Raw genomic sequence first — 54858 nt, forward strand, 5'->3', positions numbered from 1 at the left:
TGGCGACGACCTCGGCGACCCCGCGATCGAGAAGCTGATCACCAGCGGGATCACCAGGGTCAAGGTCCGCAGCGTGCTGACCTGCGAGTCCACCGTCGGGGTGTGCGCCACCTGCTACGGCCGCTCGATGGCGACCGGTCAGCTGGTGGACGTCGGCGAGGCCGTCGGCATCGTCGCCGCCCAGTCGATCGGCGAGCCTGGTACCCAGCTGACGATGCGTACCTTCCACCAGGGTGGTGTCGCCGGTGACGACATCACCACGGGTCTGCCCCGTGTCACCGAGCTGTTCGAGGCCCGGGTGCCGAAGGGCAAGGCGCCGATCGCCGACGTCGATGGCCGCGTGCGCATCGAGGAGAGCGAGCGGTTCTGGAAGATCACGCTGATCCCGGACGACGGCAGCGAGGAGATCGTCTTCGACAAGCTGTCGAAGCGTCAGCGCCTCGCCAACACCCCGACCGGGCCGCTGGCGGACGGCGACCACGTGTCGGTCGGCCAGCCGCTGCTCGAGGGCACGCCGGACCCGCACGAGGTGCTGCGTGTGATGGGCCCGCGCGAGGCGCAGATGCACCTGGTGGACGAGGTCCAGAAGGTGTACCGGGCGCAGGGTGTGTCGATCCACGACAAGCACATCGAGGTGATCGTCCGGCAGATGCTGCGCCGGGTCACGATCATCGACTCCGGTTCGACCGACTTCCTGCCTGGTGAGCTCCCCGAGCGCACCAAGTTCGAGGCGACGAACCGGGCCGCGGTCGCCGAGGGCGGCGAGCCCGCCTCGGGTCGCCCGGTGCTGATGGGTATCACGAAGGCCTCGCTGACCACGGACTCGTGGCTGTCCGCGGCGTCGTTCCAGGAGACCACGCGTGTCCTGACCGACGCGGCGATCAACGGCCGCAGCGACAAGCTCGTGGGCCTCAAGGAGAACGTGATCATCGGCAAGCTGATCCCGGCCGGCACGGGCATCAACCGGTACCGCAACATCCAGGTGCAGCCGACCGAGGAGGCCAGGGTGGCCGCGTACGCCATCCCGTCCTACGACGACGGCTACTACACCCCGGACGTGTTCGGCACCGGCACCGGTGCGGCGGTCCCGCTGGACGACTACGACTTCGGGCGTGACTTCCGCTGACGTAGTCCCGAATAACCACGAAAAGGGGCTTCGGTGCGAATCATTCGCACTGGGGCCCCTTTCGTGCTTTTGCCCGCGGGCTTGGGTTAGCGTGTCGAAGACCGTTCACACCGATTGCGAGGCGAGGAGGGCGTTGTGAACGTGGAACACGGTGCTGACCAGGAGGAAGCTCCGACAGGCCGCCACGCGGCCCCGGAAGGCGCGCCGCGTCATCCGGCCATCGATCTGACTCGGGATCCGAATCCGGGCAAACCGGATCACGCGAAACCCGACGACGACGATTGATCGAAAAGGGCCCCGGACTTTCCCGTCCGGGGCCCTCCGATTTTGTCCTCGTCACGCGGTCAGTTCGTCGAGTGCGCGCAGCAGCCGCTTGCGCTTGAGGCCGCCGCGCCAGCTGACGGACCGGAAGCCGTGCCCCTCCTGCCGCACGTCGGTGCGGGTCTCCGGCTTGCGGTTGCGGGCCCACTCGGTGAAGTCGGGGTAGAGCGCGATGGGGTCGCCGTTGACCGCGGTGGCCCGGTTCCGGTCGTGGAACCCGGCGAACGGCCGGTCGCCCGTCGCCACCGTGACGACGGAATAGCTCGTGGAGTTCGCCGACCAGGTCCCGGTCGTCGTGTCGTAGCCGTCTCCTCGGGTGACGCTGACCTGGACGCCGTGCACCGGTCGTCCCCGATAGCGGCCGAGGAACTCGCACACCGTGTCGGGCAGCGGCACCTCCCAGCTCTGCCCGCCATCGCCCGGCAGGTCGCGTGGAGCCCGCGAGCGGCCCTTGCGAACGCGCCAGCCGTGCTGCCTGGCCAGCTGGGGGAGCAGCAGGCGCCGGAAGACCACCGGGGACAGCAGGAGGTAGCCGACCCACAGGACCAACGGCACGACGACGATCGCACCGACCACACCGCTGACGTCGAAGCTCATCAGAAGTCCAGGTCCTCGCTCGTCTCCTCGGGCGACTGGTCCTCGCCGGTGTCGCCGTAGCCGGCGGCCTTCTCACCGCCGGAGGCGTACTTCCCGCCCTTGCCCGCGACGTCGACACCCAGCTGCGTCCGCCCCTTGGCCGTGCTGGGGACCTCGAACTTCCCCTCCTTGTTGATCAGCCCGCCGAGCCCGACCGAGCCCATCCCCGACTTCTTCGCGGTCGTGCCGAGCGTTTCGCCCGCGCCGGTGTACACCCGCTTGCCGACCATGCCGCTCTCGGCGTCCTGCAGGCGGGTGCCCCAGTCGGTCTTCGTCCCGGCGGCCTTGGCGCTCTGTGACTCGAGCTTCGCGAGCCCGCTCCGCATCGCCTTGGTGTCCATGACCTGCTTGAAGTTCCCCTTCCACTGCACGAAGAAGTCCTTCATCTTCACCAGGAACTGCCGGATCTTGTCGAGGATCTCCTTGAGCTTCTGGATGTAGCGGCTGACCTTCGAGCCGGTCTGCGTGGCCCGGACGGTGGTGGCGGTGCCCGCGGCGGCGGTGGAGCCACCGCAGGTCGGCACGGCCGCGGCCAGCGCCGGGATCCAGATCATGATCAGCCAGGTGATCAGCTCGGTGAGCACGGCCTTGATGAACTCCTCGATCACCTGCATGACCATGCTGGAGATCTGCAGCAGCTGGGCGATGTCGCCGGCCTGGCCCGCGACGCCGTTGATGCCCTGGGAGAACTGCGCGAGCTTCTTCGCCGCCGCGTCGGCGGCCTCGCCGTCCCAGTTCGCCAGCGAGGCCTGTGCGTCCTGGACGAACTTCTGGCTGTAGTCCGCCAGCCCCTGGCCGATGGCGCCGAAGTTGCCCGCCGCCGCGGCCAGCGCCGGACCGTCGCCGCTGACGAAGTGGATCGCGTCCTGCAGCGGCTGGACGATGCTCATCAGGAAGTTCAGGCCCTGTCCGACCAGCCAGCCGATGGGGTCGGTGGCGATGCTCGACACGCTCATGCACGAGCTCACGAACCCCGCACCGCTCGCGGCGATGCCCGCGACCTCGCCGCCGCTCACCTTGCCGTCGGACAGCGCGCCCTTGACCGTGGTGAAGGTGCTGTAGCCGCTGCCCAGCGGGCCGGGCAGGGAGGACAGCAGCTTGTCCGGATCGGTGTTGACGAAGCCGGGGTCGCCGGGCTCGGTGATGGTGATGTGGCTCCGCTGCCCGGTCACCTTCTCGTCGGCCACGGCTCAGCGCTCCTTCGGGGCAGGGCCCACGCTCGGGGTGCGTGAGGGCGCCGGGTCCGACAGTTCCTTGAGGACCTCGCCCAGCAGTTGCTTGCTGTCGTCCTCGTGCCGGTCGTAGGAGTTCGCGGCGGCGGCGAACTTCTCGCCGGCCGCCTGCAGTCCGTTCGCCATCTCGGTCAGCAGGTCCCGCAGGTCGCCGAGCATCCGCGTGTAGTCGTCCTTGACGACGAGGCCCACCAGGCCCCACGACTTGTCCCCGACGTCGGAGGAGCCGACGAGACCGGAGATCTCCTGTGGCACGGCGATGTCCTCCGCGAGCCGGCCCGAGTACTGGCGCAGGGCCGCGACCACGACCGCGTGTCCGCCCGCCATCAGCGGTCCTCCTCGTCGTAGAGGTTGAGGAAGCGGTTCCCGGACGGGTCGTTCCCGCGGGCAGGCGGGGCAGCCCTTGACTGCGGTTCCTCCCGGCGCAGGACGCTGCCCTGCCCGTAGTCGTCGTGGTCGTCGTGCGGCTCGTCGGCCGCGGGCCGGGCGGGCTGCTCCGCCATCGAGGCCCGCAGCTCCTCCGGGGTGGTGCCGAACAGCTCGGCCTGCGTCTCGAGCACCTGGTCCATCAGGTGCATGTCGTCGCCGACGTGCGCCTCGACGATGCCGGCCTGCCGGCGTGCCGCCTCGGCGACCGCCTGCCGCAGCGTGGCGAGCACGGCCGCGGAGAGAGCAGGCGCGGACTGGCGGAGCGCCGCGTCGGTGAACCGGATGTCCTTGACCGCGCCGCCGGGCCCGGCGACGACCGTGACCGACCGGTCCGGTGAGGTCGCCGTCGCCTCGAGGGCGGTCAGCTCGGCCTGCATCGCGGCCACGTCGGCGAACTGCTCGTCGACGTGCCGGAGCCTTGCCTGGAACTGCTCGAACTGGGTCACGAGCTGGTCGAACTCGGCCGACACGACCGCCTCCTGATCTCCTCTTCCGGCTGCTGACTGACGTGCACCTCATGATGTCCGAAAGCGGGCGATGCGGGGGCGGAACGGACGAAATAGCCGATCTCGGTCACTCGTCCGAGGGCCGGGAATGACCAGGGGCTACCGTGCGTTGCACAGGTCGGCGGGAGCCGTCCCCGCCCGGAAATCGCTCCGGTCGCCGCTCGGGATTCCGCTAAGCTCAACGGTCAAGCGACCCGTCCCCGCGTTGTGTGCCCCTAAAGCCACCCCGATGTGGTAGGCCCCAAAACGGGCGGGTATCTTTGACGACTGTGCCCGGCACATGCTGGGCCGCTCTGCGCGCCATCCGGCTCGCGCGGGGGAGCCTCCGGCACCCCCGTCGGCTGTTCCGGTGCAGCGGGGCTCCGCGGAAATCCGAGGGAACGTTACCGGCCGCAAGGCTTAGACGCGGGCCGACACGCCCGACCTCGGGGGCCGGGGACTGAAGACGAACAAGCAAGACGCGACAGAAAGCTGGTCCATTGCCCACGATCCAGCAGCTGGTCCGCAAGGGCCGCCAGGACAAGGCTGCCAAGCAGAAGACCGCGGCGCTCAAGGGGAGCCCGCAGCGGCGTGGCGTGTGCACCCGCGTGTACACCACCACCCCCAAGAAGCCGAACTCGGCGCTGCGCAAGGTCGCGCGTGTGAAGCTGACCAGCGGCATCGAGGTCACCGCCTACATCCCGGGCGAGGGCCACAACCTGCAGGAGCACTCGATGGTGCTCGTGCGTGGTGGTCGTGTGAAGGACCTCCCCGGCGTCCGCTACAAGATCATTCGCGGTTCCCTGGACACCCAGGGTGTGAAGAACCGCAAGCAGGCGCGCAGCCGGTACGGCGCGAAGAAGGAGAAGAGCTAATGCCCCGCAAGGGTCCGGCCCCGAAGCGGCCACTGATCTCCGACCCGGTCTACGCCTCGCCGCTGGTCACCCAGCTGGTGAACAAGGTGCTCAAGGACGGGAAGCGCTCGCTGGCCGAGCGCATCGTCTACGGCGCGCTCGAGGGCGCCCGGGAGAAGACCGGCACCGACCCGGTCGTCACGCTCAAGCGTGCGCTCGACAACGTGAAGCCCGCCATCGAGGTGAAGAGCCGCCGTGTCGGTGGCGCCACCTACCAGGTGCCGATCGAGGTCAAGCCCGGCCGCTCGACCACCCTTGCGCTGCGCTGGCTCGTGTCCTTCTCGCAGGCCCGCCGCGAGAAGACCATGATCGAGCGCCTGCAGAACGAGCTGCTCGATGCGAGCAACGGCCTCGGGGCCAGCGTGAAGCGCCGCGAGGACACCCACAAGATGGCCGAATCGAACAAGGCTTTCGCCCACTACCGTTGGTGATCGCCGCCCGGCTGCCGAGATAAGCCAGGCCGGGCCCCACGCTTCCAGACAGGGGAACATTGCAGTGGCACGCGACGTGCTGACAGACCTGAACAAGGTCCGCAACATCGGCATCATGGCCCACATCGACGCCGGTAAGACCACGACGACCGAGCGGATCCTGTTCTACACCGGGATCAACTACAAGATCGGCGAGGTGCACGACGGCGCCGCGACGATGGACTGGATGGAGGAGGAGCAGAAGCGGGGTATCACCATCACCTCGGCTGCCACCACCACCTTCTGGGCCGACCACCAGATCAACATCATCGACACCCCGGGTCACGTCGACTTCACCGTCGAGGTGGAGCGCAACCTGCGGGTGCTCGACGGTGCTGTCGCGGTGTTCGACGGCAAGGAGGGCGTCGAGCCCCAGTCCGAGCAGGTCTGGCGCCAGGCCGACAAGTACGACGTCCCCCGCATCTGCTTCGTCAACAAGATGGACAAGCTGGGCGCGGACTTCTACTTCACGGTGAAGACCGTCGAGGATCGTCTCGGCGTGCGCCCGCTGGTCATCCAGCTCCCGATCGGCTCGGAGAGCGAGTTCGAGGGCGTCGTCGACCTGGTCCGCATGAAGGCGCTGACCTGGCGCGGCGACGTCAAGAAGGGCGAGGACTACTCGATCGAGGACATCCCGGCCGCGCTCGCCGACAAGGCCGCGGAGTACCGGGAGAAGCTGGTCGAGGCGGTCGCGGAGACCGACGACACGCTGATGGAGAAGTTCCTCGAGGGCGAGGAGCTGACCGAGGCCGAGATCAAGTCCGGCATCCGCAAGCTCACCGTCACCCGCCAGGCGTTCCCGATGCTGGCCGGTTCGGCGTTCAAGAACAAGGGCGTGCAGCCCATGCTCGACGCCGTGATCGACTACCTGCCCTCGCCGCTGGACGTCCCCGCCGTCGAGGGCCTGCTGCCCGACGGCGAGACCAAGGCCATCCGGAAGCCCTCGACCGAGGAGCCGTTCGCCGCGCTCGCCTTCAAGATCGCCGCGCACCCCTTCTTCGGCAAGCTGACCTACATCCGGGTGTACTCGGGCAAGGTCTCCGCCGGCGCCCAGGTCATCAACTCGACCAAGGAGCGCAAGGAGCGCATCGGCAAGATCTTCCAGATGCACTCCAACAAGGAGAACCCGGTCGACGACGCCCAGGCCGGCCACATCTACGCGGTCATCGGCCTGAAGGACACCACGACCGGTGACACCCTGTGCGACCCGCAGCACCCGATCGTGCTGGAGTCGATGACCTTCCCGGAGCCGGTCATCCGGGTTGCCATCGAGCCGAAGACCAAGGCCGACCAGGAGAAGCTGTCCGTCGCGATCCAGCGGCTGGCCGAGGAGGACCCCACCTTCCAGGTCAACCAGGACGAGGAGACCGGGCAGACGATCATCGCCGGCATGGGTGAGCTGCACCTCGAGGTGCTGGTGAACCGGATGAAGTCCGACTACAAGGTCGAGGCGAACATCGGCAAGCCGCAGGTCGCCTACCGCGAGACGATCCGCAAGACGGTCGACAAGCTCGACTACGTGCACAAGAAGCAGACCGGTGGCTCCGGTCAGTTCGCCAAGGTGATCATCAAGCTCGAGCCCTTGGCGACGACGGACGGTGCGCTCTACGAGTTCGACAACAAGGTCACCGGTGGCCGCATCCCCCGGGAGTACATCCCCTCGGTGGACGCGGGCGCGCAGGACGCCATGCAGTACGGCGTGCTGGCCGGCTACCCGCTCGTCGGGTTGAAGCTGACCCTGTTGGACGGTGCCTACCACGAGGTCGACTCTTCGGAGATGGCGTTCAAGATCGCCGGTTCCATGGCGCTCAAGGAAGCCGCGAAGAAGGCGAGCCCGGCACTGCTGGAGCCGATGATGGCGGTCGAGGTGACCACGCCCGAGGATTACATGGGTGACGTCATCGGCGACCTCAACTCCCGCCGTGGCCAGATCCAGGCCATGGAGGAGCGGGCGGGTACCCGCGTCGTGAAGGCGCTGGTTCCGCTCTCGGAGATGTTCGGGTACGTGGGCGACCTGCGGTCTCGCACCCAGGGTCGTGCGAACTACTCCATGCAGTTCGACTCCTACGCCGAGGTTCCGGCGAACGTCGCGAAGGAGATCATCGCGAAGGCGACGGGGGAGTAATCCCGTAGCACCCAACGCGGGCGCGAAAGGGGCCTCCCCTAAGGTCCGCACAACTGACCAGAACGAGTCGCTGTCCGACTAAGCCACGTCGGCCGGTGAGCAAGCAACAGTCCAGGAGGACATTCCAGTGGCGAAGGCGAAGTTCGAGCGGAGCAAGCCGCACGTCAACATCGGAACCATCGGTCACGTCGACCACGGGAAGACCACTCTGACCGCGGCGATCACCAAGGTTCTGCACGACAAGTACCCGGAGCTCAACGAGTCCCGTGCGTTCGACCAGATCGACAACGCGCCGGAGGAGAAGCAGCGCGGTATCACGATCAACATCTCGCACGTCGAGTACCAGACCGAGAAGCGTCACTACGCGCACGTGGACGCCCCCGGTCACGCGGACTACATCAAGAACATGATCACCGGTGCCGCCCAGATGGACGGCGCGATCCTGGTGGTCGCCGCGACCGACGGCCCGATGCCGCAGACCCGTGAGCACGTGCTGCTCGCCCGTCAGGTGGGTGTGCCCTACATCGTGGTGGCGCTGAACAAGGCCGACATGGTCGACGACGAGGAGATCCTCGAGCTCGTCGAGCTGGAGGTTCGTGAGCTGCTGTCCTCGCAGGAGTTCCCCGGCGACGACGCCCCCGTGGTCAAGGTCTCGGGCCTCAAGGCGCTCGAGGGCGACGAGAAGTGGGCCGAGTCGGTGCTCGAGCTCATGCAGGCTGTGGACGACAACGTGCCGGACCCGGTGCGTGACCTCGACCGCCCCTTCCTGATGCCGATCGAGGACGTCTTCACCATCACCGGCCGCGGCACCGTCGTGACCGGTCGTGTGGAGCGCGGCCAGGTCAACGTCAACGAAGAGGTCGAGATCGTCGGCATCAAGGAGAAGTCGCAGAAGACGACTGTCACCGGTGTCGAGATGTTCCGCAAGCTGCTCGACTCGGGCCAGGCCGGTGACAACGTCGGTCTGCTGCTGCGTGGCATCAAGCGTGAGGACGTCGAGCGCGGCCAGGTCGTCGTGAAGCCCGGCACCACCACTCCGCACACGGAGTTCGAGGGCTCGGTCTACATCCTGTCCAAGGACGAGGGTGGCCGGCACACGCCGTTCTTCAACAACTACCGCCCGCAGTTCTACTTCCGCACCACGGACGTGACCGGCGTGGTGACCCTCCCCGAGGGCACCGAGATGGTCATGCCGGGCGACAACACCGAGATCTCGGTGTCGCTGATCCAGCCGGTCGCCATGGACGAGGGTCTGCGGTTCGCCATCCGTGAGGGTGGCCGGACCGTCGGCGCGGGCCAGGTTACCAAGATCATCAAGTGATTTCCTCCCAGTCCCGGGGGCCTATACACCCCCGGGGCTGGGTTGCGAAAGCACGTGTGCGACACTATTTGGGTTGCTCGTCGCAGGGCGGCCGATTCTCATCGCAGATTCGGCCGCCCTGGCGCGAGTGGCCTGGGGCCGGGCTTCTCCGGCAGGAATCCAGACCAACCGGCACGACAACGATCCCTACGGGATCAGTCTGCACATCGGGCGCGACACGCCCGACCGCGTGGACCGGGCAGAAGCCAGTTGACGTGCGGAAATAGCGGCACAAGACGGTAAGGACGAGCTGCAACCATGGCGGGACAGAAGATCCGCATCAGGCTCAAGGCCTATGACCACGAGGCGATCGACGCCAGCGCGCGCAAGATCGTGGAGACGGTGACGCGCACCGGAGCCTCGGTCGTCGGACCTGTGCCGCTGCCCACCGAGAAGAACGTTTACTGCGTCATCCGCTCGCCGCACAAGTACAAGGACTCGCGCGAGCACTTCGAGATGCGCACGCACAAGCGTCTGATCGACATCCTCGACCCGACGCCGAAGACGGTCGACGCGCTGATGCGCATCGACCTGCCGGCGAGCGTCGACGTCAACATCCAGTAAGCGTTGGGCGAGCGGCGGAGATAAGAGACTCATGTCTGACAGGCAAATGAAGGGCATTCTGGGCAAGAAGCTCGGCATGACGCAGGTCTTCGGCGAGGGCAACCGGATCGTCCCGGTGACCGTCGTGCAGGCCGGGCCGAATGTCGTCACCCAGGTGCGTACGAAGGACAACGACGGCTACGAGGCCGTGCAGCTGGCGTTCGGCGCCGTGGACCCCCGCAGGGTCAACAAGCCCGAAACCGGCCACTACGACAAGGCGGGCGTGACGCCGCGGCGATACCTCGCCGAGCTGCGTACCACCGACGCGGCCAGCTACGAGATCGGCCAGGAGATCACCGCCGAGGTGTTCCCCGCCGGTTCGCGCGTGGACGTCACCGGGACCAGCAAGGGCAAGGGCTACGCCGGTGTCATGAAGCGGCACGGCTTCAAGGGCCAGGGCGCCAGCCACGGTGCGCAGGCCGTGCACCGCAAGCCGGGTTCGATCGGTGGCTGTGCCACCCCCGGCCGCGTCTTCAAGGGCGTGCGGATGGCCGGCCGGATGGGCCACGTCAAGACCACGACCCAGGGCCTCACCGTGCACGACGTGCGCGCCGAGGACGGCCTGCTGCTGATCAAGGGCGCCGTGCCCGGCGCCAACGGCAGCCTCGTGTTCGTCAAGACCGCCGCGAAGGGTGGTGCCACCGCATGACCAGCGTCGAGCTGAAGAACCCGGCCGGCAGCGGCAGTGATTCCGCAGGCAGCCTGGAGCTCCCGCCCGAGATCTTCGACGTGCAGGCCAACGTGCCGCTGATGCACCAGGTCGTGGTCGGCCAGCTGGCCGCCGCCCGTCAGGGCACCCACGACACCAAGACCCGCGGTGAGGTCTCCGGTGGCGGCAAGAAGCCGTACCGGCAGAAGGGCACCGGCCGCGCCCGCCAGGGTTCGACCCGGGCGCCGCAGTTCGCCGGTGGTGGCACCGTGCACGGCCCCACGCCGCGCGACTACACCCAGCGCACCCCGAAGAAGATGAAGGCCGCCGCTCTGCGTGGCGCCCTCTCCGACCGGGCGCGCGCGGGCCAGCTGCACGTGGTGACCGAGCTGGTGACGGGCGAGAAGCCCTCCACCAAGGCCGTCAAGACGGCGCTCGCCGCGGTGACCCCCGCCAAGCGGGTCCTCGTGGTGCTGCACCGCGACGACGAGCTGACCTGGTTGTCGGCACGGAACCTGCCGAACATCCACCTCATCTGGGCGGACCAGCTCAACACCTACGACGTGCTGGTCAACGACGACGTGGTGTTCACCAAGGCGGCGTACGACGTCTTCATCGCCGGCCCGGTCAAGGGCAAGAGCGTGAAGGCCTCCGCGACGTCCACTGAGGTCGAAGGGAGTGACCAGTGAGCAGCGTGGCGATCCCCGACCCGCGTGACATCCTGCTCGCGCCGGTGATCTCCGAGAAGTCCTACGGACTGCTCGAGGACCACAAGTACACGTTCGTCGTCCGGCCGGACGCCAACAAGACCCAGATCAAGATCGCGGTCGAGCAGGTGTTCGGCGTCAAGGTCGTCAGCGTCAACACGCTGAACCGGACGGGCAAGCGCAAGCGCACCCGCTACGGCTTCGGCAAGCGCAAGGACACCAAGCGCGCCATCGTGACGCTGTCCGCCGAGAGCAAGCCGATCGAGATCTTCGGCGGACCCGCCGCGTAAGGGACTGAGCTGACAATGGGTATTCGCAAGTACAAGCCGACGACGCCGGGCCGTCGTGGCTCGAGTGTGTCGGACTTCGCCGAGATCACCCGGTCGACGCCGGAGAAGTCGCTGCTGCGCCCGCTGAGCAAGAGCGGTGGCCGCAACGCGTCCGGCAAGATCACCACCCGGCACAAGGGTGGCGGCCACAAGCGGGCCTACCGGATCATCGACTTCCGGCGCAACGACAAGGACGGCATCCCGGCCAAGGTCGCGCACATCGAGTACGACCCCAACCGGTCCGCCCGGATCGCACTGCTGCACTACGTCGACGGCGAGAAGCGCTACATCATCGCGCCGGAGAAGCTCAAGCAGGGCGACAAGGTGGAGAGCGGCCCCCGCGCCGACATCAAGCCGGGCAACAACCTGCCGCTGCGCAACATCCCGGTCGGCACCGTGGTGCACGCGATCGAGCTCCGCCCCGGTGGCGGCGCGAAGATCGCCCGCTCCGCCGGCGCCCGGGTGCAGCTGGTGGCCAAGGACGGGCCGTACGCCCAGCTGCGGATGCCCTCGGGCGAGATCCGCAACGTGGACGTGCGCAACCGCGCCACGATCGGCGAGGTCGGCAACTCCGACCACGCCAACATCAACTGGGGCAAGGCGGGCCGCAACCGCTGGCGCGGCAAGCGCCCGACCGTCCGTGGTGTCGTGATGAACCCGGTCGACCACCCGCACGGTGGTGGTGAGGGCAAGACCTCCGGTGGCCGCCACCCGGTGAACCCGAACGGCAAGCCCGAGGGTCGTACCCGTCGTCGCAAGCCGTCCGACCAACTGATCGTCCGCCGCCGGCGTACCGGCAAGAAGCGCTGAGCAGGGAGGTAGAAGAATATGCCGCGCAGCCTGAAAAAAGGCCCGTTCGTGGACGACCACCTGCTCAAGAAGGTGGACGCCCTCAACGAGTCGGGCAAGAAGACGGTGATCAAGACGTGGTCCCGCCGGTCCACGATCATCCCCGACATGCTGGGGCACACGATCGCCGTGCACGACGGCCGCAAGCACGTCCCGGTGTTCGTCACCGAGGCGATGGTGGGTCACAAGCTGGGCGAGTTCGCCCCGACGCGGACCTTCAAGGGCCACATCAAGGACGACCGCAAGTCGCGCCGTCGCTGAGCGCGCACCGAGAAGAGGAACTAACGAATGAGTGCCCAGAAAGACGCTACGGCCGAGGCTCTGCCTGTGGCCCACGCGCGGGCTCGCTTCGTCCGGGACTCGCCGATGAAGGTGCGCCGGGTGATCGAGCTGATCAAGGGTCGTAACGCCCAGGAGGCGCTGGCGATCCTGCGGTTCGCGCCGCAGGCCGCCAGCGAGCCGGTGGCGAAGGTGCTCGCGAGCGCCATGGCCAACGCGGAGAACAACCTGGACCTGGACCCCGAGACGCTGTGGGTGAAGAACGCCTACGCCGACGAGGGTCCGACGCTCAAGCGCATCCGCCCGCGTGCCCAGGGGCGTGCGTACCGGATCCGCAAGCGGACGAGCCACATCACGGTCGAGGTCGAGTCCCGCCCTGAGGCCAAGAAGAGCGGTAAGAAGAAGGGTGGCCGGTAGTGGGCCAGAAGATCAACCCGCACGGCTTCCGGCTCGGGATCACCACGGACTGGAAGTCCCGTTGGTACGCCGACAAGCAGTACGCGGAGTACGTGGCCGAGGACGTCAAGATCCGCAAGCTGCTCTCCACGGGCATGGAGCGCGCCGGCATCTCCAAGGTCGAGATCGAGCGCACCCGTGACCGCGTCCGCGTCGACATCCACACCGCCCGGCCGGGCATCGTCATCGGCCGCCGCGGCGCGGAGGCCGACCGCATCCGTGGCGCGCTGGAGAAGCTGACCAAGAAGCAGGTGCAGCTGAACATCCTCGAGGTGAAGAACCCCGAGGCCGACGCCCAGCTCGTCGCGCAGGGTGTCGCGGAGCAGCTGTCCAACCGCGTGGCGTTCCGCCGCGCGATGCGCAAGGCGATCCAGACCTCCATGCGTTCGCCGCAGGTCAAGGGCATCCGCGTGCAGTGCGGCGGTCGTCTCGGCGGCGCCGAGATGTCCCGTTCCGAGCACTACCGCGACGGCCGGGTCCCGCTGCACACGCTGCGTGCGGACATCGACTACGGCTTCTTCGAGGCCCGCACCACCTTCGGCCGGATCGGCGTGAAGGTGTGGATCTACAAGGGCGACATCGTCGGTGGCCTGAAGGCCAAGGCGGAGCGCGACAACGCCGCGGCCGCCGAGCGCGCGCCGCGCCGCGACCGTCCGTCCCGCCCGCGTCGCTCCGGCTCCTCGGGCACCACGCCGACCTCCACCGAGGCCGGCCGGGCCGCGGCCGCCGCCAAGACTGACATGGACGTCGCGACCAGCGAAGCCCCTGCGCAGGGCAAGCCGGACGCGGCCGAGAAGACGGAGGGCTGAGGCGTGCTCGTCCCACGCAAGGTCAAGCACCGCAAGCAGCACCACCCGAAGCGCACCGGTGCCGCCACGGGCGGCACGAAGGTGACCTTCGGCGAGTACGGCATTCAGGCGCTTGAACACGCTTACGTGACCAACCGGCAGATCGAGTCCGCTCGTATCGCCATGACCCGGCACATCAAGCGTGGCGGCAAGATCTGGATCAACATCTTCCCGGACCGCCCGCTGACCAAGAAGCCGGCCGAAACCCGCATGGGTTCCGGTAAGGGTTCGCCGGAGTGGTGGATCGCCAACGTCAAGCCGGGCCGCGTGATGTTCGAGATGAGCTTCCCGAACGAGCAGACCGCCCGCGAGGCGTTGCGTCGCGCGATCCACAAGCTGCCCATGAAGTGCCGCATCGTGACCCGTGAAGGTGGTGAGTTCTGATGGCGAAAGCCGGAGTCGCTCCCTCGGAGCTGCGCGAGCTCACCAACGAGGAGCTCGTGCTGCGCCTGAAGGAGGCCAAGGAGGAGCTGTTCAACCTCCGCTTCCAGATGGCCACCGGGCAGTTGGACAACAACCGTCGGCTGCGCACCGTGCGCACCGACATCGCGCGGATCTACACGATCATGCGTGAGCGGGAGCTCGGCCTGTCCGTCTCCCCCGACGGCGAAGATGAAGAGGGTGCTGCCTGATGGGTGAGCAGACCGAAGAGCTCGCGAAGCAGCCGGTGCAGAGCGCGGAGAGCGGTCGTAACTACCGCAAGGTCCGCGAGGGCTACGTGGTCTCGGACAAGATGGACAAGACCATCGTGGTCGAGCTCGAGGACCGCAAGAAGCACCGCCGGTACGCCAAGGTCGTCCGCTCCACCAGCAAGGTGAAGGCGCACGACGAGGAGAACACCGCCGGCGAAGGCGACCGCGTGATTCTCATGGAGACCCGCCCGCTGTCGGCCACCAAGCGGTGGCGGCTCGTGCGAGTCGTGGAGAAGGCCAAGTAAGCAGGGGCTCGTTCCCTATCCGTTCCGCCAGGCTCGCCAGAGCGAGAACCGGCGAGACATACAGGAGTTGACGTGATCCAGCAGGAGTCGCGACTGCGAGTCGCCGACAACACGGGTGCCAAGGAGATCCTCTGCATCCGCGTGCTCGGCGGTTCGGGGCGGCGCTACGCGGGTATCGGCGACATCATCGTCGCCACCGTTAAGGACGCCATCCCGGCTGCCGGGGTGAAGAAGGGTGACGTGGTCAAGGCCGTCGTCGTCCGCACGGTGAAGGAGCGGCGTCGCCCGGACGGCTCCTACATCCGGTTCGACGAGAACGCCGCGGTGCTCATCAAGAACGACAACGAGCCGCGTGGGACCCGTATCTTCGGTCCGGTCGGCCGTGAACTGCGCGACCGGAAGTTCATGAAGATCATCTCGCTGGCTCCGGAGGTGCTCTGAACATGAAGGTCAAGAAGGGCGACACGGTCGTCGTCATCTCGGGCAAGGACAAGGGCGCCAAGGGCAAGGTCATCCAGGCCTACCCGGAGCGGCAGCGCGTGCTGGTCGAGGGCGTGAACCGGATCAAGAAGCACACCCGGATCACCCAGACCCAGCGGGGCGCGCAGTCGGGCGGCATCGTCACCCAGGAGGCGGCGATCCACGTGTCGAACGTGATGGTCGTCGACTCGGACGGCAAGCCGACCCGCGTGGGCTACCGCGTCGGCGAGGACGGCAAGAAGGTTCGCGTCGCGCGCAGGACCGGTAAGGACATCTGATGACGACCGCAGAGAAAATCGTGCCGCGGTTGAAGACCCGCTACCGCGAGCAGATCAAGAGCGACCTCCAGAAGGAGTTCAGCTACGCCAACGTGCACCAGATCCCTGGCGTGGTGAAGGTCGTCGTCAACATGGGCGTCGGCGACGCCGCGCGGGACAGCAAGCTGATCGAGGGCGCCATCCGCGACCTGGCCACCATCACCGGGCAGAAGCCCGAGGTGCGCAAGGCGCGCAAGTCCATCGCGCAGTTCAAGCTGCGCGAGGGCCAGCCCATCGGCGCCCGCGTCACGCTGCGCGGGGACCGCATGTGGGAGTTCCTGGACCGGCTGCTGAGCATCGCGCTGCCGCGTATCCGTGACTTCCGCGGGCTTTCGCCGAAGCAGTTCGACGGCAACGGCAACTACACCTTCGGTCTCAACGAGCAGTCGATGTTCCACGAGATCGACCCCGACGCCATCGACCGCCCCCGCGGCATGGACGTCACCGTTGTGACCACCGCTACCACCGATGACGAGGGCCGCGCGTTGCTTCGCAAGCTCGGCTTTCCGTTCAGGGAGGCCTAAGCCATGGCCAAGAAGGCACTGATCGCCAAGGCCGCGCGCAAGCCGAAGTTCAAGGTGCGCGCCTACACCCGTTGCAACCGCTGTGGCCGGCCGCACTCGGTCTTCCGCAAGTTCGGACTGTGCCGGGTGTGCCTGCGCGAGATGGCGCACGCGGGCGAACTGCCCGGCGTGTCCAAGTCCAGCTGGTAATCCAAGAACTTTCAGGCTCCCACTTCGCCACAGGCCCACGGTCCGTCCGCGGGAACCAGGCGAGAAAGGTTGACAGGTCACCATGACGATGACCGACCCGATCGCAGACTTCTTGACTCGTCTGCGCAACGCCAACTCGGCGTACCACGACGAGGTCGTGCTGCCCCACTCGAAGCTCAAGGCGAACATCGCGGAGATCCTCAAGCGCGAGGGTTACATCGCGAGCTACCGCTCCGAGCCGGGCGAGAAGCACAAGAACCTCGTCGTCGAACTGAAGTACGGCCGCAACCGCGAGCGCAGCATCGCGGGTCTGCGCCGGGTGTCCAAGCCGGGGCTTCGGGTGTACGCCAAGTCCACCGAGCTGCCCAGCGTGCTCGGCGGCCTCGGCATCGCGATCATCTCGACGTCCGGCGGTCTGCAGACCGACCGGCAGGCCAAGCGCAACGGCGTGGGCGGGGAAGTCCTCGCCTACGTCTGGTGAGGAAGGGAGAGTAGGCATGTCACGTATCGGAAAGCTGCCGATTCCCGTCCCTTCCGGGGTCGAGGTGACCATCGACGGCCAGCACATCGCGGTCAAGGGGCCCAAGGGCACCCTGTCGCACACCATCGCCGAGCCGATCATCGTCGAGCGCGACGAGGACGGCACGTTGCAGGTGAAGCGGCCTGACGACGAGCGCGAGAGCAAGGCACTGCACGGCCTCACCCGCACCCTGGTGAACAACCTGGTGGTGGGCGTGACCGACGGGTACGAGAAGAAGCTCGAGATCCACGGTGTCGGTTACCGCGTGCAGGCCAAGGGCAAGGACCTCGAGTTCGCCCTCGGCTACAGCCACCCGGTGCTGATCGAGGCCCCGGAGGGCATCACCTTCAAGGTGGAGACCCCGACCCGGTTCTCGGTGTCCGGCATCGACAAGCAGCAGGTCGGCCAGACGGCCGCGGTGATCCGTCGCCTGCGCCGCCCCGACCCGTACAAGGGCAAGGGGCTGCGCTACGAGGGTGAGCGCATCCGTCGCAAGGTCGGAAAGACGGGTAAGTAGGCCATGACTGAAACGGCAGCAACTACGCGGAAGCCGATCGGCAAGGACGTTTCGACCCGGCGCCGCGTCGCGAAGACGCGTCGGCACTTCCGGCTCCGCAAGAAGATCAGCGGCACCGCGCAGCGGCCGCGGCTCTCGGTCAAGCGGTCCTCGCGGCACATCTACGTCCAGGTGATCGACGACCTGACCGGCCACACGCTGGCCGCGGCGTCGACCATGGAGGCCGATGTGCGCGCCGTGGAAGGCGACAAGAAGGCCAAGGCCGCCAAGGCCGGCGAGCTGGTCGCCGCCCGTGCGAAGAACGCGGGCATCTCGGGTGTCGTGTTCGACCACGGTGGCAACGGCTACCACGGTCGCATCGCGGCGCTGGCCGACGCCGCCCGTGAGGGCGGGTTGGAGTTCTAGTCCGATGCACGAGCACGTGAATGGAAGGAAAGCCTGATGCCGGGACGTACACGGCAATTCGGCGGCGGGCAGGGCGGACCGGGCGGTCAGGGCGGCAACGACCGCGGTGACCGCCGGGACCGCAGGGACCGTCGCGACAGTGGCCGTGGCGGGGCCGGCCAGGAGAAGACCCCGCACCTCGAGCGCGTGGTCGCGATCAACCGCGTCGCCAAGGTGGTCAAGGGTGGCCGTCGCTTCAGCTTCACCGCACTGGTGGTCGTCGGCGACGGCGACGGTCAGGTCGGCGTCGGCTACGGCAAGGCCAAGGAGGTGCCCGCGGCGATCGCCAAGGGCGTCGAGGAGGCGAAGAAGAACTTCTTCCGCGTTCCTCGGATCGCCGGCACCATCCCGCACCCGATCCAGGGTGAGGACGCCGCCGGTGTGGTCCTGCTCCGTCCGGCCAGCGCCGGTACCGGTGTGATCGCCGGTGGCCCGGTGCGCGCGGTGCTGGAGTGCGCGGGCGTGCACGACGTGCTGTCCAAGTCGCTCGGCAGTGACAACGCGATCAACATCGTGCACGCGACCGTGGCGGCCCTGAAGGGCCTGCAGCGTCCCGAGGAGGTGGCGGCCCGCCGTGGCCTGCCGCTCGAGGACGTCGCGCCGGCCCGGATGCTGCGCCAGCGTGCGGGACAGGGGGTCTGACATGGCTCAGGTCAAGGTCACCCAGGTCAAGAGCAAGATCGGCACGAAGCAGAACCACCGGGAATCGCTGCGGACCCTCGGCCTGCACAAGATCCGGCAGTCCGTGGTCCGGGAGGACACCCCCCAGGTCCGTGGCCTGATCCACACGGTGCGTCACCTCGTGACAGTTGAGGAGGTGCAGGCATGACCGCCATCAAGATCCACCACCTGCGCCCGGCGCCCGGCGCCAAGCGCGACAAGATCCGGGTCGGCCGTGGTGAGGGCTCGAAGGGCAAGACCGCGGGCCGCGGTACCAAGGGCACCAAGGCTCGCAAGAACGTGCCCGCCGGGTTCGAGGGTGGGCAGATGCCCATCCACATGCGGCTGCCGAAGCTGCGTGGCTTCAAGAACCGGTTCCGCACGGAGTACCAGCCGGTGAACGTGGGCGACATCGCCCGGGTGTTCACCGACGGTGGCGCCGTGTCGAAGGAGGACCTGGCCACTCGCGGCCTCGTCCGCAAGGGCAAGCTGGTGAAGGTGCTGGGCAACGGGGACGTCAGCGTCAAGCTGAACGTCACCGCCGACGCCTTCTCCGCCTCGGCCAAGGAGAAGCTCGAAGCCGCCGGTGGCACCGCCACCACGGCCTGACGCTTTACCGATAGGAACGGCCCGCCGGGTGCACCCCGGCGGGCCGTTTCGCTTTTCCGGCGCCGGATGATCGTGACGGCGCCGTGCTGGGGCCGGGGCATCCGCGGTGTCAGGATCGGGTGATGACGGAGGGGGCGGTGCCGGCCGAGGACGTTCCTGCTCGCAGACAGTCCTCGTGGCTGGTCGCGCGGTTGCTGGGCGTGCTCGCGGCGGTGGTGGCCGCGGTGCTGGCGATCGTCGGCTCGTTCCTGTCGCTGGTGTCCGGGGAGCTGACCTACCTCGGCCGTCCGGTGATGACACTGGCGGTCACCGGCTGGGACCTCGACGCCCACGCGCCCGCCGGGGAGCCCACGCCGGTGGCGACCCCGGGCGGGACGGCGCAGAACGGCATCCCGCTGACCATCGCGGGCTGCCTGCTGGTCGTGGCTGCCATCGTGGGCATCCTCGCCGCCCCGCGGTTCGCGCCCGCCTGGGCGCGGTCGGCCGCCGTCCTGGCCGGCTCCGTCGCGGCGGCCTTCCTGACCGGTACGGTCGTCACCGTCGCGGCGCAGGTGGTCAACCTGTCGGAAACGATCCGGCCGACGGGCACGGCGGCCGGCAATGCCGGCTACGGCGCCGCCGCGGGCCCCGCGGCGGGATTCTGGCTCGAGCTCGTCGCGGCTCTGCTGGCCATCGCCGCGGCGGTGTTGTTCGCGCTGCCGCCGCGCCGGCCGGCACCCGAGATGACCACCCCGCACAACGACTTCCCGCCGTCCCCGCCGCAACCCTGACGCCCGTCCGCCCCGGACCGCGCCGCCCCGCTGGTACTGCCGGGCAGGTCGGCGGCCGCCAAAGGCAACCTGCGGTGAAGTGGGTGGGCGCCCGGCTGTTAGAGTCGGCAACACGCTGCGGGACAAGTCTGTCCTGAAGCGTTCCTGGCTTGCCCGCCAGGCAGTTGTGTTCCTGCCGGCCACCGTGCCGGCCAAGCCGATCGCCGGCGACACCCGTCGGCGACGCCGAGGAGGTCCCCCGCGTGCTCAGCGCCTTCCGCTCGGCTCTCGCTACGCCGGACCTGCGCAAGAAGATCCTGTTCACGTTGCTGATCGTGGCCGTCTACCGGATCGGTGCGGTCACGCCGGCACCCGGGATCTCCTACCCCAACGTGCAGACGTGTGGCGCGCAGGCCGACTCATCGGGCATCTACTCGCTGCTGAACCTCTTCAGCGGCGGCGCGCTCCTGCAGCTGTCGATCTTCTCCACCGGCATCATGCCGTACATCACGGCGAGCATCATCGTCCAGCTGCTCACGGTCGTGATCCCGCGCTTCGAGGAGCTGAAGAAGGAAGGCCAGTCCGGTCAGAACAAGCTGACGCAGTACACCCGGTACCTGACGATCGCGCTGGCGATCCTGCAGGCCACCGGCGTCGTCGCGCTCGCCGACCGCGGCCAGCTGTTCCCGAACTGCACCGCGTCGATCATCCCGGACAACAGCATCTGGTCGCTGGCCATCATCGTCATCACGATGACCGCGGGCACGGCCGTGATGATGTGGCTGGGCGAGCTCATCACCGAGCGCGGCGTCGGCAACGGCATGTCGGTGCTGATCTTCCTGAACATCGCGGCCCGCATCCCGGCCGAGGGCATCAACATCCTCAACAGCCAGGGCGGCCTCGTCTTCGCCTTCGTCTGCGTGTTCGGCCTGCTGATCATCGCGAGCGTCATCTTCGTGGAGCAGGGCCAGCGCCGGATCCCGGTGCAGTACGCCAAGCGCATGATCGGCCGCCGGATGTACGGCGGGACCTCGACCTACCTGCCGATCAAGGTCAATCAGGCCGGTGTCATCCCGGTCATCTTCGCTTCCTCGCTGCTGTACCTGCCGGACCTGATCAGCCGGCTGGTGGGCAACCCGACCAGCTCCTCCGGCTGGCAGGTCTTCCTCCAGAACTACGTGGTCAACCAGGGCAGCTGGGTGCACATCCTGCTGTACTTCGCCCTGATCATCTTCTTCACGTACTTCTACATCACGATCACGTTCAACGTGGACGAGCGTGCGGAGGAGATGAAGAAGTTCGGCGGCTTCATCCCGGGCATCCGCCCGGGCAGGCCGACCGCCGAGTACCTGAGCTTCGTACTGGGCCGGATCACCCTTCCCGGGTCGATCTACCTCGGCGTCATCGCGATCCTGCCGAACTTCTTCCTGTCGATGACCCAGCAGGGGAACAACCAGAGCTTCCCGTTCGGCGGGACAGCTGTGCTGATCATGGTCGGTGTCGGGCTCGACACCGTGAAGCAGATCGAAAGCCAGCTGATGCAGCGCAACTACGAAGGGTTTCTGCGATGACGCGCCTGGTTCTTGTCGGCCCGCCCGGAGCGGGGAAGGGTACCCAGGCGGTCGCCCTCTCGGAGAAGCTCGGGGTGCCGCACATCTCCACCGGCGACCTGTTCCGCGCGCACGTCTCCGAGCGCACCCCGCTGGGTGAGGAAGCCAGGCGGTACCTGGACTCGGGCGAGCTCGTGCCCGACACGGTGACCAACGAGATGGTGCGCGAGCGGCTCGCCGAGCCCGATGCCGAGCACGGTTTCCTGCTCGACGGGTTCCCGCGCACCACCAAGCAGGCCGAGGTGCTGGGCCATCTGCTCGGGGAGTCGAACCAGAAGCTCGACGCCGTCATCCAGCTCGAGGTGCCCGAGGACGTCGTGGTGAACAGGCTGCTCTCGCGCGGCCGTTCGGACGACACCGAGGACGTCATCCGGCGCCGCCAGCAGGTGTACGTCTCGGAGACCGCCCCGCTGCTGGACTACTACAAGGACATCCTGATCAAGGTCGACGGCGTCGGCTCGGTCGACGAGGTCTCCGGCCGGGTGCTCGACGCCCTGCGCGAGCGCCGGTGAGCTGGAAAGCGTTTCAGGTGTTGAGACTGCTGCGAAGGCGAAACTCGATCGAGGTCAAGACCCCGGCCCAGCTGGAGGCGATGCGGGCCGCGGGTCTGGTGGTGTGGCGCACCCTCGCCCTGCTGGCCGAGACGGCCAAGCCCGGGATGAGCACCGCCGAGCTCGACGAGCTCGCCGAGCAGACCATCCGGGACGCCGGCGCGGTGCCCTCTTTCAAGGGTTACCACGGCTTCCCCGCCTCGATCTGCGCGTCGGTGAACGACCAGATCGTGCACGGCATCCCGGCGAAGAGCACGGTCCTGGGCGACGGTGACCTGATCTCGATCGACTGCGGTGCGATCCTCGACGGCTGGCACGGCGACTCCGCCGTCACGCTCGCGATCGGCTCGGTCAGCGAGGCGGACCTGGCGCTGTCCGCGGCCACCGAGGCGGCCATGTGGGCCGGGATCAAGGCCGCCGTCCCCGGCGCCAAGCTCACCGACATCTCGCACGCCGTGCAGACCGCCGCGGACGCCGCATCGGCCGCCGACGGGGTCGAGTACGGCCAGATCGTCGAGTACGGCGGGCACGGCATCGGCCGCGAGATGCACATGGACCCGTTCCTGCCGAACATCGGCAAGCCGGGCAAGGGCCCGCGGCTCGAAGTGGGCATGGCGCTGGCCATCGAGCCCATGCTGACCGGCGGCACCAGCGAGACCGTCGAGCTCGAGGACGGCTGGACCGTCGTCACCGCCGACGGGTCCCGTGCCGCGCACTGGGAGCACACCGTCGCCATCACCGCCGACGGCCCCCGCGTGCTCACCGGGCCCGAAACGGCCTGAGATGACCGCCTGGTGGCGGTCCGCTTAACACACCTCCCCCCGCCTCGCACGGCGCGACACGGAGTGCGTAGACTGTCTAGTCGGCGTACTCATCACGCCGGTTCCAGCGCGCTCGTGAAAATGTTTGCGGCTTTGGAGTCGGGGTGGCGTGTGTGCCGGCACCACCAAGGCAGGCATTCGGTGCTCAACCAATATCACGAAACGCGGAGGACATGGCTAAGAAAGACGGGGCCATCGAGGTCGAGGGTCGCGTGGTCGAGCCACTCCCCAACGCGATGTTTCGAGTCGAGTTGGAGAACGGCCACAAGGTCCTGGCGCACATCAGCGGCAAGATGCGGCAGCACTACATCCGCATCCTGCCGGAGGACCGGGTCGTCGTGGAGCTCTCGCCCTACGACTTGTCCCGTGGTCGCATCGTCTACCGCTACAAGTGATGACGGTGAGCAACGCATAAGGAAGCAGGAGACGTGAAGGTTCAGCCGAGCGTCAAGAAGATCTGCGACAAGTGCAAGGTGATCCGCCGCCACGGCCGGATCATGGTGATCTGCGAGAACCTGCGGCACAAGCAGCGTCAGGGCTGATCGCGAGCACTCCGCGCAGAGCGGACTGACAGCGAGAAAACCCTCCCCGCACCTGCCGGGCCGCGCGAGCGGCACGGCACACCCCCGGACTCCAGGCCGGGGCCGGGACACCAACCGCGCAAGCGGGTGGCACGACAGCGAGTCGGTCCCGGAACCGGGCGGGGAGCACACCTGGAGCGAGAAGAAACCACGAAGGAGCATCAGCGCCCATGGCACGACTCGCCGGCGTAGACCTCCCCCGCGAAAAGCGGTTGGAGATCGCGCTGACCTACATCTACGGCATCGGCCGTACCCGCTCGAAGCAGCTCGTCTCGGCGGCGGCCCTGAACCCGGACACCCGGGTGCGGGACCTCTCCGACGACGACCTCGTCAAGCTGCGGGACTACATCGAAGAGAACTTCAAGGTCGAGGGTGACCTTCGCCGCGAGGTGAACGCCGACATCCGGCGGAAGATCGAGATCGGCACCTACCAGGGCCTTCGCTGGCGCCGCGGGCTGCCCGTGCGCGGCCAGCGGACGAAGACCAACGCCCGTACCCGCAAGGGGCCGAAGAAGACGGTCGCCGGCAAGAAGAAGGCTGGCAAGAAGTGAGCGTTCATGGCAAGAAGGTCGTGCAGATGGGCGGTCAGCGCCTCTCGCGGACCTCATGTGTATCGCCGAAGGCTCTCTACGCCCGCCCGATGGCCCTGCGCGACCTGTACACCGACGCCGGTTCCGTGATCCGGCGCGGTCAGCAGGAAGCGCGCATCGCCGCCGCCGCCGAGCGAACCGACAACTCGCGCTAACGAGGAGAAGCACCCACACATGCCACCGAAGTCTCGTACCGCCGGGACCAAGAAGGTCCGGCGGAAGGAAAAGAAGAACATCGCGCACGGTCACGCGCACATCAAGAGCACCTTCAACAACACGATCGTGTCGATCACCGACCCGACCGGTGCGGTGATCGCCTGGGCCTCTTCCGGCCACGTCGGGTTCAAGGGCTCCCGCAAGTCCACCCCGTTCGCCGCCCAGATGGCCGCCGAGAACGCCGCCCGCAAGGCGGCCGAGCACGGCATGAAGAAGGTCGACGTCTTCGTCAAGGGCCCGGGCTCGGGCCGCGAGACGGCGATCCGCTCGCTGCAGGCCGCCGGTCTCGAGGTCGGCACCATCCAGGACGTGACCCCGCAGCCGCACAACGGCTGCCGCCCGCCCAAGCGGCGCCGGGTCTGAGGAACGGGGAGGAGTAAGAACACATGGCTCGCTACACCGGCCCCGCGACTCGTATCTCGCGGCGTCTCAAGGTCGACCTCATCGGCGGCGACCAGGCTTTCGAGCGTCGCCCCTACCCGCCCGGCCAGCACGGCCGCGGCCGGGTCAAGGAGAGCGAATACCTGCTCCAGCTGCAGGAGAAGCAGAAGGCCCGGCACACCTACGGCATCCTCGAGCGGCAGTTCAGTCGCTACTACAAGGAAGCCGCTCGCCGTCAGGGCAAGACCGGTGAGAACCTGCTGCAGATCCTCGAGTCCCGCCTGGACAACGTGATCTACCGCGCGGGCATCGCCCGCACCCGCCGTCAGGCCCGGCAGCTGGTCTCCCACGGCCACTTCCTGGTCAACGGCGTCAAGGTGAACATCCCCAGCTACCAGGTCGAGAAGTTCGACATCATCGACGTGCGGCCCAAGTCGCTGCAGATGCTGCCGTTCGTGGCCGCCAAGGAGTCCTTCGGCGACCGCCCGATCCCGGCCTGGCTGCAGGTCGTGCAGTCGAACCTCCGCGTCCTGGTGCACCAGCTCCCCGAGCGTGCCCAGATCGAGGTTCCGGTGCAGGAACAGCTGATCGTCGAGTTCTACTCGAAGTGATCGACCGCGGCGGCGCGCATCCCGCGCGCCGCCGCTTCGCCACCCCTTTCGGCGTCATATGGCGGGCGCCGGCAGGAAAGGAAACAGGAAAGTGCTGATTTCACAGCGACCGGCCCTCGGCGAGGAGCCGATCAACGAGACCCGGTCCCGGTTCACCATCGAACCGCTGGAGCCGGGCTTCGGCTACACCCTCGGCAACTCGCTGCGGCGCACGCTGCTGTCGTCCATCCCGGGCGCGGCGGTCACGAGCATCCGCATCGACGGGGTGTTGCACGAGTTCACCACCGTCCCGGGGGTGAAGGAGGATGTCACCGACATCATCCTGAACCTCAAGGAGCTGGTCGTGTCCTCCGAGGAGGACGAGCCGGTCACCATGTACCTGCGCAAGCAGGGCCCTGGTGAGGTCACCGCGGCGGACATCGTGCCGCCGGCGGGCGTCACCGTGCACAACCAGGATCTGCACATCGCGGCGCTGAACGGCAAGGGCAAGCTGGAGATCGAGCTGGTCGTCGAGCGCGGCCGCGGCTACGTGCCCGCCCTGCAGAACAAGCAGGCCGGCGCCGAGATCGGCCGGATCCCGGTCGACTCGATCTACTCGCCGGTGCTCAAGGTCACCTACAAGGTCGAGGCGACTCGTGTCGAGCAGCGCACCGACTTCGACAAGCTGATCCTGGACGTGGAGACCAAGCCGTCGATCACGCCCCGGGACGCGGTCGCGTCGGCCGGTAAGACGCTGGTGGAGCTGTTCGGTCTCGCTCGCGAGCTGAACGTCGACGCCGAGGGCATCGAGATCGGCCCGTCGCCGCAGGAGGCGGACACCATCGCCGCCTACGCGATGCCGATCGAGGACCTGGACCTCACGGTCCGGTCGTACAACTGCCTCAAGCGCGAGGGCATCCACACGGTGGGCGAGCTGGTCTCGCGCAGCGAGGCGGACCTGCTCGACATCCGCAACTTCGGCGCCAAGTCGATCGACGAGGTCAAGCTGAAGCTGGTGGGTCTGGGCCTGTCGCTCAAGGACAGCCCGCCCGGGTTCGACCCGACGGCCGCCGCCGCCAGCTACGACGGCGAAGGCTGGTCCGACAGCGTCGACGGTATTTCCGATGCTGGCCACGACGACGGCCAGGACTACGCAGAGACGGAGCAGCTGTAACCCGTTCGTCCACTGTGGATCTTCCATAGTGGACGGGCGCGGCCAGCCGCGAAGCTGAACGAGGAGAAGCAATGCCCACCCCCACGAAGGGCCCCCGTCTCGGTGGATCGCCGGCCCACGAGCGGTTGATGCTGGCGAACCTGGCCACGTCGCTGTTCGAGCACGGCAAGATCACCACCACCGAGGCCAAGGCTCGCCGGATGCGTCCGCTCGCCGAGAAGCTGATCACCAAGGCCAAGCGCGGCGACCTGCACAACCGGCGCCAGATCCAGCGGGTCATCCGCGACAAGGATGTGGTGCACAAGCTGCTGGTCGAGATCGGCCCGTTCTTCGCCGAGCGCGCCGGCGGTTACACCCGGATCACCAAGACGATCCCGCGCAAGGGCGACAACGCCCCGATGGCGGTCATCGAGCTGGTGGCCGAGAAGACCGTGACCGCGGAGGCCGAGAAGGCACGCAGCACCCGGTTCGCCAAGGACGAGGCCAAGACGGAGGCTCCCGCCGAGGAGACCACCGTCGCCGAGGAGACCCCGGACCAGGACGCCGAGGCCCCCACCTCCGCGACCACCGAGGCCACCGCGGAGCCGGCCGAGGGTGCCGACGAGGCGTCGGACGCCGAGGCCGCGTCTTCCAAGAAGGACGAGTCCTGACGGCAGAGTTCGCTTCAGGCAACGAGCCCGCTTCTCCCCCCGGGGAGGGCGGGCTCGTTCGTCTGCGCCTGGACGTCAGCTACGACGGTACGGACTTCTCCGGCTGGGCCCGTCAGCCGGGGCGGCGCACCGTGCAGGGGTTGCTCGAGGACGCGCTGGCCAAGCAGCCGCCGGGGCAGTCGGTGCCCAGGTCGGTGGTGGTGGCCGGGCGGACCGACGCCGGGGTGCACGCAAGCGGCCAGGTCGTGCACGTCGACGTGGTGCCGCTGGCGGGTCCGTCCGGGCGGCTGGCGGTGGACGAGCACGGGGTTCCGGACCTGCAGCGGATGTGCCACCGGTGGAACCGGTACCTGCCGGGCGACATCCGGGTGCTCTCGGCACGCGTGGCGCCGCCGGGTTTCGACGCGCGCTTCTCGGCCGTGCGGCGGCATTACCGTTACCGCATCTCAGACGCCCCGTGGGGCGTGGATCCGTTGCTGCGCCGGGACACCCTGGGGTGGGGGCGGTCGCTGTCCGTGGACGCGCTGAACCAGGCTTCCGAGGCTCTGCTGGGACTGCGGGACTTCGCGGCGTTCTGCAAGCAACGCGAGGGCAGCACCACCATCCGCGAGCTGCAGCGCTTCGCCTGGCGCCGGCTGGACACGCATCTCGTGGAGGCCGAGGTCTCCGCCGATGCCTTCTGCCACTCGATGGTGCGCAGCCTGGTGGGCGCGCTCCTGCTCGTCGGCGACGGGCGCCGGGCGCCGGACTGGCCCGCGTCCGTGCTGCGCAGCCATGTCCGTGGCAGCGCCGTGGCGCCACCGCACGGCCTGACGCTCGTCGCCGTGGACTACCCCCCGGACGAGGAATTGGCGGCGCGGGCCGAGCAGACCCGCGCCGTGCGACCCGCCTCCGACGCGCTCTGAAACCCGAAACGGGGGCCCGCAGGCCCCCGTTTCGGTGTCGCTCGCTCAGTCCCCGCGGCGGACCGGGCCCAGCAGTTGCTGTTCCTTCGCCGTCGTGACCAGGCGCAGCGGGCGCCACAGGTTCGCGCCCAGCGCCACCACCTGGTCGTCCTTGAGCGTGGTCAGCTGGCGCATCATCTGCGGCGGCAGCCGCCAGATCCGGGCCGCGAGCTCCGCCTGGCCGACCGGCAGCCGCTGCATCAGCACGATGTCCGCCGCGTTCGCGATGGTCGTGGCCTGCGGGTGCAGGTACGGCAGCACGTAGACCGTCGTCTGCCATGGCGAGCGCGGGGGGAACAGGTCCTGCGGCGTCGGGCCGCCGTCGGTTACCACGAGCAGCGGCGCGTCCTCCGAGGGCCGCGGCAGCTCGACGGGCGAGAGCCGCCGGATCTGTGCCAGCGGCGACGGCCGCCCGTTCGGTCCGGTGCCCGCGGCCTGCGGCAGCACCTGCCACGCCGCCGGGCGCCCGGTCGCGATGACCACCCACGCCCCGACCGCCATGGCGCGCAGCGCCACCTGCCGCGCGAGGTAGAGACCACCGACGAGCACGATGCGGGTGGGCATCGCGCGCAACGCGGAGATCGTCAGCGGTTCGCCGTTGAGCCCGGAACCCACCACGATCCCGCCGCGGTCACCCGACGGGCTGACCGCGTCGAGCAGCTTCGGGTCCACAGTGAACTCCGGCGCGACACCGTTGTTCCGGCCCGGGTCCCGCAGTCGGAGGCTCATGGGCGTCCTCGCTTCCCTCGTACCTCGGTTCGCGACGACGCCCATGAGGCACGACGGCGCTGTGTCGATGGGAGCGCTTCCTCCCTGCGGTCGTCAGTGCTCATGCCGTCCCTCCTATCGGCAAGGTCGCCGCGAGCCCTTCGACCTGCAGGCCCCGCAGCGGCGTCAGCGAGACACCGACCCTGCCGGCCAGCGTCGAGAGCCTGTCGTCGGCCGCGTCCAGCTCACGCGGGTTGCGTGCGCTCATCCGGACGACGCCACGCAGCCCGATCTGGCCTTCGTCGTCGGCGGGGGAGATCGACAGCGCCACCGTCGCGGACAGCGCCCGCACGCTCGTCAGCGCGTTGAGGCTGCTCGTGATCTTGCCCTTCGGCCAGCTCGTGATCGCGTAGCTGGCATGGCCGATGCCCGCCGCGGTCGCGCTCGTCCAGTGCTCGCGCAGGCTGGTCCTGGCGTCGCTGCCCGCGACGGCGGTCAGCTCGGCTGCGGAGATGCCCGCGCGCAGCAGCTCGTCCGGGTCCAGCGGTCGCGTCGGCACGCCGCGGGACTCCAGGGCGTTGCGCACGCGGGACAGGGCGCCGATCAACGCGCGGTGTGCGCCGACCACGCCGCCGCCCCGCTCCCGCACCGCCGCCGGGCAGCGCCGCGGGTCCAGCCGGATCGCCACCCACGTGGTGCGCCGGGCGGCCGCGGGCAGCGGGCCGAGCACCTCCATGTACGAGCTGAGCGCGGGCGACTCCGACGGCAGCGCCGCACTGCCCGGGTAGGTGTGCCAGATGACCTGGATGGAGTCGAGCACCACGCCACGATCCTCGAGACACGGCGCGAGCGCCGAGAGCGGCAGGCTGGGCGCGCCACCGGCCTGGGTGATCAGCGCCGGGGCCGGCTCGACCAGCAGTACCGCGGTCCAGGTGCCGTCGTGCCAGGCGAGGCCGACCTGCTGGCGTTCGTGGTCGGTGCCGTGCGCCACCACGAGGTCCGGCACGACGAGGCGCAGCAGGCTGACCCGCGCGTCCTCGGGGCCGGTGACCGTCTCGTCCTGGTTCGGCTCGACCTTCGGCGGGGCCGGGGTCGCCACCCGGTCGTGTGAACGGAACAGGTAGCGCAGGGTCAGCCCGAACCACTGGGTGAACCACTTGCCACGCCAGCGGATGATCGCGATCAGCAGCGCGGCCCCGGCGATGCCGACGCCGACGTACAAGAGGGACTTGTTGATCGCGAGCAGGACCAGCCCGATCGCGAGGCCCACCTCGAGCACGACCAGGTTGACCACCGGCAGCGGCCCGAGGCTCGCGCCGGTACGCCGACGGCGCGCGGGCGGCGCGATCGGTGCCGGGGTCGCTCCGCCTGCCGGCTGCGGCGGCCGCGCCGGGGGAGGACCACCGGGTCCGCCAGGCCCTCCCGGTCCGCCGGGCCCACCGGGGCCTCCTGGTCCGCCGGGTCCGCGCGGCGGCGGGCCACCCGCGGGGCCACCCGGCCCGCCTTGCCGGGGTGGCGGACCCGCCGGTCGCCGGGGCGGCGGCGAGCCAGGCGGCCCGCCCGGTCGTGGCGGCGTGGTGACGGACATCCGCGCTTTCTCTTCCCCTCGTAGTACTGCTGCCGAAAGCGAATCCGACACTAGCGGCTGGCCCGGCCCAAGTTCCCCGAAACCCGCACCAGTACGGTTCTCCTACGGTTATCCTGCGGAACCGTACCGCGACTCGGGGAGCTGTAGGTCGAGAATGCCGTCAACACCGACAACCAAATCTCAGGTGCAGGCCTACCGGTTCGTCCTGCGCCGCATGCAGTCCGCCCTGGTCCGGCGCGATTCGGTCATGCTCCACGATCCGATGCGGACGCACGGCCGGGCGACACTCGTCGGGTTCATCCTCGGGTTGCTGGGCGTGGTCGGGTTCGTGATCTTCGGCCTCATCAGCCCGTCGCCCGCGGTGCCGGACTCGGGCATCGTGATCGGCAAGGAGTCCGGCACGATCTACGTCGTCTCCGGCAACCCCAGGTCGCTGACCCCGACGTTCAACCTCGCCTCGGCGCGGCTGTTGCTGATGTCCCAGGCCCAGGGCGGCGCCGCGCAGGCCGCCGACCCGGTCGTCGTGCCCGACGACTCGCTGAAGGACATCCCGCACAACCGGCGCACTGGCATCGTCGACGGTCCGCAGCTGCTGCCCACCGCGAGCCAGCGCACCAGTGACGACTGGGGCGTGTGTGACAACCTCGCGCTCAACAAGGATCTGCCGGACTCGGTGCAGCTGCAGCAGGCGAAGCTGGAGACCACGGTCTACGCGGGAGTGCCGAACCTCGGCGCCGAGCTGTCGACCGATTCGGCCGTGCTCGCCAAGGCGGACAACCAGAAGTTCTACCTGATCTACCGGCTGCCCAACAATCCGAACGATCCCAACGCGAACACGGTGCGGGCCGAGGTCAACCCGTTCGAGGCCGCGGTGCTGTCGGTGTTCCACCTGAGCCCGCAGCAGGTCCGGTCCATTTCGATCGGCCTGCTGAACTCGATCCCCGAGGTGGCGCCGCTCGCGCCGCCGACGGCGCCGAACCAGGGGGCCCCGTCGAGCTTCTCGCAGCTGCAGTCCGAGGGGTTGCGCGTCGGCAGCGTTTTCAAGGTGAACAGCACGAGTGGGGCGCAGGACGTGTTCGTCGTGCTGTCGAACGGCATCCAGAAGGTGTCGCCGGCGGTCGGTGACCTGATCCGCGCGTCGCAGTCGGGCAGCAAGAACATCCCGCTGCTCAGCCCGGATGAGATCAACGGCATCACGCAGATCCAGCCCACCGACGCCGGTGCGCTGCAGGTCACCACGATGCCGTCGGTCGTGCCGACGATCCTCGACCCGCTGAAGTTCCCGACGACGTGCCTCGGCTGGAACATCGTGAACAACCAGCCGCACACGGTGGTTTCCGTCGGTGCGCAGCTGCCCACCCCGGCGAACGCGAAGCTGATCGACATCGGCAAGCCGGGGCCGACCGGACTCAAGATCGACCACTTCTACATGCCCCCGGGTCGCGCGGCCGTGGTCCAGTCCGCCACGACGGCCGAGTCCTTCGGCAAGGGCCCGATGGGGCTGGTGACCGACAACGGGCTGTTCTACGGCATTCCGAACGCGAACACGCTGCAGGGCCTCGGCCTGGCGAACCCGGGCCCGAGGCCGGCGCCGGACACGATCCTCCAGCTGCTGCCCAGCGGGTCTTCGTTGAACGCGACCGACGCACGGAAGAGCTACGACGACATCCCGGTCAGCCCGAACGCCGGCACCTTCCCGCCGCCCCAAAGCCAAGCCGCAACCCAACCCACCGGCGGCGGCTGACGTTTCGGTGCCCCGGTTGGGGTGTCGGGCAGTTCGGTGGCGGGCGTTCGGTCCTGGCGGTGGGGCCGGGCAGTTCGGTCCTGGCGATGGGGCTAGGCAGTTCGATGCCGGGCATTTCGGTGGCGGGCGTTCGGCGCGGGCGGGGTTGCCGGGAACTTCGTTCCTGGCGGGGGTTGCCGGGCTGTTGGCGCCGGGCAGTTCGGTCCTAGCGGGTTGCCGGGGACTTCGGTCCTGGCGATGGGGCCGGGCTTTTGCCGGGGTCTTTCGGGCGTACTTGACCCGGTCGTGCCGTGACTTGTGCGCTTTCGTGTTGATGTAGCTGCCTTCAGGTGGCGTGCCCCCCGCCGGAGGACAGGTGTGCCATGCCGGTGGGATGCGCTGGCGATGGGCCGCTGGGGCAGCGAATCAGCCGGGATTTTCGCACCATTTCGCCAACGGCGATCCCGCTCAGCCGTCAGTGGGCGAGTCGCGCGCACCGCAGCGGCATCACTGGCCCAACCGTGCCGGAATTCGTGTGCCACCGGTCCAATCGCGACTCACACGGCTGCGTCGTTGGGCCAACCGTGCGCCCGTAGTGGCGCCAGTGGCCCAGCCGTGCCGGAATCGGCGCATCATCGGTCCAATGGCCACCCCGGACCCGCGCCGCCGGGCCGACGGCACCCCCAACCCGCACCACTGGCCCAGTCGCGCCGAAAGCCCGACACCGACCCCCACCGGCGCCACCCAGCCGTGCCGCCACCCCGCCACCAACCCACACCACCGCACAAAAACCAAAAAAAGACCCGGTGTCCAACCAGGACACCGGGCGGAAACACCGACAAGAACCTAAGCCGGCCGGTTCCGCCGGATGGTATGGACCACGAAGAGCGTCACCAGCAGCACCAGCAGGCCACCACCGGTCCCCGCCAGCGCCACGACCATCGGCGTCCAGTTCTTGTGCGCGGCAGGCGGCAGGCCGGACGGCAGCTGCTCCGCCTTCGCCGGCGCGATGCCCTCCTCGGACGGCACGATCGCCGTCAGGGCGGCGACCGGGTTGATCACGCCGTACCCGATGTAGTTGTCATGCCCGCCCGGCGCGCCCGGGTGCTGCGCCGTCGCCTCGATGCGGTGCATGACCTGGTGCGGGTCGAGGTTCGGGAACTGCGCCCGCACCAGCGCCGCCACCCCGGCCACGTACGGCGCAGCGAAGCTGGTGCCCTGGATGGCCTGCTGCTTGTTGTCCTCGACGACCTGGTTGGCCAGCGCGTCCGTGCCGGGCGACGGGTCGAGCGAGGTGATGTTCGTGCCGGGCGCCCCCACGCTGACCCATGGGCCGTTCATGCTGAACGACGCCACGCCACCGGTCTCGTCGATCGCCGCGACCGAGAGCACGTCGTCGGAGAACCAGGGCGGGCTGACGATCGACTGCGGCTTCTCCGGGTCCGGCTGGTCGTTCTGCTTGCAGGTGTCCGACGTGTTCCCGGCCGCCGCCACGACCACGACGTTCTTGACCGTGACCGCGTAGTGGATCGCCGCCTGCAGCTCGCGCTCACCGCTGTTGATCGACCCGTCGGCCGGACGGCAGTTGTCCACCGACATGTTGATCACGTTGACGTTGAGGTTCGCCGCGCGGACCACGGCCTCGGCGAGCGTGTGCGTGTTGCCCGCGCCCTGCCCCTGCTCCCGGCTGCCGCCGCCGTTGGCGCCGCCGGACTGGCCGCCGCCACCGCCGGGGTTCGACGTCTGGTTGGGCACCGAGTAGTTCTGGCTCGACTGCCGGATCGAGACGATCTGCGCGTCCGGCGCGACACCCTTGAAACCGATGTCCGGCGGGGTGTCGGCGGCGATGATGCCCGCGACCTCGGTGCCGTGGCCGTCGCAGTCTTCGAGGCCGTTCTTCGACGCGTCGACGTAGTCGCCACCGCCCACCACGCCGAACTTCAGGTACGGGTGGTTGGTCACGCCGGTGTCGATCACCGCGACCTTCATCCCGCCGCCGGCACTGCCGCGCGCCGCGACGGCCAGCTTCTGCGCCTGCTCGATCTGCATGTACTGCTGTCCCCAGGGCTTTTCCTGGAGGACGATGTTGTTGTCCAGGTCGCGCTGCACGCAGGCGGTCGACTTCTGGTACTGGATCTCGTGTTGCTGCCCGCCCCCGTCGTCCACGTGGCTGGTACTCGCCGGCGGCGGCGCCCACGGCTGGTTCACCGTCGACGTGTCCTGCGCGAGTGCGGTCAGCGGGCTGAGCACCCCGAGGGCCCCAGCGAGCAGCACGACCACGGACCGGCCGGGAACCCCCAACGTACGCATGCGCGTGGCCCCTCTCAGCCGAACGAGACGTGGCGCAGCGTCGTGTACAGGTCCATGACCGCGAGCGCGAGCGGCAGCACGGTGGCGATGCAGATCGCCTCGAAGACCTCGACGGTCCGGCGCAGCGGGGGCGAGAACCGCTGCTTCGGGAAGATCACGCCGACCACCAGCGCGGCCGCGGCCACCAGCACCAGCGCCCCGAACACCCACAGCAGCCTGCCCGTGGGGCTCTGCGAGAAGATCCAGCCGATCAGGATGCCCGCGCCGGAGACCATGCCCGTGGTCAGCAGCGCGACGGCCTGCGCGCCGTTGGCGTAGGAGCGTGCCCGCAGCAGCAGGACCAGGGTGGCGACGACGGCGGTGACGATGCCGAACACGCCCGGCGCGGTGGCGGTGATGATCGCCGCGATCGCGGTCGCGCTGCCGCAGCCGACGAGCAGGCCGGTCATGTAGTTGTGAGCGACCGCGGTGCGCCGCTCGATGGCCGTGTAGTCGGGGTAGGAGGCGTCCTCCTTGAGCTCCTCCGCCGTGCCCGGCACGTGCGGGAGCGGGAGCTTCGCGAGCCAGATCGTGGCCCTGGGCAGCACCGAGATCGCCGCGAGCGAGACCGCCGCGGTCCCGGCCGCGATCCCCGGCGCCGGCTGCGCGATCAGGGTCGCCACGGTGAACGCGAGCACGCCGATGACCCCGGCGGTGGCGGCGGCGATGAACGTCGTGATGCCCGCGCCCATGATCATGATCGCCACGGCGGCGAGGATCACCACGAGACCGCTGGCCAGCAGCAGGTTCGCGCGCACGGTCAGGCCCGGCACCGCGTAGAACCCGGCGACGAACGCGAACGGCAGGCCACCGGCGGCGGCGATCACCACGCCCGTGCCCTTCGCCTGGTAGGCGTTGGCGATGGTCGCGCCGACGGCCAGGCACGCGATGGCCGCGACGCCCGCGGCCAGCGCCGCGATCAGGCCGTTCCCGCCGAAGAGCGGGCCGCCCATGAACAACGCGAAGGCGGCGGTGACCAGCGCGAGCCCGCCCGCGATGTGCCCGATCCGGCGCGCGGTCTCCTTGGTCCATGGCCGGAAGCTGTCCGGCTCCGCGTCCGCGATCGCGTCCACGACGTCGTCGTACAGCGGGGGCGGCGGGTTCTCGTTGCGACGGCGCAGCTGGAGCAGTTCGCCGTCGACCACGCCGAGCGAGGCGAGCGTGCGGCTCGGGTCCAGCGGCGCGTCGCCGAGCTTCGCCAGCGACCAGCCGCCGTGCCGGGCGCCGCCGTCCGGCGCGGTCTCCTTGGCCATGTCCAGCAGCATCGGCAGCAGGTCGGCGACCGCGACGTCGGCGGGCAGCGCGACGTCGATCCGGGTGCGCGGCGCCACCACCGTGACCCTGCTGAATACCGTCGTGCCCGTTGCCACCTGCGTGCCCCCTAAGAAAGAGAATGCTGCGGGCTACTTATACCGAACCGGCGACGCTGTTCGTAGCCCGCCACCCGCCGAAACGCTCCGGACTGTCGGTGGGCGGTCCTAGTATTAGCGCACCGAGGGCCTGCCGTGGGGTCGTTTCGGTGATTGGGGGGCCGGGTTGGGCGGTCTCGCCCCGCCGCGGGGTCCAGGTTCGCTAACGTGTGGGACGGCCCTGGACCAGGCAGGTAGTCCGGGCGTCGAGTTGAAGAGGGGTCCTTCGGTGAGCACGCTCCAGTTCAAGAAAACGCCACGCCTGGCGGCGCCGCGCCCACCGGGGGGAGAGGTACACCTCGAGCCGCCGCCCGAGGTGCCGCGGACCATCCCGGGCAACGTCGTTCAGAAGATGATGCCCGTGGTCATGATCGTGGCAACGGTGGGCATGGTCGTGGTGATGTTCACCACCGGCGGTTCGGCCGCGCGCAGCCCGCTGACCCTGATGTTCCCACTGATGATGGTCATGTCGATGGGGGGCATGTTCGCCGGCGGCGGAAAGTCGGGCGGGGCCAAGAAGGCCGAGATGAACGAGGACCGCAAGGACTACCTGCGTTACCTCGGCCAGATGCGGGAGCGTGCCCGGGAGGCGATGGCCGACCAGCGGGCGGCACTCGAATGGGTGCATCCGGACCCGCAAGCCCTGTGGTCGCTCGCCGCGAGCCGCCGCATGTGGGAGCGCCGCCAGAACGACCAGGACTTCCTGCACCTGCGCGTCGGCCGCAGCTCCCACCGGCTGGCCACCCGGCTGGTGCCGCCGCAGACCGGCCCGGTCGACGAGCTGGAGCCGATCGCCACGTTGGCGTTGCGCCGGTTCGTGCGCGCGCACTCGATCGTGCCCGATCTGCCTACCCAGATCACCCTGCGCGGGTTCGCCGCGGTGAGCCTGGAGGGCGACCGCGAGCTCACCCGCGGCCTCACCCGCGCGATGCTCGCCCAGCTGGTCACCTTCCACAGTTGTGACGACGTGCTGATCGCGTTCGCCACGGCCGGGCGCGCGAAGGCCGAGTGGGAGTGGGCGAAGTGGCTGCCGCACGTGCAGCATCCCGAGCTGTCCGACGGCATCGGCCAGCTGCGCTCGATGGCGGGCTCGCTCAGCCAGATCGAGCAGTGGCTCGATGGCGAGTTGCGGGACCGGCCGCGGTTCTCCCGCAACGCCACGCCGAACCCCGACCAGCCGCACGTCGTGATCGTCATCGACGACGCCGAGGTCACCCGCGAGGAGCAGATCATCCTCGAGGAGGGCCTGGTCGGCGTCACGCTGATCGACCTGTCGGACTCGCTGGGCAACCTCGCCGCCCGCCGCGGTCTCCGTCTGGTGGTCGAGCCGACCAGGGTCGGTGCGCGCAGCGCGGGCGGGGTCGAGTGGTTCGGCAAGCCGGACTCCCTCAGTGTCGTGGAGTGCGAGGCGCTCGCGCGCAAGATCTCGCCGTACCGGGTCGGGTCCGCGGCGGAGGAGGCCAGCTCGGACGAGCCGCTGCTGTCCAACCCGACGCTGCTGGAGCTGCTCGGCATCCCGGGCGACCCGATGACGTTCGACGTCCAGCAGGCGTGGCGGCCGCGCCCGGTGCGGGACCGCTACCGGGTGCCGTTCGGGGTCGGCGAGTTCGGCCAGCAGGTCGAGCTCGACATCAAGGAAGCCGCGATGGAGGGCATGGGCCCGCACGGGCTGTGCATCGGCGCGACCGGTTCCGGTAAGTCGGAGTTCCTGCGCACGCTCGTGCTCGGTCTGCTCGCGACGCATTCGAGCACCGCGCTGAACATGATCCTCGTCGACTTCAAGGGGGGTGCGACGTTCCTCGGCCTGGACAAGGCCCCGCACGTCGCCGCCACGATCACCAACCTCGCGGGCGACCTGACGCTGGTCGACCGGATGAAGGACGCCATCGCGGGTGAGGTGGCCCGGCGCCAGGAGGTGCTGGCCAAGGGCAACTACAAGAACGTGTGGGACTACGAGAAGGCCCGCGAGAACGGCGCCGACCTCGACCCGCTGCCCGCACTGTTCATCTGCATCGACGAGTTCTCCGAGATGCTCACCGCGAAGCCCGACTTCATCGACATCTTCCTGCAGATCGGCCGTGTCGGCCGGTCGCTGCAGATGCACATGCTGCTCGCCTCGCAGCGGCTGGAAGAGGGCAAGCTGCGTGGTCTGGACACGTTCCTGTCCTACCGGATCGGACTGAAGACGTTCTCCGCGGCGGAGTCCCGCGCCGCGATCGGCGTGCCGGACGCGTTCGAGCTGCCGTCCATCCCGGGTTCGGGGTACCTCAAGTACGACACCTCGACGATGGTCCGCTTCAAGGCGTCCTATGTGTCCGGTCCCTACCGGCCGGCGGGTATCAAGGCGGCGGGCCCGGTGTCCAGTGTGGTCCGCGCGGACAAGCGGCCGCAGCTGTTCGTGCCGGACTTCGTGGAGCTGCCGCCGGAGCCCGAACCCGAGCCCGAGCCGATCGAGGCGGTGCCGCAGCAGAAGCAGTCCGAGGAGATCACCGAGCCCAGTGAGCTCGAGGTGATCGTGGACAGGCTGATCGGCCAGGGGCCGCCCGCGCACGAGGTGTGGCTGCCGCCGCTGGACGAGCCGAACTCGCTGGACACGTTGCTGCCCAACCTGAACCCGACCGAGGACCGCGGGCTCTCGCCGGTCGGCTTCTTCGGCAACGGCAAGCTGCAGGTCCCGATCGGGATCGTGGACCGGCCGTTCGAGCAGCGGCGTGACCCGCTGTGGGCGGACTTCTCCGGTGCCGCCGGCCACGGTGTCATCGTCGGCGGTCCGCAGTCGGGCAAGTCGACCCTGCTGCGCACGCTGATCATGTCGCTGGCGCTGGCGAACACCCCCGAAGAGGCACAGTTCTACTGCGTCGACCTCGGTGGTGGCACGCTCGCCGGCCTCGCCGGCCTGCCGCACGTCGGTGGCGTCGCGGTCGCCCGGCGCGAGCCGGACAAGGCGCGCCGCATCATCGCCGAGCTCAACACGCTGGCGAACGAGCGTGAAGGCCGGTTCGGGGCGCTGGGCATCGACTCGATGAGCGAGTTCCGCAACCGCAAGCGCCGAGGTGAGATCACGGCGGAGCAGGACCCGTTCGGCGACGCGTTCCTGATCGTCGACGGCTGGCGTGCCCTGCGCGACGACTTCGAGGAGCTGGAGCCGCAGATCACCGCGCTCGCGCAGCGTGGCCTGGCGTACGGCATCCACGTGGTCGTCTCGGCGAACCGGTGGGCCGACATCCGCCCGGCGATCAAGGACATGATCGGCACCCGGTTCGAGCTGCGGCTCGGTGACCCGAGCGAGTCCGACATCGACCGCCGCATCGCGGTGAACGTGCCGGAGGGGCGGCCCGGCCGCGGCCTGACCCGCGACCGGCTGCACATGCTGACCGGTCTGCCGCGGATCGACGGCAGCAGTGACGCGGAGACGCTCGCGAGCGGGGTGGCCGACGCGGTGGCCAAGATCCAGGCGGCCTGGCCCGGCCGGATCGCGCCGCAGGTGCGGCTGCTGCCGGAGACGGTCTCCTACGACGAGGTCCTGTCGATGGACAAGCAGCGGCACACCAAGCTGGTGCCGATCGGCATCAACGAGGACGAGCTGGCCCCGGTGTACCTCGACTTCGACGCCGACCCGCACTTCTTCGCCTTCGCCGACGGCGAGTCGGGCAAGACGAACCTGCTGCGGCAGATCGCGCGCGGGATCACCGAGCGGTACACCGCGAAGGAAGCGGTCATCGTGCTGGTGGACTACCGGCGCACGATGCTCGGCTTCGTCGAGGGCGCGCACCTGCTCGGGTATGCCGTGTCGGCGAACCAGCTGGACGGGATGATCAAGGACGTCGCCGGGTCGATGACGCGGCGGCTGCCCGGTCCGGACGTCACGCAGGAGCAGCTGCGCAACAGGTCGTGGTGGAAGGGCCCGGAGCTGTTCGTCCTGGTCGACGACTACGACCTGGTGTCGACCCAGACGTCCAACCCGCTCAAGCCGCTCGCGGAGTTCCTCGCCCAGGCCAAGGACGTCGGGCTGCACGTGATCGTCGCGCGGCGCACCGGTGGTGCCTCGCGGGCGTCCTACGACCCGATCATCGGCAAGCTCAAGGAGATCGCGGCACCGGGCCTGGTGATGAACGGCAGCAAGGACGAGGGACAGCTGATCGGCAACGTCAAGCCCGGCCCGATGCCGCCGGGCCGAGGTGTGCTGGTCAGCCGCAAGGTCGGCAAGCAGCTCATGCAGGTGTCGTGGATCCAGCCGGAGTGAGCGTCCCGCAGGCTGCCCGGCCCGCCGCCGTCTCGATCGGTGTGCCGTGCCGCCGGCCCGGGCAGCCTGCGCTCGCCGCTGATCGGCCTGTGCGTGCTTCGGCGCGCTCGTTCCGGGGCGGTGGCGTCTCGTCCGGATGTCGTCTGGTCGTGCCCCACCCGGCCGTCCACGCACAGGTCACCGGCTACCTCACGCGAGGTGTGCCATGACGGTCCGGGTCGCGGTGGACTTCGGCACGTCGAGCACCTGCGTCGTGGCGGCGATCAACGGCCGCGAGCCGCAGGTGGCGGTGATCGACGGCCAGCCGCTGATGTCCTCGGCCGTGTACGCCGCCGCCGACGGCACGTTGTTCGTCGGGCAGGAGGCCGAGCGCCAGGCCGCGATGGACCCTTCGCGCTACGAGCCCAACCCGAAGCGCCGCATCGACGAGGGTGAGCTGCTCCTCGGCGACACGGTCCTCCGGGTGACCGACGTCGTCCGCGCCGTCCTGTCGCGTGCCGTGTCCGAAGCACGCAGGCTCGCGGGCGGTGCCGAGGTCGACCTGCTGGTCCTGACCCATCCGGCCGACTGGGGCGCGGTCCGGACCAGGCTGCTGCGGCAGGCCGCGGGCGGCCTCGCTCGCGAGGTCACGCTCGTGCCGGAGCCGGTCGCCGCCGCTGTCTTCCACGCGGCGACGTTCGCGCCGCTGGAGGTCAACCGGGACCGGACGGTGGAGGTCAGCAAACGGCCAGGGGAGACCCTGGCCGTGCTCGATCTGGGCGGCGGCACCGTCGACGTGAGCGTCGTGAGCCGTCCGCCGGCGAACACCGGCCGCCGGGGCTTCCAGGTCCTCGCGACCAGGGGTGATCCGAGCTTCGGCGGCGCGGACGTCGATCAGGCGTTGCTGGAGCATGTCGGCGGCCTCGTCTCGTCGGCCGACCCCGAGGCGTGGCGAGAGCTCGTCGAAGGGCGTGAGCTGGCGGACCGCCGTCGCCGTCGCGTGCTGCGGCAGGATGTCCGTGGTGCCAAGGAAACCCTGTCCCGGCACACGTACACCGACGTCCCGATGCCGCCGCCGTTCGCCGACGCCCACGTGACGCGGGAGGACCTGGAGAAACTCATCGCGGCGCCGCTGAGCCGCGCGGTCGAGCTCACCTGCGCCGCGATCGAGGAAGCCGGCCTGCGGCCGAAACAACTCGCCGCGATCTTCCTCGTCGGCGGTTCCAGCCGGATCCCGATGATCTCCCGCCTGGTGCACGAGCGCACCGGCGTAGTCCCGACCACTTTGGACCAACCGGAAACCGTTGTGGCGCGCGGGGCCCTGCTCGCCGTGCGCACGGAGGCCGCCCGGCCGCCCGCGCCGCGGCCGATCGCGGACCAGCGCACGGAACTCGTCCGCAGCCTGCCACGGCCGGCCTTCGCGGCGAGGCCACCGGCGCGTCCCCCGGCCGGCTTCCCGGCGCAGCCGCCGCAGCGCCCGCCCGCGCCGCCGGTGTCGCCGCCGCACGGCCTGCCCGTCACGACGGCGCCCGAGCCGCCGCGCCGCAAGCGGAAGCTGCCGTGGCTCATCGGTGGCGCGGTGGTCGTCGTCGCGGCCGTCACAGCCGGTCTGCTGCTGTGGTTCAACCAGGACGACAGCACGCCGCAGGGGAAGGTCGTCGCGCAGTACCACTACCAGTTCTCGGCGCCGCAGGACTGGACACAGACGGGTGGGCAGCCGCAGTTCCGCGAAACCCTGATGAAGCCGGGCGACGCGGTGAACCAGAACGACGCGATCTCCGTTCAGGAGTACGAGCTCAACTACGACGCGACGGCGAACCCGCAGCAGCTGGCGGACAACCTGCGGCAGCAGGCGCAGCAGGCGGGTTCGGTGTACTCAGGCTTCGACGCCAACGCGACTTTCGCGGACCGAAAGGTCATCTATTACCGGCAGGCCGGGAACTCCGGCCCGATCGACTGGTATGTGCTGGCCCAGGGCGAGGTTCAGGTGAACATCGCGTGTCAGTACGCGACGCAACCGGCGCACGGAAGGGTGGCGGCGGCCTGCGACCAGGTCGTGCGTTCCCTTCAGATCACTGGTTGAGTCCACCGGAACCCGTTGGGGTGACGGTCTTTCGCAACTGCGAATTCGGCGTGTTTTCCGAGGTGGATGAGTGTTTTTCGGGACGGTTCCGTGGTCGGGCATTCACTCTCGCAACTACTTCCGGGCAAACCGCGACAAGGGGGAACCAACCATGGCAAGGTCTTCGTCGTAGGTCCGTACCCAGTAAGACGGGCCACCACCACAGACGAAGGGGGCATCCCTCATGGCTAACGGCTTTACCGGAGATCCGCAGGACTTCGCCAACGCGCAGACCAAGGTCGACGAATGCCAGCTCGCGATGGACCAGAACCTGAAGAAGCTCGCCGACCAGATCGAGGCGACGCGTGCGGGCTGGACCGGCCCGGCGGCCGGCGTGTTCCAGCAGGTCATGGACGCGTTCGGCGAGAAGTCGACCAAGCTGAACAAGGCGCTGGCCGACATCGGCGAGATGCTGAAGAACTCCGGCGTCGCGTACCAGACGCAGGACGACGACGTCAAGTCGCAGATCAGCCAGCTCTCGCAGGTGCTCGAGGGCCTGTAAGCCCGATCTCCAGCCGTAAACCACAAAATCTTTTCTAGGGGAGAACAAAAATGTCCGATGGTGCGATGAAGGTCGATTACGGGACCATCCACGAGGCGGCGGATCACTGCAAGACCGCCGGCAGCGAGATGGAGAACCGCTTCGAGCAGCTGGTGCACGACCTGCAGCCGCTCACCCACAACTGGACCGGTGACGCGCAGAACCAGTGGCAGGACCGGCAGAAGGAGTGGAACGACTCCCTCAACGAGATGAAGGCGCTCCTCGCCCGGATCGCCATCGCTCTGCCGGAGATCGCCGACGGTTACCAGAAGACCGACAAGGACATCATGAACATGTTCGGCGGCTGATCTTCGCGTCAATCGCAAAAAGGGTTCCGGCGGCGCCGGAACCCTTTTTGCGTGCCTTCATTTCGGAGCGCCGACCTCGTATTGTGCTTGATCGTTCAGCACCCGCACGGTGACCTTTTTGGGTTGTCCCGCAACGGTGAGCGTGCAGTCGAACGTGGTTCCGCTCTTGACGGGCTGGTCCTTGGGGCAGCTGACGTTCTTCACGTCGCCCTCGCCGAAGTCCTCGCGGAGGATCTTCTGGACACCGTCCTGAACGGACTGCTGGGCGAGCACCTCGCCCTTGAACGCGCCGAGCAACCAGGCGGCGACGCTGCCTCCCGCGAGCACGACGACCACGGCGGCCCCGATGATCCACGGCTTCTTCGACCGCTTGGGCCGCTTGGGCTTGGCGTCCTCGAACGCCCCGAAGCCGCCGTAGGTCGAACCCGGTGCCCCGAACTGATGGCCCGGGTCGAGGTCCTTCTGCGTGTTCTGTGTGCCGGTTTCCCCGGTTTCCCCGCCCCCCGCAGGCGTCGCCGGCGCTTGCACGGGAACCGGCTGCGAGGCGGGGTCGTCGGCGTATCCACTGGCGCCCCAGGGTGCCGGTGGATAAACCCCGCTCGCCGGGGTTGACGGCGGCGCCGCACCACCGGCCGGGGTGGCGGGGTAACCCTGCTGAGGCCTTCCGCCCGCTGGGGTCGAGAGCGGTGCCGCACCACCGGCCGTGGGGTAGCCCTGCTGGGGTGCTCCACCGTCGGGGGTTGTACGCGGCGCAGTACCGGCCTGAGTGGCGGAGTAGCCCGCCTGGGGTGTCCCGCTCGCTGGGGTCGAGAGCGGCGCAGCATCACCGGCTTGTGCGGCGGGGTAGCCCTGCTGGGGTGCTCCGCCCGCTGAAGCCGAGTGCGGTGCCGCTCCGCCCGCCTGAGCGGGATACGCCTGCTGCTGAGACCCGCTGCCGGGCCCGGAGTACCCCTGCTGCGGCGCGCGATAGCCGGGTTGAGCCGAGGGGTAGCCGGGCTGCGGTGCGACCTGGTAACCGCCTTGCGGCGCGACCTGATAACCGCCTTGCGGCGCTGGCGGGCCCTGTAATTGCGTCGGGCCACCGGGCGGCTGCGCGAGGTGGCCAGGTTGCCCGCCCTGCACTCCGTACCCGGAGGGCCCCTGCGCGGCATAGCCCGGCTGACTCTGAGCCGGAAGACCCGGCTGCATCTGCCCGCCCGGACCGGGCGCGCTCGATTGCCACTGCCCGCCCGCAGCCTGGGCCGGCCGGCCACCGGCGTACCCCGACTGCCACGGCCCACCCGCGCTCTGGGGTGGCTGGCCACCGGGTTGGTTCGGCTGCCAGGGCCCGCCTGTAGCTTGCGGTGACTCGCCACCGTGGCTGAGATGATCTGGCTGCCACGGTCCGCCCGTGGTTTGTGGGGGTTGGCCACCGGCGTACCCCGACTGCCACGGCCCACCCGCGCTCTGGGGTGGCTGGCCACCGGGTTGGCTCGGCTGCCAGGGCCCGCCTGTGGTCTGGGGTGGCTGGCCGCCGGGATCGGGGTGGCTCGGCTGCCAGGGCCCGCCCGTGGCCTGGGGTGGCTGGCCCCCGGGATAGCCCGACTGCCAAGGGCTACCCGTGCTCTGCGGGGCCTGGCTACCGGGACTGGGGTGGCCCGGGTGCCACTGCCCACCCGCGGTCTGGGGTGGCTGGCCACCGGGGCCGGGATGACCCGACTGCCACTGCCCACCCGCGGCCTGCGGGGGCTGGCCGCCATGGCCCTGCTGCGTGGGGTAGCCGGGCGGCCAAGCAGCAGGGGGAGCCGGGTGGCCCTGCCACTGCGGTGCCGGCGCAGGAGGCTGCTGGTAGGGGAAAGCGCCACCTGGCACCTGGGGCTGGATCGGCCCACTCGGGACCCACCCGCCAGGGGCCACGCCGCCCGGGGGCTGGGGTGCGGGACCAGGCTGGGGAGAGGGCGCCGGCCCTGGGGGCGGGGGAGAGGGCGTCCAGCCGGGCGGCTGCGCCTCCGTCGGGCTTGGCGAGTCCGACGCACCCTCAGGACTCGGGTCCGCAAGCGCTTGCGGGCCTCCAGCACTCGTCGGTGCCGAAGCGGGCGCAGGCCCGTCAATGCCGGTCACGCTGCTCGGCGTAGCCGCTGACTCGGGCTCGCCGCCGCTGGCCGCGTCCGGCGAGCCTGCCTGAGGCGAGCTGCCGTGGCCTTCGGAGCTGTCGCGCGGCGCATCGCCGCCCGCCTCGCCGCGGTCCGACGAGACGGCAGAGGCTCCCTCGCTGCCGCCAGTGGCCCCGCCAAGCGGGACGTCGCCTCCCGGCGCGCTGCCAGGTGCCGTCGTGTTGGGCTGAGCGCCCTCTGCCGAAGCGCCCGGCGAGCCTGCTGCCGGGGCCGAGGCTCCCTCGCCACCCGCCGCGGTCTCGCTACCCGGCTCACCACCGTCCGGCTCATCGCCGCCCACCGCGGGGTCACCGTGCGCCCCGCCGCCCGCTACAGCGCCGCCACTCGGCTCACTACCGCCCACGCCGCCGCTCGGCTCGCCACCGCCCGGCTCACCCACCGCACCGCCACGCGGCTCCTCCGAAGCAGCACCCACCTCGATCACCGGCCCTGGATCTCGCCCATGCGGGCGTAGAAGTCGCTCACCGCGGCGCTGTCCGGCAGCACCGTCACATCCGCCGGATCGGGCACCTTCGGCAGGTCGTTCTCCGTCGGGACCCCGTCCAGGTGGTAGTGCTCGCTCAACTCCACCTCGTGCCCATCGCCCCTGATCGTGCCGCCCAGCTGGATCTCGGTCAGCTTCCCCGCCGGGTCGAGCACGATCCGCGCCTGCAGCGTCTGCGCCTTCATCTCCGTGCTGATCTGGTCCAGGATCGACTGCGGGAACACCACCACCCGGTTGTCGAGGAACGCCGCCAGCGTCACGTCCGCCGTCAGCTCCAGCCCACCGTCGGCCTTGCTGGTCGCCTTCTTGGCGTGCCCCTGGTCCACGGAATCCGACACCGCACCGAGCATCTTGCACAAATCCTGCGACCCGGCCCAGAAGCACTCGTTCAGATCACCCGCCGTGTACGGCATGGACACCCAGTGTGTCGGCGCGAGGCTCGCGTACACCGGCCCGAGGAGCATGTACTCCACCGGGCTGTTCGCCGGGTGGAACGAGTCGAGGTACTCGTTGGAGTCCAGGTTCGAATGGTTCTTCGACAACCGTGCCGGCGGCCGCCCCAGCTGCACCGCCGTCACCGTGCTGTTGATCTTCTTCGTGTCGAACCGGGCGAACGTGTCGAGCGCGCTCTTCTTGCTGTCGGTCCCGTTGAGCTGGTCGCCGAGCTTGTCCAGCGTGCCGGAGAACTTGGCGCTCACGTACGCCGCCGCCTCGGCCCCGTTCGGCACCGGCGTGCCCGGCGTGGCCCCGGCGCACCCGGCGACGAGCAGCGCGAGACACGCGAACAGAGCGGTGAGCTGGCTACCGGTGCGCGCGTTCACCGGGCCACAGTAGTATGGACGTTGCCCGGTACCCCCGCTTTCCGGACGATCGGAGTGAGGGGGTATCTTCATATGTCGTTGTGCGCTGCGGCGCGTTAACCGCGCTAGGCCCGCACTGACCCCACACGCAAGTTGACGACGAGGTAGACCCTTGCCCACGTACAGCCCCAAGCCTGGCGATGTCACCCGTGCCTGGCACGTGATCGACGCCGAGGATGTCGTGCTCGGCCGGCTCGCGACCGAGGTCGCCACGCTGCTGCGCGGCAAGCACAAGCCGACCTTTGCACCTCATGTGGACACCGGTGACTTCGTCATCATCGTGAACGCCGAGAAGGTCGCGCTCACCGGTAACAAGCGCGAGCAGAAGTTCGCGTACCGGCACAGCGGCTACCCCGGTGGCCTGCGCAAACGCTCGTTCGGCGAGCTGCTGGACAGCAGGCCCGAGCGGCTGCTCGAGAAGGTCGTGAAGGGCATGCTGCCGAAGAACAAGCTCGGCCGCGCCCAGGCGAAGAAGCTCAAGGTCTACGCCGGCCCGCAGCACCCGCACGGCGCCCAGCAGCCGCAGCCGTACGAGATCACCAAGATCGCGCAGGTCGCCCAGTGAGTGAGGAACAGTCTGTGACCAGCACCGAGAACGAGGCCGCGGACCTCCCCGAGGCCGCCGCGGCCCCTGAGGCCACCGAGACCCCCGAAGCCGCCGCGGCCCCCGAGGCCGTCGCCGCTCCCGAGGTCGCCGCGGCCCCCGAGGCCACCGACGGCGTGGTCACCAGCGAGACCCCCGCCGCGCCGCGCCCGTCGCGTGCCGCCGGTGGCTCCGCCCAGACCGTCGGCCGCCGCAAGGAGGCCGTCGTCCGCGTGCGGCTCGTCCCCGGTACGGGTGAGTTCAAGCTCAACGGCAAGACCCTCGAGCAGTACTTCCCGAACAAGGTCCACCAGCAGCTCATCCGTGAGCCCCTGGTGCTCACCGAGAAGCCGGAGTCGTTCGACATCTTCGGCAACCTCACGGGCGGCGGCATCTCCGGCCAGGCCGGTGCGCTGCGCCTGGCGATCGCCCGCGCGCTCGTCGAGGTCGATTCCGAGGACCGTCCCGCGCTGAAGAAGGCCGGCTTCCTGACCCGGGACGCCCGCGCCACCGAGCGCAAGAAGTACGGCCTCAAGAAGGCCCGCAAGGCCCCGCAGTACAGCAAGCGCTGATCAAGCAACACCCGCGCGAAGGCGCCCGTCCTCACTCCGGATGGGCGCCTTCGTCGTTTCCGGTTCCGTAATGCCGGAGCCGTGCGCGGCGTCTTGACGGGCAGAAGGCACACCCGCGGGCGTAGCCCCGGGTACGGGCTAACGTCGGAGGCGAGGGCGCTAGGTTGTCCGCGTCGCAGAGGTTCGAGGAGAAGATCAGATGGCTCGGCTGTTCGGCACCGACGGGGTTCGTGGTCTCGCGAACGGGGACCTGACGCCGGAGCTCGCGCTCGCCGTCGCGGCCAGCGCCGCCCGGGTGCTCGCCGCGCACGACCGCTCGCACCGCCCCGTCGCCGTCGTCGGCCGGGATCCGCGGGCCAGTGGCGAGATGCTCGAGGCCGCGGTCGTCGCCGGGCTCGCCTCCGCCGGCGCCGACGTGCTGCGGGTCGGCGTGCAGCCCACGCCCGCCGTGGCGCATCTGGTCGGCGCGCTGAAGGCGGATCTCGGCGTGATGATCTCCGCCTCGCACAACCCGATGCCCGACAACGGGATCAAGCTGTTCGCCGCGGGCGGGCACAAGCTGCCCGACGGGATCGAGGACGAGATCGAGGCGGGTCTGGACGGCGACGCCGTCCGGCCGACCGGAGCCGAGATCGGCCGCGTCTCCGACGTCGAAGACGCCCTCGACCGGTACACCGAGCACCTGCTCGGCGCCATCCCGCATCCGCTGACCGGACTGCGCGTCGTCGTGGACTGCGCGAACGGCGCCGCCTCGTTCGCCGCGCCCGAGGTCTACCGCAAGGCCGGCGCGGAGGTCATCGCCATCCACGCCGAGCCCGACGGCATCAACATCAACGAGGACTGCGGCTCGACGCACATCGACAAGCTGCAGGCCGCCGTCCGCGAGCACCGGGCGGACCTGGGCATCGCCCACGACGGTGACGCCGACCGCTGCCTGGCGGTGGACGCGTCCGGCGAGCTCGTCGACGGCGACCAGATCATGGCGGTACTCGCGCTGGCCATGGCCGAGGCCGGGGAGCTGGTGCACGGCACCCTCGTCGCGACCGTGATGAGCAACCTGGGCCTGCACCTGGCCATGCGGGACAACGGCGTGCAGCTGCGCACCACCGCGGTCGGTGACCGCTACGTGCTGGAGGAGCTGCGGGCCGGCGGTTACGCCCTGGGCGGCGAGCAGTCCGGGCACGTGGTGTTCCCGGCGCACGCCACCACCGGCGACGGGCTGCTGACGGCATTGCGGCTGATGAGCCGGGTCGCCGCGACGGGCAAGCCGCTGGCGGAGCTGGCCGGCGTGATGCGGCGGCTGCCGCAGGTGCTGATCAACGTGCGCGTCGCGGACAAGGCCGCCGTGGTGGCCTCGGATGCGGTCACCGAGGCCGTGCAGTCCGTCGAGAGCGAGCTGGGCGAGCAGGGCCGGGTGCTGCTGCGGCAGTCCGGCACCGAGCAGCTGGTCCGGGTCATGGTCGAGGCGCAGTCCCACGAGATCGCCCAGACCGCCGCCGACCGGCTGGCCGGGGTCGTGTCCTCGGTTTCCTGAGGCCGCGGCTCAGTACGGTGGGCGCATGACCGTGCCCGAAGAGGTCCTGCGCACCCCGCTGCTCGACCGGCTCTTCGCGCGGGCGTCCGACGAGCGCCCGGTCTTCACGTTCCAGGACTTTCCGGCGGGCGAGGAGCACACGCTGTCCTGGGCACAGCTCGCCGCCCGGGTCCGGGCGGTCGCGGGGCGGCTGCGGGAGGTCGCCGCGCCCGGCGACCGGGTCGCGATCGTCGCGCCGCAGGAGCTGTCGTACCCGGTCGCGTTCTTCGGCGTGCTCGCGGCGGGGCTGATCGCGGTTCCGCTGTTCGACCCGGCGAGCAGGGCGCATCGGGGCCGCCTGGCCGGCGCGCTGCGGGACTGTGGCGCCGACGTCTGGCTGACCTCGGCCCGCGCGCTCGATCGCGTCCGCGAGCTGGGCGACCCCGCACATCTCCTCGTGCTCGACGAGATCGACGGCGATGGCATCGATCCGGTGCCGGTCGCGATGGACGCGCCCGCGTACCTGCAGTACACGTCGGGGTCCACAAGGGAGCCCGCGGGCGCGATCATCACGCATCGCGCGCTGGTCGCCAGCTGCTGGCAGACCAGCCGTGCGTACGAAGTGGACGAAGGCGTGACCTGCGTGGGCTGGATCCCGTTCTTCCACGACATGGGCCTCATCCAGCTGCTCTGCCTGCCGGTCTTCGGGGGCGCCCGGTCGGTGTTCATGGCACCGGTCGAGTTCGTGCGGCGGCCGGAGCGCTGGCTGCGGCAGATGTCGGAGTTCCCGAACGTCTTCACGGCGGCCCCGAACTTCGCCTTCGACCTGGCCGTGGAGGCCGCGTCGCGGGAAGGTCTGGACCTCTCGGGTGTCCGGGTCGCGCTCAACGGCAGCGAACCGGTGCGGCCGCGGACGGTGGAGGAGTTCCAGAAGGCGTTCGGGCCGTACGGGTTCCGCCGCGAGGCGCACCGTCCGTCCTACGGCCTGGCCGAGGCGACCGTGTACGTCGCGAGCGCGGGACCCGAAGGGCCGACGACCACCGCGTTCGACCGTTCCGCGCTGGCCCGGGGGCGCGCCGTCGAGGTCGGCCCGGACTTCGAAGACCGGCAGGAGCTGGTGTCGGTCGGGCGGCCGCTCGGGCAGCGGGTGGCCATCGTGCACGAGGGGCGCGAGCAGCCCGAGGGCGCGATGGGCGAGATCTGGGTGCACGGGCCGCACGTCGCGGCGGGTTACTGGCGGCGCGAGGACGACGCGTTCGGCGCGCGGCTCGACGGGCTCGGCGGCTGGCTGCGCACGGGTGACCTCGGCGTGTTCCACCGCGGCGAGCTGTACATCACCGGCCGGATCAAGGACGTCATCGTGATCGACGGCCGCAACCACTACCCGCAGGACATCGAGGCGACGGCCGCCCAGGCGCATCCGGCGATCCGCCGGGACCGGGTCGCCGCGTTCGGCGTGCGCGACGCGCGCGGCGAGGGTGTCGTCGTGGTCGCCGAGCAGGCGCGTGAGACCGAAGTGGACCCGAAGGAGGTCTCGCGCGCGGTGCTGCGGGCGGTCGGGCGCGAGCACGAGGTCGCGTTGCGGTCGTTCCGACTGGTCCCGCCCGGTGCGCTGCCCCGGACCTCCAGCGGGAAGGTGGCCAGGTCGGCGGCCCGGACGCGTTACGGTGACGGGCATGAGTGAGCCGTCCCTCGCGGACATCCGGAAGATCGTGAGCGACACCTTCCTGCTCGATCCCGCGCTGGTGCAGCCGGACACCCCGCTGGAGGAGCTGGGCATCGACTCGAAGGGCCGGATCCGGCTGCTCGCCACGCTCGAGGTGTTCTACGAGGTGACGATCGACCTCGACGAGCGCGACCGGCTGACCGACATCGCCGCCGTCGCGCAGGTGCTCGCCGAGGCGCTGCGGCACAAACCGGGCGAAACCGCTGCGTCGTGATTGCCCGGTTGAGTACATTCAGTTGCACATGTAACGGCACCGAACGCGAGCGGGGCGCGTCGTAGGTCTGTCAGCACCTGGTGAGGGGGACTCGAATGAGCGGCGGGTACACCGCGAGCACCGAGGCGATGTCCACGGCTTCGAAGACGATCACGCAGCTGGCGGAGGACCTGCCGGACAAGAACACCGACCTCGCGAGCACGCCGGTGAACGCCCAGGGCTTCGGCCAGGCGCACGGTGACCACGCCGAGAAGTACACGACCGGCGTCCAGACGCTCTGGCAGGCCCTGAGCGGGTACAGCAACACGCTCAAGGCGTACGGCACCAACATCGGCACCGGCGGCAAGGCCTACAGCGAGACGGACCACGCGCAGTCGTCCGCGGTCAGCAAGGCGGGGAGTCAGTAATGGCGAAGACCTGGGCCGAGGTGAAGGCGCTCCTCGACGATCCGAGCGTGCCGCCGGACCAGAAGGGCATGCTGATCAGCAGCTGGCAGCGCGAGCACCCGCCGCCGGGGTGGCCCGAGTCGCTGAACATGTCCAAGCCGGTCCAACAGCAGCAGGAAGAGGTCCAGAAGTACGCGGACGCGTACCACGCGACCCCGATGCTGGGCTTCCAGCCGGTCGACAGCGCGTACGACGCGGCGAAGAAGTCCGGCGACCAGGCCGGCTACAACGAGCACGAAGAGAAGAAGGCCGTCGACGACGGCAAGACGCAGCTCGACGGCAAGCAGCCGCCGTCGTCGGGCGGCGGCACCAAGACGTCCGACGAGCTGTTCGACGCGGCCGAACCGGCCCTGAAGCTGTTCCAGACCTTCGGCTCGCTGCTGGCGAAGATCCCGGACGACTGCCGCGGCAACACCCGTGCGCTGGACTACAACAACGACATCAAGAAGCGGTTCGACGAGCAGCGCGGGATCAGCTTCGAGAACTTCCTCGACGACGCCGACCACTTCAAGACCGGTTCGACCACAGTGGACGGCACGGTCAAGGACACCGGCACGGCGCTGGGCACGCTGTTCCACACCTGGAGCGGCTCGGGCGCGGACGCGGCGTCGGACCACTACAACGACAAGATCAAGCCCAAGGCCGCCAAGCTGTCCCAGACGCTCGAGGACGCGAGCGAGGCGACCACGACGGCGGTCACCACGGTCTTCCAGCTGTGCAAGGGCAAGGCCGACGCGATCGTCAACATGTACACCGACGAGGTCGGCAAGGCCGACTACAACATGGCCCAGAAGGTCATCGGCGTCGCGAACGGCGAGCACGGCGGCAAGGACGACCTGCAGGCCATCGCCGGCTGGATGGACCTGAACTTCGGCACCAACCTCGTCGAGACGCTCAACGACGACGGCTGCTGCGACGACGACGACATCAAGCAGCAGGGCCAGGACCTGGCCAAGCAGTGGATCCAGAACCACTTCAACCCGGACATGTGGGACCGGCTGTACAAGGGGTTCGACAAGACCTGCACGAACACGAAGGACCTGGTCAACCAGGCCTACGACTCGCTCGACGACGTCATGGGCAAGATCAAGAACGAGTTCGAGGGCGCGACCGAGCCGTCGGGCAGCACCCAGCCGAGCGGGACGGGCACGGGGACCGGCACCGGGACGGGAACGGGCACCGGGACGGGAACGGGTACCGGTACGGGGACCGGGAGCGGCACCGGTGGTGGCGGTGGTGGCGGGTCGATGCCGTCCACGCCGTCGGCGACCGAGCCGTCCGCGTCCACCGAGGACCCGGCCGCCGTGGCGGACGCCGCCAAGAAGGAGGCGTCCGACGGGATCAACCCCTACACCGGCAAGCCCGTGGAGGTGGACCCGGAGACCGGCGAGCCGTATCCGATCGACCCGAAGACGGGCGAGGCGGTCAAGGACGCGGGCGACGAGCAGGAGACGCTGAAGGTCCAGCAGGGCGACCACACGATCGAGATGTCCGAGCCGGACAAAGACGGCAAGATGGACATCAAGGTCGACGACGCCAGCGGGCAGCCCAAGGACTACAAGCTCGACTGGGGCGACGGCAAGGACGGTCCGGGGGCCGGCGCCGACCAGAGCGGTACGGGTCAGGACGGCACGGGTCAGGACGCGGGGTTCGGTCCACAGGGTTCGCAGGCGGCGGGCCAGCCGGGGGCGGACGGCACGTACAAGCCGGGGCCGGACGGCAAGATCCACATCCAGGACGGCGACGTCAAGATCACCGCGGAGCGGCCCCACGGTCCCGACGGCCCCACGGTCGTCACGGTCGACGACGGCACCGGCACGCCGACCACGTACACCCTGGGCGACGCGAAGGACGGCGCTTCGGGCGCTTCCGACGCGCAGAGCCTGGTCGGCACGGACGACGGCTCGGCCCCGCGGCCGGACGGGGTCACGACCGATCCCAGCGGCGCGGCCGTTGACGGCGGCGCTGGTGGTGCTGTCGGCGACGGTCTCGGTGGCGGTGCTGGTGGTGCTGGTGGTGCTGTGGGCGGTGGTGGTGCCGTGGGCGACGGTCTCGGCGGCGACGCGGGGTCGGACGTCTCGATCCAGCCCGCGGCTGCCGACGGCCTGACCCCCGACGGTGCGGCACCCGGCGACGCGACGACACCCGCCACGAGCACCGGTTCGGACGGCTTGAGCTCGGTGGGTTCCGGCGTCGCCGGCGGTGGTGCGGTCAGCGGCTCGCTCGGTGACTCGGCTTCCCTCGGCGACGGGGCGTCGCTGGGCACGGGCGCGCAGACGGGCTCGGCGGTGCACCAGCCCGCGAGCGCCGCACTCGGGGCCCAGCCGATCGGCGGGGCCGACGGGATGGTGGCGCAGCAGCCCGCGAGCTCCGGGAGCATGGGCAGCATGGGCGGGATGATGGGCGGCATGGGTGCCGGCGGCGGTGGCGGCGGCGAGGACCAGGAGCGCAGTTCGCGGGCGTACCGCATCGACGGCGGCATCTTCAACTCCAGCGGGTCCGGCGGGCGCATCAGCGGTTCGCTGGACGACGAAGGGGACCGGTCGGTCACCCAGCGGTGAGCCGCGGGGCTAGGAGGGGCAGATGGTCTCGGACGAGATCCAGCGGTTGAAGGCCAAGATGGACGGGCTGGTCCGCGAGCAGGCGGACCGGCGGGCGATGCTCGAGCGGCAGGGCGAGGAGATCAAGGCCAAGTCGCAGGAGTACATGACCAAGCAGGTCCAGGCCGCGGAGCGGTACGTCCAGCACCGGCGCGAGCTGGGGCGCCGCGAGCGGGAGGCCGGCGGCTGGGGCACCGAGAAGACGCTGGCGGAGAAGAACACCGTGATGGGCTTCGGCCCGGAGGGCGACGAGGCCGGACGCCGTGCGCCGGAGCCGTATTCGGCCCCCACGACGGAGTCGATCCCCAGCCCGCCGCCCGAGACGACGGAACGCACGCCGGCGCCGCGCCAGGGTCGTCACACCCGCAAGGACGACTTCGACGAGGACGACTTCTCGAACAACAGCTGGCTCGGCTGAGGCCGGCGAGCCGAGGTCAGGCAGCCTCTTCTTCCAGGCTCGGGTCGAACTCGATCGCGGCGCGTTTGACGTCCGCGTCCAGCAGCGGGCGGTACTTGTCCGTGCCGGTCAGGTGGGTGAGGAAGAACGCCGTGAACAGCGCGCGCACCAGGCGCTGCGTGCGTCGCTGCGGTTTGCCCTGCAGGAGCCGCTGGCTCCAGTGACTGCCCTCGGTCACCGCGAGGTGTGTCGACTTGTCGAGGATGCGCAGCTGGACCGGGCCGCCCCAGGCCTTGGCGATGGCCTCGGCGTTGCCGATCGCCGGGGCGACCAGGTCGCCCTTCGCGGCCAGGTGCAGGCCGGGAACGCTGATCCCGCGCGCCGCCTTCGTGGCGGGCGGCATGGTCTGTGCGGCGGCGATCGTGGCGACCGCCTTGATCCTCGGGTCGTCCGCCGCGGCGAGCACCG

Annotated in this window: 65 protein-coding genes (2 of these 65 only partly in view); 54 read left to right on the forward strand and 11 right to left on the reverse strand. The window is 69.5% G+C overall.

Features of this window, described 5'->3' with window-relative positions:
* Positions 1 to 1126 carry the end of a DNA-directed RNA polymerase subunit beta' gene (locus LWP59_RS03040; RefSeq protein ID WP_144643234.1) on the forward strand. Its footprint begins 2786 nt before the window's first position, so the window shows 1126 of its 3912 coding nt (coding positions 2787-3912); the start codon falls outside the window, past its left edge; its stop codon occupies positions 1124 to 1126.
* A gap of 135 nt (positions 1127 to 1261) precedes the next feature.
* The gene (locus tag LWP59_RS03045; RefSeq protein WP_186383466.1) at positions 1262 to 1411 is read left to right on the forward strand and encodes a hypothetical protein; all 150 of its coding nucleotides are present in this window, start codon (positions 1262 to 1264) and stop codon (positions 1409 to 1411) included.
* Between the two features lie 51 nt (positions 1412 to 1462).
* On the opposite strand, the gene LWP59_RS03050 is transcribed toward LWP59_RS03045, so the two are convergent.
* Genes LWP59_RS03050 through LWP59_RS03065 form a run of 4 tightly spaced genes read right to left on the reverse strand, consistent with a single transcriptional unit; the run spans position 1463 to position 4214 of the window.
* A complete protein-coding gene (locus LWP59_RS03050; RefSeq protein ID WP_144643235.1) occupies positions 1463 to 2044 on the reverse strand; it encodes a hypothetical protein in 582 nt (193 codons plus the stop codon).
* Entirely contained in the window at positions 2044 to 3270 is a 1227-nt protein-coding gene (locus LWP59_RS03055; protein ID WP_144643236.1) for a WXG100 family type VII secretion target, read from the reverse strand. Before LWP59_RS03055 ends, LWP59_RS03050 begins: the two co-directional genes overlap by 1 nt.
* Positions 3271 to 3273: 3 nt before the next feature.
* Positions 3274 to 3642, reverse strand: coding sequence for an ESX-1 secretion-associated protein (locus LWP59_RS03060; RefSeq protein ID WP_186383463.1), 369 nt, complete (start codon positions 3640 to 3642; stop codon positions 3274 to 3276).
* A complete protein-coding gene (locus LWP59_RS03065) occupies positions 3642 to 4214 on the reverse strand; it encodes a YbaB/EbfC family nucleoid-associated protein (protein ID WP_144643237.1) in 573 nt (190 codons plus the stop codon). The genes LWP59_RS03060 and LWP59_RS03065 overlap by 1 nt, the downstream gene beginning before the upstream one ends.
* Positions 4215 to 4729: 515 nt before the next feature.
* On the opposite strand from LWP59_RS03065, the gene rpsL reads away from it, so the two are divergent.
* The 38 genes from rpsL (at position 4730) to truA (ending at position 27833) form a co-directional block, all read left to right on the forward strand.
* Complete coding sequence (gene rpsL / locus LWP59_RS03070; protein ID WP_003102113.1) at positions 4730 to 5104, forward strand: 30S ribosomal protein S12; 375 nt, start codon at positions 4730 to 4732, stop codon at positions 5102 to 5104.
* The gene (gene rpsG / locus LWP59_RS03075) at positions 5104 to 5574 is read left to right on the forward strand and encodes a 30S ribosomal protein S7 (RefSeq protein ID WP_144643238.1); all 471 of its coding nucleotides are present in this window, start codon (positions 5104 to 5106) and stop codon (positions 5572 to 5574) included. Before rpsL ends, rpsG begins: the two co-directional genes overlap by 1 nt.
* A 64-nt stretch (positions 5575 to 5638) precedes the next feature.
* Positions 5639 to 7738 (forward strand): elongation factor G, encoded by a 2100-nt coding sequence (gene fusA / locus LWP59_RS03080; RefSeq protein WP_144643239.1) that lies wholly within the window; start codon positions 5639 to 5641, stop codon positions 7736 to 7738.
* 127 nt (positions 7739 to 7865) lie between these two features.
* Positions 7866 to 9059 carry an elongation factor Tu gene (tuf, locus tag LWP59_RS03085; RefSeq protein ID WP_144643240.1) on the forward strand — a complete coding sequence of 398 codons (1194 nt, stop codon included), beginning with the start codon at positions 7866 to 7868 and terminating at the stop codon, positions 9057 to 9059.
* A gap of 297 nt (positions 9060 to 9356) precedes the next feature.
* Positions 9357 to 9662 carry a 30S ribosomal protein S10 gene (gene rpsJ / locus LWP59_RS03090; RefSeq protein ID WP_003883485.1) on the forward strand — a complete coding sequence of 102 codons (306 nt, stop codon included), beginning with the start codon at positions 9357 to 9359 and terminating at the stop codon, positions 9660 to 9662.
* Positions 9663 to 9693: 31 nt separating this feature from the next.
* Entirely contained in the window at positions 9694 to 10350 is a 657-nt protein-coding gene (gene rplC, locus LWP59_RS03095) for a 50S ribosomal protein L3 (RefSeq protein WP_144643241.1), read from the forward strand.
* Positions 10347 to 11039 carry a 50S ribosomal protein L4 gene (rplD, locus tag LWP59_RS03100; RefSeq protein WP_144643242.1) on the forward strand — a complete coding sequence of 231 codons (693 nt, stop codon included), beginning with the start codon at positions 10347 to 10349 and terminating at the stop codon, positions 11037 to 11039. The genes rplC and rplD overlap by 4 nt, the downstream gene beginning before the upstream one ends.
* Entirely contained in the window at positions 11036 to 11347 is a 312-nt protein-coding gene (gene rplW / locus LWP59_RS03105) for a 50S ribosomal protein L23 (RefSeq protein ID WP_144643243.1), read from the forward strand. Before rplD ends, rplW begins: the two co-directional genes overlap by 4 nt.
* A 15-nt stretch (positions 11348 to 11362) precedes the next feature.
* Entirely contained in the window at positions 11363 to 12196 is an 834-nt protein-coding gene (gene rplB, locus LWP59_RS03110) for a 50S ribosomal protein L2 (RefSeq protein WP_144643244.1), read from the forward strand.
* A gap of 18 nt (positions 12197 to 12214) precedes the next feature.
* Positions 12215 to 12496 carry a 30S ribosomal protein S19 gene (rpsS, locus tag LWP59_RS03115; protein ID WP_027940998.1) on the forward strand — a complete coding sequence of 94 codons (282 nt, stop codon included), beginning with the start codon at positions 12215 to 12217 and terminating at the stop codon, positions 12494 to 12496.
* A gap of 27 nt (positions 12497 to 12523) precedes the next feature.
* Complete coding sequence (gene rplV / locus LWP59_RS03120) at positions 12524 to 12931, forward strand: 50S ribosomal protein L22 (protein WP_144643245.1); 408 nt, start codon at positions 12524 to 12526, stop codon at positions 12929 to 12931.
* Entirely contained in the window at positions 12931 to 13779 is an 849-nt protein-coding gene (rpsC, locus tag LWP59_RS03125; RefSeq protein WP_144643246.1) for a 30S ribosomal protein S3, read from the forward strand. Before rplV ends, rpsC begins: the two co-directional genes overlap by 1 nt.
* A 3-nt stretch (positions 13780 to 13782) precedes the next feature.
* Positions 13783 to 14202: a 50S ribosomal protein L16 gene (gene rplP, locus LWP59_RS03130; RefSeq protein WP_144643247.1), complete on the forward strand. Its 420-nt coding sequence runs from the start codon at positions 13783 to 13785 to the stop codon at positions 14200 to 14202.
* Positions 14202 to 14450: a 50S ribosomal protein L29 gene (gene rpmC, locus LWP59_RS03135; protein ID WP_144643248.1), complete on the forward strand. Its 249-nt coding sequence runs from the start codon at positions 14202 to 14204 to the stop codon at positions 14448 to 14450. Before rplP ends, rpmC begins: the two co-directional genes overlap by 1 nt.
* Entirely contained in the window at positions 14450 to 14755 is a 306-nt protein-coding gene (gene rpsQ / locus LWP59_RS03140; RefSeq protein ID WP_144643249.1) for a 30S ribosomal protein S17, read from the forward strand. Before rpmC ends, rpsQ begins: the two co-directional genes overlap by 1 nt.
* 72 nt (positions 14756 to 14827) lie before the next feature.
* A complete protein-coding gene (gene rplN / locus LWP59_RS03145; RefSeq protein WP_091505022.1) occupies positions 14828 to 15196 on the forward strand; it encodes a 50S ribosomal protein L14 in 369 nt (122 codons plus the stop codon).
* Between the two features lie 2 nt (positions 15197 to 15198).
* On the forward strand, positions 15199 to 15513 hold the full coding sequence (rplX, locus tag LWP59_RS03150) for a 50S ribosomal protein L24 (protein ID WP_144643250.1): 315 nt from the start codon (positions 15199 to 15201) through the stop codon (positions 15511 to 15513).
* The gene (gene rplE, locus LWP59_RS03155; protein ID WP_144643251.1) at positions 15513 to 16076 is read left to right on the forward strand and encodes a 50S ribosomal protein L5; all 564 of its coding nucleotides are present in this window, start codon (positions 15513 to 15515) and stop codon (positions 16074 to 16076) included. The genes rplX and rplE overlap by 1 nt, the downstream gene beginning before the upstream one ends.
* Positions 16077 to 16079: 3 nt before the next feature.
* Positions 16080 to 16265 carry a type Z 30S ribosomal protein S14 gene (locus tag LWP59_RS03160; protein WP_091505019.1) on the forward strand — a complete coding sequence of 62 codons (186 nt, stop codon included), beginning with the start codon at positions 16080 to 16082 and terminating at the stop codon, positions 16263 to 16265.
* A gap of 82 nt (positions 16266 to 16347) precedes the next feature.
* Positions 16348 to 16746, forward strand: a complete 399-nt coding sequence (rpsH, locus tag LWP59_RS03165; protein ID WP_144643252.1) for a 30S ribosomal protein S8 — start codon at positions 16348 to 16350, stop codon at positions 16744 to 16746.
* A gap of 16 nt (positions 16747 to 16762) precedes the next feature.
* Positions 16763 to 17302, forward strand: coding sequence for a 50S ribosomal protein L6 (gene rplF / locus LWP59_RS03170; RefSeq protein ID WP_144643253.1), 540 nt, complete (start codon positions 16763 to 16765; stop codon positions 17300 to 17302).
* Between the two features lie 3 nt (positions 17303 to 17305).
* On the forward strand, positions 17306 to 17707 hold the full coding sequence (gene rplR, locus LWP59_RS03175; protein WP_144643254.1) for a 50S ribosomal protein L18: 402 nt from the start codon (positions 17306 to 17308) through the stop codon (positions 17705 to 17707).
* 36 nt (positions 17708 to 17743) lie between these two features.
* Entirely contained in the window at positions 17744 to 18388 is a 645-nt protein-coding gene (gene rpsE / locus LWP59_RS03180; RefSeq protein ID WP_144643255.1) for a 30S ribosomal protein S5, read from the forward strand.
* A 1-nt stretch (position 18389) separates the two neighbouring features.
* Entirely contained in the window at positions 18390 to 18575 is a 186-nt protein-coding gene (gene rpmD, locus LWP59_RS03185) for a 50S ribosomal protein L30 (RefSeq protein ID WP_144643256.1), read from the forward strand.
* Complete coding sequence (gene rplO, locus LWP59_RS03190) at positions 18572 to 19015, forward strand: 50S ribosomal protein L15 (RefSeq protein ID WP_144643257.1); 444 nt, start codon at positions 18572 to 18574, stop codon at positions 19013 to 19015. Before rpmD ends, rplO begins: the two co-directional genes overlap by 4 nt.
* A 122-nt stretch (positions 19016 to 19137) precedes the next feature.
* Entirely contained in the window at positions 19138 to 19785 is a 648-nt protein-coding gene (locus tag LWP59_RS03195) for a hypothetical protein (protein ID WP_144643258.1), read from the forward strand.
* A 242-nt stretch (positions 19786 to 20027) separates the two neighbouring features.
* On the forward strand, positions 20028 to 21335 hold the full coding sequence (gene secY, locus LWP59_RS03200) for a preprotein translocase subunit SecY (protein ID WP_144643259.1): 1308 nt from the start codon (positions 20028 to 20030) through the stop codon (positions 21333 to 21335).
* On the forward strand, positions 21332 to 21886 hold the full coding sequence (locus LWP59_RS03205) for an adenylate kinase (protein WP_144643260.1): 555 nt from the start codon (positions 21332 to 21334) through the stop codon (positions 21884 to 21886). The genes secY and LWP59_RS03205 overlap by 4 nt, the downstream gene beginning before the upstream one ends.
* Positions 21887 to 21912: 26 nt before the next feature.
* Positions 21913 to 22707 (forward strand): type I methionyl aminopeptidase, encoded by a 795-nt coding sequence (gene map, locus LWP59_RS03210; protein WP_144643270.1) that lies wholly within the window; start codon positions 21913 to 21915, stop codon positions 22705 to 22707.
* A gap of 212 nt (positions 22708 to 22919) precedes the next feature.
* Positions 22920 to 23141 (forward strand): translation initiation factor IF-1, encoded by a 222-nt coding sequence (gene infA, locus LWP59_RS03215; RefSeq protein WP_004558881.1) that lies wholly within the window; start codon positions 22920 to 22922, stop codon positions 23139 to 23141.
* Between the two features lie 33 nt (positions 23142 to 23174).
* Complete coding sequence (gene rpmJ, locus LWP59_RS03220; RefSeq protein ID WP_004558882.1) at positions 23175 to 23288, forward strand: 50S ribosomal protein L36; 114 nt, start codon at positions 23175 to 23177, stop codon at positions 23286 to 23288.
* 209 nt (positions 23289 to 23497) lie between these two features.
* Entirely contained in the window at positions 23498 to 23878 is a 381-nt protein-coding gene (gene rpsM / locus LWP59_RS03225) for a 30S ribosomal protein S13 (protein ID WP_144643261.1), read from the forward strand.
* On the forward strand, positions 23875 to 24072 hold the full coding sequence (locus tag LWP59_RS03230; protein ID WP_144643262.1) for a hypothetical protein: 198 nt from the start codon (positions 23875 to 23877) through the stop codon (positions 24070 to 24072). Before rpsM ends, LWP59_RS03230 begins: the two co-directional genes overlap by 4 nt.
* Positions 24073 to 24091: 19 nt before the next feature.
* Entirely contained in the window at positions 24092 to 24496 is a 405-nt protein-coding gene (gene rpsK / locus LWP59_RS03235) for a 30S ribosomal protein S11 (RefSeq protein WP_144643263.1), read from the forward strand.
* 23 nt (positions 24497 to 24519) lie between these two features.
* Positions 24520 to 25125: a 30S ribosomal protein S4 gene (gene rpsD, locus LWP59_RS03240; protein ID WP_144643264.1), complete on the forward strand. Its 606-nt coding sequence runs from the start codon at positions 24520 to 24522 to the stop codon at positions 25123 to 25125.
* Positions 25126 to 25216: 91 nt separating this feature from the next.
* The gene (locus LWP59_RS03245) at positions 25217 to 26278 is read left to right on the forward strand and encodes a DNA-directed RNA polymerase subunit alpha (protein ID WP_144643265.1); all 1062 of its coding nucleotides are present in this window, start codon (positions 25217 to 25219) and stop codon (positions 26276 to 26278) included.
* Positions 26279 to 26349: 71 nt separating this feature from the next.
* A complete protein-coding gene (rplQ, locus tag LWP59_RS03250; protein WP_144643266.1) occupies positions 26350 to 26928 on the forward strand; it encodes a 50S ribosomal protein L17 in 579 nt (192 codons plus the stop codon).
* Between the two features lie 62 nt (positions 26929 to 26990).
* Positions 26991 to 27833, forward strand: coding sequence for a tRNA pseudouridine(38-40) synthase TruA (truA, locus tag LWP59_RS03255; protein WP_373299904.1), 843 nt, complete (start codon positions 26991 to 26993; stop codon positions 27831 to 27833).
* A gap of 45 nt (positions 27834 to 27878) precedes the next feature.
* On the opposite strand, the gene LWP59_RS03260 is transcribed toward truA, so the two are convergent.
* On the reverse strand, positions 27879 to 28601 hold the full coding sequence (locus tag LWP59_RS03260; RefSeq protein WP_144643268.1) for a hypothetical protein: 723 nt from the start codon (positions 28599 to 28601) through the stop codon (positions 27879 to 27881).
* Between the two features lie 100 nt (positions 28602 to 28701).
* On the reverse strand, positions 28702 to 29874 hold the full coding sequence (eccE, locus tag LWP59_RS03265) for a type VII secretion protein EccE (protein WP_186383464.1): 1173 nt from the start codon (positions 29872 to 29874) through the stop codon (positions 28702 to 28704).
* Positions 29875 to 29930: 56 nt separating this feature from the next.
* Between eccE and LWP59_RS03270 the strand changes: the two genes are divergently transcribed.
* Together LWP59_RS03270 and eccB are read left to right on the forward strand one after the other, a co-directional pair.
* Positions 29931 to 30161: a hypothetical protein gene (locus LWP59_RS03270; RefSeq protein WP_186383465.1), complete on the forward strand. Its 231-nt coding sequence runs from the start codon at positions 29931 to 29933 to the stop codon at positions 30159 to 30161.
* A gap of 161 nt (positions 30162 to 30322) precedes the next feature.
* Positions 30323 to 31912: a type VII secretion protein EccB gene (eccB, locus tag LWP59_RS03275; protein ID WP_144643269.1), complete on the forward strand. Its 1590-nt coding sequence runs from the start codon at positions 30323 to 30325 to the stop codon at positions 31910 to 31912.
* Between the two features lie 825 nt (positions 31913 to 32737).
* On the opposite strand, the gene mycP is transcribed toward eccB, so the two are convergent.
* On the reverse strand, positions 32738 to 34201 hold the full coding sequence (gene mycP, locus LWP59_RS03280) for a type VII secretion-associated serine protease mycosin (RefSeq protein WP_144645852.1): 1464 nt from the start codon (positions 34199 to 34201) through the stop codon (positions 32738 to 32740).
* A gap of 14 nt (positions 34202 to 34215) precedes the next feature.
* On the reverse strand, positions 34216 to 35610 hold the full coding sequence (eccD, locus tag LWP59_RS03285; protein WP_144645850.1) for a type VII secretion integral membrane protein EccD: 1395 nt from the start codon (positions 35608 to 35610) through the stop codon (positions 34216 to 34218).
* Between the two features lie 268 nt (positions 35611 to 35878).
* Here eccD and eccCa point away from each other — a divergent pair, with 268 nt between their 5' ends.
* The 4 genes from eccCa (at position 35879) to LWP59_RS03305 (ending at position 42842) form a co-directional block, all read left to right on the forward strand.
* Entirely contained in the window at positions 35879 to 39892 is a 4014-nt protein-coding gene (eccCa, locus tag LWP59_RS03290) for a type VII secretion protein EccCa (RefSeq protein ID WP_144645848.1), read from the forward strand.
* Between the two features lie 205 nt (positions 39893 to 40097).
* Positions 40098 to 41954, forward strand: coding sequence for a type VII secretion-associated protein (locus LWP59_RS03295; RefSeq protein ID WP_144645846.1), 1857 nt, complete (start codon positions 40098 to 40100; stop codon positions 41952 to 41954).
* A gap of 223 nt (positions 41955 to 42177) precedes the next feature.
* Positions 42178 to 42495, forward strand: a complete 318-nt coding sequence (locus tag LWP59_RS03300; protein ID WP_144645844.1) for a WXG100 family type VII secretion target — start codon at positions 42178 to 42180, stop codon at positions 42493 to 42495.
* Positions 42496 to 42560: 65 nt separating this feature from the next.
* Positions 42561 to 42842, forward strand: coding sequence for a WXG100 family type VII secretion target (locus tag LWP59_RS03305; protein WP_373299893.1), 282 nt, complete (start codon positions 42561 to 42563; stop codon positions 42840 to 42842).
* 57 nt (positions 42843 to 42899) lie between these two features.
* On the opposite strand, the gene LWP59_RS03310 is transcribed toward LWP59_RS03305, so the two are convergent.
* Positions 42900 to 43370 (reverse strand): DUF4333 domain-containing protein, encoded by a 471-nt coding sequence (locus LWP59_RS03310; protein ID WP_229858302.1) that lies wholly within the window; start codon positions 43368 to 43370, stop codon positions 42900 to 42902.
* 2045 nt (positions 43371 to 45415) lie between these two features.
* Positions 45416 to 46300, reverse strand: coding sequence for a hypothetical protein (locus LWP59_RS03315; protein ID WP_229858299.1), 885 nt, complete (start codon positions 46298 to 46300; stop codon positions 45416 to 45418).
* A 151-nt stretch (positions 46301 to 46451) separates the two neighbouring features.
* On the opposite strand from LWP59_RS03315, the gene rplM reads away from it, so the two are divergent.
* The 8 genes from rplM to LWP59_RS03355 all read left to right on the forward strand — a co-directional run bounded on the left by rplM (position 46452) and on the right by LWP59_RS03355 (position 54411).
* The gene (gene rplM, locus LWP59_RS03320) at positions 46452 to 46904 is read left to right on the forward strand and encodes a 50S ribosomal protein L13 (RefSeq protein ID WP_144646041.1); all 453 of its coding nucleotides are present in this window, start codon (positions 46452 to 46454) and stop codon (positions 46902 to 46904) included.
* Positions 46905 to 47059: 155 nt separating this feature from the next.
* Positions 47060 to 47494, forward strand: a complete 435-nt coding sequence (gene rpsI / locus LWP59_RS03325) for a 30S ribosomal protein S9 (RefSeq protein ID WP_186383650.1) — start codon at positions 47060 to 47062, stop codon at positions 47492 to 47494.
* A 199-nt stretch (positions 47495 to 47693) separates the two neighbouring features.
* Positions 47694 to 49028, forward strand: coding sequence for a phosphoglucosamine mutase (gene glmM / locus LWP59_RS03330; RefSeq protein ID WP_144646045.1), 1335 nt, complete (start codon positions 47694 to 47696; stop codon positions 49026 to 49028).
* A gap of 25 nt (positions 49029 to 49053) precedes the next feature.
* Positions 49054 to 50691, forward strand: a complete 1638-nt coding sequence (locus tag LWP59_RS03335; protein ID WP_144646047.1) for a fatty acyl-AMP ligase — start codon at positions 49054 to 49056, stop codon at positions 50689 to 50691.
* Positions 50684 to 50947, forward strand: a complete 264-nt coding sequence (locus LWP59_RS03340) for an acyl carrier protein (protein ID WP_144646049.1) — start codon at positions 50684 to 50686, stop codon at positions 50945 to 50947. Before LWP59_RS03335 ends, LWP59_RS03340 begins: the two co-directional genes overlap by 8 nt.
* A 95-nt stretch (positions 50948 to 51042) precedes the next feature.
* A complete protein-coding gene (locus LWP59_RS03345; RefSeq protein ID WP_144646051.1) occupies positions 51043 to 51354 on the forward strand; it encodes a hypothetical protein in 312 nt (103 codons plus the stop codon).
* The gene (locus tag LWP59_RS03350; protein WP_144646053.1) at positions 51354 to 53954 is read left to right on the forward strand and encodes a WXG100 family type VII secretion target; all 2601 of its coding nucleotides are present in this window, start codon (positions 51354 to 51356) and stop codon (positions 53952 to 53954) included. The genes LWP59_RS03345 and LWP59_RS03350 overlap by 1 nt, the downstream gene beginning before the upstream one ends.
* A 22-nt stretch (positions 53955 to 53976) precedes the next feature.
* The gene (locus LWP59_RS03355; protein ID WP_144646055.1) at positions 53977 to 54411 is read left to right on the forward strand and encodes a hypothetical protein; all 435 of its coding nucleotides are present in this window, start codon (positions 53977 to 53979) and stop codon (positions 54409 to 54411) included.
* 16 nt (positions 54412 to 54427) lie between these two features.
* Here LWP59_RS03355 and LWP59_RS03360 read toward each other — a convergent pair whose 3' ends face one another.
* A protein-coding gene (locus tag LWP59_RS03360) for a dienelactone hydrolase family protein (RefSeq protein ID WP_191334866.1) crosses the window boundary here: on the reverse strand, positions 54428 to 54858 show its 3' portion. It continues 385 nt past the right edge of the window; the window shows 431 of its 816 coding nt (coding positions 386-816); the start codon falls outside the window, past its right edge; the stop codon is at positions 54428 to 54430.

It is taken from the genome of Amycolatopsis acidiphila, from assembly GCF_021391495.1.
In the GTDB taxonomy this organism is placed as follows: domain Bacteria; phylum Actinomycetota; class Actinomycetes; order Mycobacteriales; family Pseudonocardiaceae; genus Amycolatopsis_E; species Amycolatopsis_E acidiphila.

Coding starts and splice junctions, on each gene's coding strand:
- LWP59_RS03050 (WP_144643235.1), bottom strand. CDS start 2,044: ATGAGCTTCGACGTCAGCGGTGTGGTCGGTGCGATCGTCGTCGTGCCG.
- LWP59_RS03060 (WP_186383463.1), bottom strand. CDS start 3,642: ATGGCGGGCGGACACGCGGTCGTGGTCGCGGCCCTGCGCCAGTACTCG.
- rpsG (WP_144643238.1), top strand. CDS start 5,104: ATGCCCCGCAAGGGTCCGGCCCCGAAGCGGCCACTGATCTCCGACCCG.
- rpsJ (WP_003883485.1), top strand. CDS start 9,357: ATGGCGGGACAGAAGATCCGCATCAGGCTCAAGGCCTATGACCACGAG.
- rplC (WP_144643241.1), top strand. CDS start 9,694: ATGTCTGACAGGCAAATGAAGGGCATTCTGGGCAAGAAGCTCGGCATG.
- rplD (WP_144643242.1), top strand. CDS start 10,347: ATGACCAGCGTCGAGCTGAAGAACCCGGCCGGCAGCGGCAGTGATTCC.
- rplB (WP_144643244.1), top strand. CDS start 11,363: ATGGGTATTCGCAAGTACAAGCCGACGACGCCGGGCCGTCGTGGCTCG.
- rpsS (WP_027940998.1), top strand. CDS start 12,215: ATGCCGCGCAGCCTGAAAAAAGGCCCGTTCGTGGACGACCACCTGCTC.
- rplV (WP_144643245.1), top strand. CDS start 12,524: ATGAGTGCCCAGAAAGACGCTACGGCCGAGGCTCTGCCTGTGGCCCAC.
- rpmC (WP_144643248.1), top strand. CDS start 14,202: ATGGCGAAAGCCGGAGTCGCTCCCTCGGAGCTGCGCGAGCTCACCAAC.
- rpsQ (WP_144643249.1), top strand. CDS start 14,450: ATGGGTGAGCAGACCGAAGAGCTCGCGAAGCAGCCGGTGCAGAGCGCG.
- rplX (WP_144643250.1), top strand. CDS start 15,199: ATGAAGGTCAAGAAGGGCGACACGGTCGTCGTCATCTCGGGCAAGGAC.
- rplE (WP_144643251.1), top strand. CDS start 15,513: ATGACGACCGCAGAGAAAATCGTGCCGCGGTTGAAGACCCGCTACCGC.
- LWP59_RS03160 (WP_091505019.1), top strand. CDS start 16,080: ATGGCCAAGAAGGCACTGATCGCCAAGGCCGCGCGCAAGCCGAAGTTC.
- rpsH (WP_144643252.1), top strand. CDS start 16,348: ATGACGATGACCGACCCGATCGCAGACTTCTTGACTCGTCTGCGCAAC.
- rplF (WP_144643253.1), top strand. CDS start 16,763: ATGTCACGTATCGGAAAGCTGCCGATTCCCGTCCCTTCCGGGGTCGAG.
- rplR (WP_144643254.1), top strand. CDS start 17,306: ATGACTGAAACGGCAGCAACTACGCGGAAGCCGATCGGCAAGGACGTT.
- rpsE (WP_144643255.1), top strand. CDS start 17,744: ATGCCGGGACGTACACGGCAATTCGGCGGCGGGCAGGGCGGACCGGGC.
- rpmD (WP_144643256.1), top strand. CDS start 18,390: ATGGCTCAGGTCAAGGTCACCCAGGTCAAGAGCAAGATCGGCACGAAG.
- rplO (WP_144643257.1), top strand. CDS start 18,572: ATGACCGCCATCAAGATCCACCACCTGCGCCCGGCGCCCGGCGCCAAG.
- LWP59_RS03195 (WP_144643258.1), top strand. CDS start 19,138: ATGACGGAGGGGGCGGTGCCGGCCGAGGACGTTCCTGCTCGCAGACAG.
- LWP59_RS03205 (WP_144643260.1), top strand. CDS start 21,332: ATGACGCGCCTGGTTCTTGTCGGCCCGCCCGGAGCGGGGAAGGGTACC.
- infA (WP_004558881.1), top strand. CDS start 22,920: ATGGCTAAGAAAGACGGGGCCATCGAGGTCGAGGGTCGCGTGGTCGAG.
- rpsM (WP_144643261.1), top strand. CDS start 23,498: ATGGCACGACTCGCCGGCGTAGACCTCCCCCGCGAAAAGCGGTTGGAG.
- rpsK (WP_144643263.1), top strand. CDS start 24,092: ATGCCACCGAAGTCTCGTACCGCCGGGACCAAGAAGGTCCGGCGGAAG.
- rpsD (WP_144643264.1), top strand. CDS start 24,520: ATGGCTCGCTACACCGGCCCCGCGACTCGTATCTCGCGGCGTCTCAAG.
- rplQ (WP_144643266.1), top strand. CDS start 26,350: ATGCCCACCCCCACGAAGGGCCCCCGTCTCGGTGGATCGCCGGCCCAC.
- LWP59_RS03260 (WP_144643268.1), bottom strand. CDS start 28,601: ATGAGCCTCCGACTGCGGGACCCGGGCCGGAACAACGGTGTCGCGCCG.
- eccB (WP_144643269.1), top strand. CDS start 30,323: ATGCCGTCAACACCGACAACCAAATCTCAGGTGCAGGCCTACCGGTTC.
- mycP (WP_144645852.1), bottom strand. CDS start 34,201: ATGCGTACGTTGGGGGTTCCCGGCCGGTCCGTGGTCGTGCTGCTCGCT.
- LWP59_RS03295 (WP_144645846.1), top strand. CDS start 40,098: ATGACGGTCCGGGTCGCGGTGGACTTCGGCACGTCGAGCACCTGCGTC.
- LWP59_RS03300 (WP_144645844.1), top strand. CDS start 42,178: ATGGCTAACGGCTTTACCGGAGATCCGCAGGACTTCGCCAACGCGCAG.
- LWP59_RS03305 (WP_373299893.1), top strand. CDS start 42,561: ATGAAGGTCGATTACGGGACCATCCACGAGGCGGCGGATCACTGCAAG.
- glmM (WP_144646045.1), top strand. CDS start 47,694: ATGGCTCGGCTGTTCGGCACCGACGGGGTTCGTGGTCTCGCGAACGGG.
- LWP59_RS03335 (WP_144646047.1), top strand. CDS start 49,054: ATGACCGTGCCCGAAGAGGTCCTGCGCACCCCGCTGCTCGACCGGCTC.
- LWP59_RS03340 (WP_144646049.1), top strand. CDS start 50,684: ATGAGTGAGCCGTCCCTCGCGGACATCCGGAAGATCGTGAGCGACACC.
- LWP59_RS03345 (WP_144646051.1), top strand. CDS start 51,043: ATGAGCGGCGGGTACACCGCGAGCACCGAGGCGATGTCCACGGCTTCG.
- LWP59_RS03350 (WP_144646053.1), top strand. CDS start 51,354: ATGGCGAAGACCTGGGCCGAGGTGAAGGCGCTCCTCGACGATCCGAGC.
- LWP59_RS03355 (WP_144646055.1), top strand. CDS start 53,977: ATGGTCTCGGACGAGATCCAGCGGTTGAAGGCCAAGATGGACGGGCTG.